Source organism: Nocardioides sp. S5-5, from assembly GCF_054954065.1.
In genome coordinates, this window is record NZ_CP199913.1 from 3,049,067 (window position 1) to 3,103,369 (window position 54,303).

Annotated in this window: 60 protein-coding genes and 1 tRNA gene (2 of these 61 only partly in view); 23 read left to right on the forward strand and 38 right to left on the reverse strand. The window is 71.2% G+C overall.

What is annotated here, in order from left to right; translation table 11 throughout:
- The 21 genes from ACUP6Y_RS14440 to ACUP6Y_RS14540 form a co-directional block, all read right to left on the reverse strand.
- A protein-coding gene (locus ACUP6Y_RS14440; protein WP_462551438.1) for an MFS transporter crosses the window boundary here: on the reverse strand, positions 1–806 show its 5' portion. Its footprint begins 595 nt before the window's first position; 806 of the gene's 1,401 nt are visible here — the first part of the coding sequence; its start codon is at positions 804–806; its stop codon lies beyond the left edge, outside the window.
- Between the two features lie 19 nt (positions 807–825).
- Positions 826–1,269: a DUF2550 domain-containing protein gene (locus ACUP6Y_RS14445; protein WP_462551439.1), complete on the reverse strand. Its 444-nt coding sequence runs from the start codon at positions 1,267–1,269 to the stop codon at positions 826–828.
- Positions 1,270–1,287: 18 nt separating this feature from the next.
- Entirely contained in the window at positions 1,288–1,695 is a 408-nt protein-coding gene (locus ACUP6Y_RS14450; RefSeq protein WP_462551441.1) for a F0F1 ATP synthase subunit epsilon, read from the reverse strand.
- Between the two features lie 2 nt (positions 1,696–1,697).
- The gene (gene atpD / locus ACUP6Y_RS14455; protein ID WP_462551442.1) at positions 1,698–3,152 is read right to left on the reverse strand and encodes a F0F1 ATP synthase subunit beta; all 1,455 of its coding nucleotides are present in this window, start codon (positions 3,150–3,152) and stop codon (positions 1,698–1,700) included.
- A 33-nt stretch (positions 3,153–3,185) separates the two neighbouring features.
- Entirely contained in the window at positions 3,186–4,103 is a 918-nt protein-coding gene (locus ACUP6Y_RS14460) for a F0F1 ATP synthase subunit gamma (protein ID WP_462551443.1), read from the reverse strand.
- Positions 4,104–4,125: 22 nt separating this feature from the next.
- Entirely contained in the window at positions 4,126–5,763 is a 1,638-nt protein-coding gene (gene atpA / locus ACUP6Y_RS14465; RefSeq protein ID WP_462551444.1) for a F0F1 ATP synthase subunit alpha, read from the reverse strand.
- A 71-nt stretch (positions 5,764–5,834) separates the two neighbouring features.
- Entirely contained in the window at positions 5,835–6,641 is an 807-nt protein-coding gene (locus ACUP6Y_RS14470) for a F0F1 ATP synthase subunit delta (protein WP_462551445.1), read from the reverse strand.
- A complete protein-coding gene (locus tag ACUP6Y_RS14475; protein WP_462551446.1) occupies positions 6,641–7,204 on the reverse strand; it encodes a F0F1 ATP synthase subunit B in 564 nt (187 codons plus the stop codon). The genes ACUP6Y_RS14470 and ACUP6Y_RS14475 overlap by 1 nt, the downstream gene beginning before the upstream one ends.
- A 45-nt stretch (positions 7,205–7,249) precedes the next feature.
- Entirely contained in the window at positions 7,250–7,468 is a 219-nt protein-coding gene (gene atpE / locus ACUP6Y_RS14480; RefSeq protein ID WP_036542107.1) for an ATP synthase F0 subunit C, read from the reverse strand.
- Positions 7,469–7,532: 64 nt separating this feature from the next.
- Complete coding sequence (gene atpB, locus ACUP6Y_RS14485; RefSeq protein ID WP_462551447.1) at positions 7,533–8,330, reverse strand: F0F1 ATP synthase subunit A; 798 nt, start codon at positions 8,328–8,330, stop codon at positions 7,533–7,535.
- A 16-nt stretch (positions 8,331–8,346) separates the two neighbouring features.
- Positions 8,347–8,619: a hypothetical protein gene (locus tag ACUP6Y_RS14490; protein ID WP_462551448.1), complete on the reverse strand. Its 273-nt coding sequence runs from the start codon at positions 8,617–8,619 to the stop codon at positions 8,347–8,349.
- Between the two features lie 30 nt (positions 8,620–8,649).
- Entirely contained in the window at positions 8,650–9,096 is a 447-nt protein-coding gene (locus ACUP6Y_RS14495; RefSeq protein WP_462551449.1) for a hypothetical protein, read from the reverse strand.
- A 70-nt stretch (positions 9,097–9,166) separates the two neighbouring features.
- Positions 9,167–10,336, reverse strand: a complete 1,170-nt coding sequence (locus ACUP6Y_RS14500) for a glycosyltransferase family 4 protein (protein WP_462551450.1) — start codon at positions 10,334–10,336, stop codon at positions 9,167–9,169.
- Complete coding sequence (locus tag ACUP6Y_RS14505; RefSeq protein ID WP_462551451.1) at positions 10,329–11,033, reverse strand: L-threonylcarbamoyladenylate synthase; 705 nt, start codon at positions 11,031–11,033, stop codon at positions 10,329–10,331. The genes ACUP6Y_RS14500 and ACUP6Y_RS14505 overlap by 8 nt, the downstream gene beginning before the upstream one ends.
- On the reverse strand, positions 11,030–11,917 hold the full coding sequence (gene prmC, locus ACUP6Y_RS14510; protein WP_462551452.1) for a peptide chain release factor N(5)-glutamine methyltransferase: 888 nt from the start codon (positions 11,915–11,917) through the stop codon (positions 11,030–11,032). Before prmC ends, ACUP6Y_RS14505 begins: the two co-directional genes overlap by 4 nt.
- Positions 11,914–12,987 carry a peptide chain release factor 1 gene (prfA, locus tag ACUP6Y_RS14515; RefSeq protein WP_462551453.1) on the reverse strand — a complete coding sequence of 358 codons (1,074 nt, stop codon included), beginning with the start codon at positions 12,985–12,987 and terminating at the stop codon, positions 11,914–11,916. Before prfA ends, prmC begins: the two co-directional genes overlap by 4 nt.
- Positions 12,988–13,083: 96 nt before the next feature.
- Positions 13,084–13,299: a 50S ribosomal protein L31 gene (gene rpmE / locus ACUP6Y_RS14520; RefSeq protein WP_462551454.1), complete on the reverse strand. Its 216-nt coding sequence runs from the start codon at positions 13,297–13,299 to the stop codon at positions 13,084–13,086.
- 112 nt (positions 13,300–13,411) lie between these two features.
- Positions 13,412–15,208 (reverse strand): transcription termination factor Rho, encoded by a 1,797-nt coding sequence (rho, locus tag ACUP6Y_RS14525; protein ID WP_462551455.1) that lies wholly within the window; start codon positions 15,206–15,208, stop codon positions 13,412–13,414.
- A 182-nt stretch (positions 15,209–15,390) separates the two neighbouring features.
- Positions 15,391–16,314 carry a homoserine kinase gene (gene thrB, locus ACUP6Y_RS14530; protein ID WP_462551456.1) on the reverse strand — a complete coding sequence of 308 codons (924 nt, stop codon included), beginning with the start codon at positions 16,312–16,314 and terminating at the stop codon, positions 15,391–15,393.
- A 4-nt stretch (positions 16,315–16,318) separates the two neighbouring features.
- On the reverse strand, positions 16,319–17,389 hold the full coding sequence (gene thrC, locus ACUP6Y_RS14535) for a threonine synthase (RefSeq protein WP_462551457.1): 1,071 nt from the start codon (positions 17,387–17,389) through the stop codon (positions 16,319–16,321).
- A gap of 2 nt (positions 17,390–17,391) precedes the next feature.
- Positions 17,392–18,696 (reverse strand): homoserine dehydrogenase, encoded by a 1,305-nt coding sequence (locus ACUP6Y_RS14540; protein WP_462551458.1) that lies wholly within the window; start codon positions 18,694–18,696, stop codon positions 17,392–17,394.
- 193 nt (positions 18,697–18,889) lie between these two features.
- Here ACUP6Y_RS14540 and ACUP6Y_RS14545 point away from each other — a divergent pair, with 193 nt between their 5' ends.
- Positions 18,890–19,432: a Uma2 family endonuclease gene (locus ACUP6Y_RS14545; RefSeq protein ID WP_462551459.1), complete on the forward strand. Its 543-nt coding sequence runs from the start codon at positions 18,890–18,892 to the stop codon at positions 19,430–19,432.
- A gap of 239 nt (positions 19,433–19,671) precedes the next feature.
- Here the strand turns inward: ACUP6Y_RS14545 and ACUP6Y_RS14550 are convergent, their stop codons facing one another.
- Complete coding sequence (locus ACUP6Y_RS14550; RefSeq protein WP_462551460.1) at positions 19,672–20,631, reverse strand: alcohol dehydrogenase catalytic domain-containing protein; 960 nt, start codon at positions 20,629–20,631, stop codon at positions 19,672–19,674.
- Positions 20,632–20,667: 36 nt separating this feature from the next.
- Here ACUP6Y_RS14550 and soxR point away from each other — a divergent pair, with 36 nt between their 5' ends.
- Positions 20,668–21,129 (forward strand): redox-sensitive transcriptional activator SoxR, encoded by a 462-nt coding sequence (gene soxR, locus ACUP6Y_RS14555; RefSeq protein WP_462551461.1) that lies wholly within the window; start codon positions 20,668–20,670, stop codon positions 21,127–21,129.
- A 10-nt stretch (positions 21,130–21,139) separates the two neighbouring features.
- On the opposite strand, the gene lysA is transcribed toward soxR, so the two are convergent.
- Both lysA and argS read right to left on the reverse strand, forming a co-directional pair.
- Complete coding sequence (gene lysA / locus ACUP6Y_RS14560; protein WP_462551462.1) at positions 21,140–22,522, reverse strand: diaminopimelate decarboxylase; 1,383 nt, start codon at positions 22,520–22,522, stop codon at positions 21,140–21,142.
- Positions 22,522–24,207: an arginine--tRNA ligase gene (gene argS, locus ACUP6Y_RS14565; protein ID WP_462551463.1), complete on the reverse strand. Its 1,686-nt coding sequence runs from the start codon at positions 24,205–24,207 to the stop codon at positions 22,522–22,524. Before argS ends, lysA begins: the two co-directional genes overlap by 1 nt.
- 83 nt (positions 24,208–24,290) lie before the next feature.
- On the opposite strand from argS, the gene ACUP6Y_RS14570 reads away from it, so the two are divergent.
- From ACUP6Y_RS14570 to ACUP6Y_RS14585, 4 genes are all read left to right on the forward strand, one after another.
- Positions 24,291–24,363 (forward strand) — tRNA-Arg (locus tag ACUP6Y_RS14570).
- A gap of 4 nt (positions 24,364–24,367) precedes the next feature.
- The gene (gene rnhA / locus ACUP6Y_RS14575) at positions 24,368–24,829 is read left to right on the forward strand and encodes a ribonuclease HI (RefSeq protein WP_462551465.1); all 462 of its coding nucleotides are present in this window, start codon (positions 24,368–24,370) and stop codon (positions 24,827–24,829) included.
- A 176-nt stretch (positions 24,830–25,005) separates the two neighbouring features.
- A complete protein-coding gene (locus tag ACUP6Y_RS14580; RefSeq protein WP_462551466.1) occupies positions 25,006–28,719 on the forward strand; it encodes a multifunctional oxoglutarate decarboxylase/oxoglutarate dehydrogenase thiamine pyrophosphate-binding subunit/dihydrolipoyllysine-residue succinyltransferase subunit in 3,714 nt (1,237 codons plus the stop codon).
- Positions 28,719–28,895 carry a DUF6104 family protein gene (locus tag ACUP6Y_RS14585; RefSeq protein WP_181410938.1) on the forward strand — a complete coding sequence of 59 codons (177 nt, stop codon included), beginning with the start codon at positions 28,719–28,721 and terminating at the stop codon, positions 28,893–28,895. The genes ACUP6Y_RS14580 and ACUP6Y_RS14585 overlap by 1 nt, the downstream gene beginning before the upstream one ends.
- Positions 28,896–29,028: 133 nt before the next feature.
- On the opposite strand, the gene ACUP6Y_RS14590 is transcribed toward ACUP6Y_RS14585, so the two are convergent.
- The gene (locus tag ACUP6Y_RS14590; RefSeq protein WP_462551467.1) at positions 29,029–31,134 is read right to left on the reverse strand and encodes an MMPL family transporter; all 2,106 of its coding nucleotides are present in this window, start codon (positions 31,132–31,134) and stop codon (positions 29,029–29,031) included.
- Between the two features lie 81 nt (positions 31,135–31,215).
- Between ACUP6Y_RS14590 and ACUP6Y_RS14595 the strand changes: the two genes are divergently transcribed.
- From ACUP6Y_RS14595 to ACUP6Y_RS14605, 3 genes are read left to right on the forward strand one after another with little or no spacing between them, the layout of a single operon-like run.
- Positions 31,216–31,860: a TetR/AcrR family transcriptional regulator gene (locus ACUP6Y_RS14595; protein ID WP_462551469.1), complete on the forward strand. Its 645-nt coding sequence runs from the start codon at positions 31,216–31,218 to the stop codon at positions 31,858–31,860.
- A gap of 10 nt (positions 31,861–31,870) precedes the next feature.
- Positions 31,871–32,539: a hypothetical protein gene (locus ACUP6Y_RS14600; RefSeq protein WP_462551470.1), complete on the forward strand. Its 669-nt coding sequence runs from the start codon at positions 31,871–31,873 to the stop codon at positions 32,537–32,539.
- On the forward strand, positions 32,536–33,141 hold the full coding sequence (locus ACUP6Y_RS14605; RefSeq protein WP_462551471.1) for an acetoacetate decarboxylase family protein: 606 nt from the start codon (positions 32,536–32,538) through the stop codon (positions 33,139–33,141). The genes ACUP6Y_RS14600 and ACUP6Y_RS14605 overlap by 4 nt, the downstream gene beginning before the upstream one ends.
- 55 nt (positions 33,142–33,196) lie before the next feature.
- Here the strand turns inward: ACUP6Y_RS14605 and ACUP6Y_RS14610 are convergent, their stop codons facing one another.
- The 3 genes from ACUP6Y_RS14610 to ACUP6Y_RS14620 are packed head-to-tail and all read right to left on the reverse strand — an operon-like array spanning position 33,197 to position 35,775.
- Positions 33,197–33,460, reverse strand: a complete 264-nt coding sequence (locus ACUP6Y_RS14610; protein WP_462551472.1) for a hypothetical protein — start codon at positions 33,458–33,460, stop codon at positions 33,197–33,199.
- Positions 33,461–33,485: 25 nt separating this feature from the next.
- On the reverse strand, positions 33,486–34,619 hold the full coding sequence (locus ACUP6Y_RS14615; protein WP_462551473.1) for a fatty acid desaturase family protein: 1,134 nt from the start codon (positions 34,617–34,619) through the stop codon (positions 33,486–33,488).
- A 10-nt stretch (positions 34,620–34,629) separates the two neighbouring features.
- Positions 34,630–35,775, reverse strand: a complete 1,146-nt coding sequence (locus ACUP6Y_RS14620; protein WP_462551474.1) for a ferredoxin reductase — start codon at positions 35,773–35,775, stop codon at positions 34,630–34,632.
- Between the two features lie 129 nt (positions 35,776–35,904).
- Between ACUP6Y_RS14620 and ACUP6Y_RS14625 the strand changes: the two genes are divergently transcribed.
- Complete coding sequence (locus ACUP6Y_RS14625; protein WP_462551475.1) at positions 35,905–36,525, forward strand: TetR family transcriptional regulator; 621 nt, start codon at positions 35,905–35,907, stop codon at positions 36,523–36,525.
- 298 nt (positions 36,526–36,823) lie between these two features.
- Positions 36,824–37,888, forward strand: coding sequence for a hypothetical protein (locus ACUP6Y_RS14630; RefSeq protein WP_462551476.1), 1,065 nt, complete (start codon positions 36,824–36,826; stop codon positions 37,886–37,888).
- A gap of 82 nt (positions 37,889–37,970) precedes the next feature.
- Here ACUP6Y_RS14630 and ACUP6Y_RS14635 read toward each other — a convergent pair whose 3' ends face one another.
- The 4 genes from ACUP6Y_RS14635 to ACUP6Y_RS14650 all read right to left on the reverse strand — a co-directional run bounded on the left by ACUP6Y_RS14635 (position 37,971) and on the right by ACUP6Y_RS14650 (position 42,233).
- Positions 37,971–39,455 (reverse strand): MDR family MFS transporter, encoded by a 1,485-nt coding sequence (locus ACUP6Y_RS14635; RefSeq protein WP_462551477.1) that lies wholly within the window; start codon positions 39,453–39,455, stop codon positions 37,971–37,973.
- Between the two features lie 203 nt (positions 39,456–39,658).
- On the reverse strand, positions 39,659–40,636 hold the full coding sequence (locus ACUP6Y_RS14640; protein WP_462551478.1) for a zinc-binding dehydrogenase: 978 nt from the start codon (positions 40,634–40,636) through the stop codon (positions 39,659–39,661).
- Positions 40,637–40,663: 27 nt separating this feature from the next.
- On the reverse strand, positions 40,664–41,857 hold the full coding sequence (locus ACUP6Y_RS14645) for an NAD(P)-dependent malic enzyme (RefSeq protein ID WP_462551479.1): 1,194 nt from the start codon (positions 41,855–41,857) through the stop codon (positions 40,664–40,666).
- Between the two features lie 52 nt (positions 41,858–41,909).
- Positions 41,910–42,233: a S24 family peptidase gene (locus tag ACUP6Y_RS14650; protein ID WP_462551480.1), complete on the reverse strand. Its 324-nt coding sequence runs from the start codon at positions 42,231–42,233 to the stop codon at positions 41,910–41,912.
- A 59-nt stretch (positions 42,234–42,292) separates the two neighbouring features.
- On the opposite strand from ACUP6Y_RS14650, the gene sodN reads away from it, so the two are divergent.
- The 6 genes from sodN to ACUP6Y_RS14680 all read left to right on the forward strand — a co-directional run bounded on the left by sodN (position 42,293) and on the right by ACUP6Y_RS14680 (position 46,715).
- Positions 42,293–42,706, forward strand: coding sequence for a superoxide dismutase, Ni (sodN, locus tag ACUP6Y_RS14655; RefSeq protein ID WP_462551482.1), 414 nt, complete (start codon positions 42,293–42,295; stop codon positions 42,704–42,706).
- Between the two features lie 210 nt (positions 42,707–42,916).
- On the forward strand, positions 42,917–43,717 hold the full coding sequence (locus ACUP6Y_RS14660) for a hypothetical protein (protein ID WP_462551483.1): 801 nt from the start codon (positions 42,917–42,919) through the stop codon (positions 43,715–43,717).
- Positions 43,718–43,903: 186 nt separating this feature from the next.
- A complete protein-coding gene (locus ACUP6Y_RS14665) occupies positions 43,904–44,473 on the forward strand; it encodes a hypothetical protein (RefSeq protein WP_462551484.1) in 570 nt (189 codons plus the stop codon).
- 99 nt (positions 44,474–44,572) lie between these two features.
- Entirely contained in the window at positions 44,573–44,995 is a 423-nt protein-coding gene (locus tag ACUP6Y_RS14670) for an ATP-binding protein (protein WP_462551485.1), read from the forward strand.
- Positions 44,992–45,807, forward strand: a complete 816-nt coding sequence (locus tag ACUP6Y_RS14675; protein ID WP_462551486.1) for an RNA polymerase sigma factor SigF — start codon at positions 44,992–44,994, stop codon at positions 45,805–45,807. Before ACUP6Y_RS14670 ends, ACUP6Y_RS14675 begins: the two co-directional genes overlap by 4 nt.
- Before the next feature lie 134 nt (positions 45,808–45,941).
- Positions 45,942–46,715, forward strand: coding sequence for a hypothetical protein (locus tag ACUP6Y_RS14680; RefSeq protein ID WP_462551487.1), 774 nt, complete (start codon positions 45,942–45,944; stop codon positions 46,713–46,715).
- Positions 46,716–46,777: 62 nt separating this feature from the next.
- Here ACUP6Y_RS14680 and ACUP6Y_RS14685 read toward each other — a convergent pair whose 3' ends face one another.
- Positions 46,778–47,179, reverse strand: coding sequence for a hypothetical protein (locus ACUP6Y_RS14685; protein ID WP_462551488.1), 402 nt, complete (start codon positions 47,177–47,179; stop codon positions 46,778–46,780).
- 188 nt (positions 47,180–47,367) lie between these two features.
- On the opposite strand from ACUP6Y_RS14685, the gene ACUP6Y_RS14690 reads away from it, so the two are divergent.
- Positions 47,368–47,622, forward strand: a complete 255-nt coding sequence (locus ACUP6Y_RS14690; RefSeq protein WP_038678054.1) for a WhiB family transcriptional regulator — start codon at positions 47,368–47,370, stop codon at positions 47,620–47,622.
- A gap of 21 nt (positions 47,623–47,643) precedes the next feature.
- Here ACUP6Y_RS14690 and ACUP6Y_RS14695 read toward each other — a convergent pair whose 3' ends face one another.
- Positions 47,644–49,122, reverse strand: a complete 1,479-nt coding sequence (locus ACUP6Y_RS14695; RefSeq protein WP_462551489.1) for a sensor histidine kinase — start codon at positions 49,120–49,122, stop codon at positions 47,644–47,646.
- Between the two features lie 111 nt (positions 49,123–49,233).
- Between ACUP6Y_RS14695 and ACUP6Y_RS14700 the strand changes: the two genes are divergently transcribed.
- The 5 genes from ACUP6Y_RS14700 (at position 49,234) to ACUP6Y_RS14720 (ending at position 52,918) form a co-directional block, all read left to right on the forward strand.
- On the forward strand, positions 49,234–50,091 hold the full coding sequence (locus ACUP6Y_RS14700; protein WP_462551490.1) for a DUF2785 domain-containing protein: 858 nt from the start codon (positions 49,234–49,236) through the stop codon (positions 50,089–50,091).
- 60 nt (positions 50,092–50,151) lie between these two features.
- Positions 50,152–51,843 (forward strand): acetolactate synthase, encoded by a 1,692-nt coding sequence (locus ACUP6Y_RS14705; RefSeq protein WP_462551491.1) that lies wholly within the window; start codon positions 50,152–50,154, stop codon positions 51,841–51,843.
- A gap of 2 nt (positions 51,844–51,845) precedes the next feature.
- Complete coding sequence (locus ACUP6Y_RS14710; RefSeq protein WP_462551492.1) at positions 51,846–52,229, forward strand: thioesterase family protein; 384 nt, start codon at positions 51,846–51,848, stop codon at positions 52,227–52,229.
- A gap of 100 nt (positions 52,230–52,329) precedes the next feature.
- A complete protein-coding gene (locus tag ACUP6Y_RS14715) occupies positions 52,330–52,764 on the forward strand; it encodes a kinetochore Spc7 family protein (protein ID WP_462551493.1) in 435 nt (144 codons plus the stop codon).
- A 79-nt stretch (positions 52,765–52,843) separates the two neighbouring features.
- Positions 52,844–52,918: a 50S ribosomal protein bL37 gene (locus ACUP6Y_RS14720; protein WP_370249596.1), complete on the forward strand. Its 75-nt coding sequence runs from the start codon at positions 52,844–52,846 to the stop codon at positions 52,916–52,918.
- A gap of 104 nt (positions 52,919–53,022) precedes the next feature.
- Here the strand turns inward: ACUP6Y_RS14720 and ACUP6Y_RS14725 are convergent, their stop codons facing one another.
- The 4 genes in view from ACUP6Y_RS14725 to ACUP6Y_RS14740 are tightly spaced (at most 42 nt apart) and all read right to left on the reverse strand, a layout consistent with a single transcriptional unit that may run on beyond the window.
- Positions 53,023–53,148, reverse strand: a complete 126-nt coding sequence (locus tag ACUP6Y_RS14725) for a hypothetical protein (RefSeq protein ID WP_462551494.1) — start codon at positions 53,146–53,148, stop codon at positions 53,023–53,025.
- A gap of 19 nt (positions 53,149–53,167) precedes the next feature.
- Positions 53,168–53,473, reverse strand: coding sequence for a mycothiol system anti-sigma-R factor (gene rsrA / locus ACUP6Y_RS14730; protein ID WP_462551495.1), 306 nt, complete (start codon positions 53,471–53,473; stop codon positions 53,168–53,170).
- The gene (locus tag ACUP6Y_RS14735) at positions 53,473–54,186 is read right to left on the reverse strand and encodes a sigma-70 family RNA polymerase sigma factor (protein ID WP_462551496.1); all 714 of its coding nucleotides are present in this window, start codon (positions 54,184–54,186) and stop codon (positions 53,473–53,475) included. Before ACUP6Y_RS14735 ends, rsrA begins: the two co-directional genes overlap by 1 nt.
- A gap of 42 nt (positions 54,187–54,228) precedes the next feature.
- Positions 54,229–54,303 carry the 3' end of an alpha/beta hydrolase family protein gene (locus tag ACUP6Y_RS14740; RefSeq protein WP_462551497.1) on the reverse strand. It continues 585 nt past the right edge of the window, so 75 of the gene's 660 nt are visible here — the last part of the coding sequence; the start codon falls outside the window, past its right edge; its stop codon occupies positions 54,229–54,231.

Genomic DNA, 54,303 nt, shown 5'->3' on the forward strand with positions numbered 1-54,303 from the left:
CTGAACTGGCGCGAGGCGAACAGACCGGGCGGCAGCAGGGGCGCGGGCGAGCGGCGCTCGCCGAACCAGAAGGCGACTGCCGCCGCGAGCCCGACACCGAGCGCGGGACCGGCGACAGCAGGGGCCGTCGTCCACTCGATGAGGGCGTAGGTGACCCCACCGAGGGCGACGGCGCCGAGCACCGCGCCGGCGGCGTCGAAGCCGCGCACCGCCGACGGGTCCTTGGTCTCGGGGACCCGACGGGCCACGAGCAGGGTCACCACGGCCACCGGCAGGTTGATCAGGAACACCCAGCGCCAGCTCACCGCCTGGACCAGCCAGCCGCCGAGGAAGGGGCCGATCGCGGTGGCGACCCCACCCAGCCCGGACCAGGTGCCGATCGCGCGGGACCGGTCGGCCGGGGCGAAGGAGCCCTGGATCATCGCCAGACTGCCGGGCACCAGCAGCGCCGCCGCCACACCCTGCGCGATCCGGGCCAGGATCAGCGCCTCCGCACTCGGGGCCAGGCCGCAGGCGAGCGAGGTGAGCGCGAAGCCGAGGACGCCGACCATGAAGATCCGGCGGCGACCGAAGCGGTCCCCCAGCGAGCCGCCCAGCAGGGTGAGCGAGGCCAGGCTCAGCAGGTAGCCGTTGGAGACCCACTGGAGCTCGCCGAGGCTCGCGTCGAGGTCCTCGCCGATGCGGTGCAGGGCCACATTGACCACGGTGCTGTCGAGCAGCGCGAGCGAGGAGCCGAGGATCGCCGCGGCGAGGACCGTGCGTCCGGTCCGCGACCCGACGGTGACCTCGGCACAGGTCGGATCCACACTCGGAGACTAGTGGAGACTAGCGCCGGTTCCAGTCCGTGCCGGGCGGCATCGCCTCGAGCCAGGACTGGAACCCGGTCAGCGAGGAGACGCTCATCGCGAGCTCGACCTCACCTCGGGGCGAGGTGCAGCGGATCACCAGGTGGTCGGGATAGAGCGAGGCCTGCTCGGTGCCGACCGGCTCGCGGCGGCCGTCGTACTCGAGCTCGTCACGGCGCCAGGAGCGGCGCGGGCGCCGCGAGAGGGTGAAGACCCGGAACCACTCCAGGGTCTCGCCGGAGTAGCGCCCGAGACCGAGGACCCAGCCTCGTCCCGGCGTTCCGGTGCGCAGCCGGTGGCTCAGCTCGAAGGTGCCACCGTTCCTGGAGAGCGTACGGCGCCGGACGATGAGTCCGGCGCCGTACAGCGCACACAGGAGCAGGAGCGCGCCACAGATGTCGAGCAGCCACTCCCACCATGTCATCTGCGTGTCAGTGACCTTCTAGGAGACCTTCTCCGCGGCGCGGATCCGCGCCTCGGCGTGACGCACGCGCTGCTCGGCCTCGTTGCTCGAGTCGAGCACCCGCTTGGCCTCCTCGAGGTCGATGCGCGCCTGGGACACCTCGATGTCCTCGGCGAGCTCGACCCGCTCGGCCAGGATCGACACGCGGTCGCCCGCCACCGACAGGAAGCCACCGTCCACGGCCACGACCACCAGCTGGTTGGAGTTCGCGACCTGGATCTCGACCACGGAGGCCGAGAGCAGCGACAGCGTGGGCGCATGGCCGCGCAGCACGCCGATGTCTCCGTCGAGCGTGCGCGCGATGATCATCGCCGCCTCACCGGACCACACGGTCCGGTCAGCGGCGACGAGCTCGACATGCAGGTGCTCGACCTGGTTGTCAGCCATGATCAGAGGCTCTTCTGGATCTCGGCCCAGTTGCGCTCGACGTCGTCGAGACCACCGCACATGAAGAACGCCTGCTCGGCCACGTGGTCGTACTCACCGTCGGCGATCTTGTTGAACGCCTCGATGGTCTCGGCCACAGGAACGGTCGAGCCCTCGATGCCGGTGAACTGCTTGGCGACGTAGGTGTTCTGCGACAGGAACCGCTGGATACGACGCGCGCGGGACACGATGATCTTGTCCTCCTCGGAGAGCTCGTCGACACCGAGGATCGCGATGATGTCCTGGAGCTCCTTGTTGCGCTGGAGGATCTGCTTGATGCGGATCGCGCAGTCGTAGTGAGCCTGACCGATGTACTGCGGGTCGAGGATCCGCGAGGTCGAGGTCAGCGGGTCGACCGCCGGGTAGATGCCCAGCGACGCGATCTCACGGGAGAGCTCGGTCGTCGCGTCGAGGTGCGCGAAGGTCGCGGCCGGAGCCGGGTCGGTGTAGTCGTCCGCGGGGACGTAGATCGCCTGCATCGAGGTGATCGAGCGACCGCGCGTCGAGGTGATCCGCTCCTGCAGGGTGCCCATCTCGTCGGCCAGGTTGGGCTGGTAGCCGACCGCGGACGGCATCCGGCCGAGCAGGGTCGACACCTCGGAGCCCGCCTGGGTGAACCGGAAGATGTTGTCGACGAACAGCAGCACGTCCTGGCCCTGGACGTCGCGGAAGTACTCCGCCATGGTCAACGCCGAGAGGGCGACCCGAAGACGCGTCCCCGGCGGCTCGTCCATCTGGCCGAAGACCAGGGCGACCTTGTCGAAGACGCCCGCCTCCTGCATCTCGACGATGAGGTCGTTGCCCTCACGGGTGCGCTCGCCGACACCGGCGAACACCGACACACCACCGTGGTTCTTGGCGACGCGCGCGATCATCTCCTGGATGAGCACGGTCTTGCCGACGCCGGCACCGCCGAACAGGCCGATCTTTCCACCCGTCACGTACGGCGCGAGCAGGTCGATGACCTTGATGCCGGTCTCGAACATCTGGGTCTTCGACTCGAGCTGGTCGAAGGCCGGAGCCTTGCGGTGGATGCCCCAGCGCTCGGTGACCTCGACGGTCTCGCCGGCCTCGAGGTTGAGGAAGTCACCCGTGGCGTTGAAGACCTTGCCGAGGGTCACGTCGCCGACGGGGACCGTGATCGGGCCGCCCGTGTCGGAGACGCTCTGGCCACGGACCAGACCGTCGGTCGGCTTGAGGGAGATGGCGCGGACCATGCCGTCGCCGATGTGCTGGGCCACCTCGAGCGGCAGGACCGTGGTCTCGCCCTCGAGGGTGATCTCGGCCTCGAGCTTGTTGTAGATCTCGGGCATCGCGTCGGTCGGGAACTCGATGTCCACGACCGGGCCGATGACCCGAGCGATCCGACCCACCGAGGCCGCACCGCTGGCGGTGGTCTCTTCAACCGTTGCAGTCATGTCTTACTCCGTTTGGTGTTTTCTCTGGTGGGTTCAGTCGTTGGCGGCGGCCTGGGCATCGGCGAGCGCGTTGACGCCACCGACGATCTCACTGATCTCCTGGGTGATGCCCGCCTGGCGCGCCTGGTTGGCGATCCGGGTGAGCTTCTTGATCAGCTCCTCGGCATTGTCCGTCGCGGCCTTCATCGCCTTCTGACGGGCAGCGAGCTCGGAGGCGGCGGCCTGCAGGAGGGCGTAGAAGATCCGGCTCTGGACGTACTGCGGCAGCAGTCCGTCGAGCACCTGCTCGGCCGACGGCTCGAACTCGTAGAGCGGCAGCAGCTCGTCGGCCTCGGGGGCGTCGGTGCCCTCGACGACCTCGAGCGGCAGCAGCCGGATCGCGGTCGGCTCCTGGGTGAGCATCGAGCGGAACCGGGTGTAGACGACGTGGACCTCGTCCACGTCACCCTCTTCACCCTGCTCCTTCAAGAACGCCTCGATCAGCGCCGCGCCGATCTCGGCCGCCTTGTCGTAGGTCGGCTGGTCGGAGAAGCCCGTCCAGGCCCGGACGAACGGACGCCCACGGAACTTGAAGTAGGCCTCCGCCTTGCGCCCCGCGAGGTAGAAGTCGAGCTCCTTGCCCTCGGCCCGCAGCCGCTCGGCGAGGCGCTCGGTCTCCTTGAGGACGCTCGAGGAGTAGGCGCCGGCGAGACCGCGGTCGCTGGTGATGACCAGCACGGCGGCCCGCTTCGGGTTCTCCTCCTCCCGCGTCAGCGGGTGGTCGACGTTCGAGAACGTCGCCACGGCCGACACGGCACGGGTCAGCTCCCGGGCGTACGGCGCTGCCGCCTGTGCCCGCTGCTGCGCCTTGATGATCCGGGACGCAGCGATGAGCTCCATGGCGCGCGTGATCTTCTTCATCGACTCCGTCGACTTGATCCGCGCGCGGTACTCACGCAGCGAGACGGCCATTAGAGATCACTCCCCACGTCGGTCAGCCCCGCTTCTGCTTGACGATCTGCTCCTGCTCGAGCTCGTCGTCGGCAAGCGCCTCGGCCTCGGGCTCGTGCCCGACCTTGATGCTGCCGCCGTCGGAGGTCTCGAACTGGGTCAGGAAGGAGTCGTACGCCGCCGCGAGGCCGTCCTCGTCCTCGAACTTCTGCGTCTCGCGGATGGCGGCCAGGATGCCGTCGTGCGAGCGGTGCAGGTAGTCGAGGAACTCGCGCTCGAAGCGCAGCACGTCACCGGTGTCGACGACGTCGAGGCGACCGGAGGTGCCGAGCCACAGCGACACGGTCATGTCGGCCAGCGGGTAGGGCGAGTAGGCCGGCTGCTTGAGCAGCGCCATCAGCCGCTGACCACGGGCCAGCTGCTGCTTCGACGCGGCGTCGAGGTCGGAGGCGAACATCGCGAAGGCCTCCATCGCGCGGTACTGCGCGAGATCGACCTTGAGCGAGCCGGTGACGGCCTTCATCGCCTTCGTCATCGCGGAGCCACCCACCCGGGAGACCGAGATGCCGACGTCGATGGCCGGGCGCTGGTTGGCCGCGAACAGGTCGGACTGGAGGAAGATCTGGCCGTCGGTGATCGAGATGACGTTGGTCGGGATGAACGCCGAGACGTCGTTGGCCTTGGTCTCGATGATCGGCAGCCCCGTCATCGAGCCGGCACCGAGCTCGTCGGACAGCTTCGCGCAGCGCTCCAGCAGGCGGGAGTGCAGGTAGAAGACGTCACCCGGGTACGCCTCGCGGCCCGGCGGACGACGCAGCAGCAGCGACACGGCGCGGTAGGCCTCGGCCTGCTTGGTCAGGTCGTCGAACACGATGAGGACGTGCTTGCCGGCGTACATCCAGTGCTGGCCGATGGCCGAGCCGGTGTAGGGGGCGAGGTACTTGAAGCCTGCGCTGTCGGAGGCCGGGGCGGCGACGATGGTGGTGTACTCCAGCGCGCCGGCCTCCTCGAGGGCACCCCGCACGGAGGCGATGGTCGAGCCCTTCTGGCCGATGGCGACGTAGATGCAGCGGACCTGCTTCGACGGGTCGCCCGACTCCCAGTTCTGCTTCTGGTTGATGATCGTGTCGATCGCGACCGTGGTCTTGCCGGTCGCGCGGTCGCCGATGATCAGCTGGCGCTGGCCACGGCCGATCGGGGTCATCGAGTCGATGGCCTTGATGCCGGTGGCGAGCGGCTCGTGGACCGACTTGCGGGACATGACGCCCGGGGCCTGGAGCTCGAGGGCGCGGCGGCTCTCGGTGGCGATCTCGCCGAGACCGTCGATCGGCTTGCCGAGCGGGTCGACGACGCGGCCGAGGTAGCCCTCGCCGACGGGGACCGAGAGGATCTCGCCGGTGCGGCGGACCGTCTGGCCCTCCTCGATCTTGTCGAAGTCACCCAGGATGACGACACCGATCTCGCGCTCTTCGAGGTTCAGCGCGAGGCCGAGCGTGCCGTCCTCGAACTCGAGGAGCTCGTTGGCCATCGCCGACGGGAGGCCCGCCACACGGGCGATGCCGTCACCGGCGGACGCGACGGTGCCGACCTCTTCCTTGCTCGCGGCCGCGGGCTGGAAGTCAGCGACGTACTTGGCGAGGGCGTCGCGGATCTCGTCCGGACGGATGGAGAGTTCCGTCATCTCAGGTGCCTTCTCTCTTGTCTACAGCTGTGAAGTCGTGGGTGGTGCGGCGATCAGCGGGTCGACCGGGGTCAGCCGGCGATCTTGCGGCGAGCGTCGTCGAGGCGAGCCAGGACGGTGCCGTCGATGACGTCGTCCCCGATCTCGACCTTCATGCCGCCGAGCACGCCGGCGTCGACGACGATGTTGAGATGCACCGGGCGGCCGTACTGGCGCGTCAGTGCGGAGGCGAGGCGCTGCTGGTCGCCCTCGGCGAGCGGGCGGGCGACGTGGACGGTGGCCACGCCCTCGCCCTGCACCTGCGCGGCGGTGCGCTCGTAGTCCTCGAGCGCGGCGACGACGGTGCGGTAGGAGCCGGACAGCGCCTGCTTGACCAGCTGGGCGGTCGTCGGGAGCACCTTGCCGGCGAGCAGGGTGTCGACGAGGGCGCCCTTGTCGGCAGACGAGCGGACCGGGTCGGAGAGCGCGTTGCGCAGGTCGCTGCTGCCGTTGACCAACTGGCGCACGGCGAACAGCTCGTCGACCAGGGTGGCGCCCTGCAGGCCGACCGACCGGACGGCGGCGACGACACCGAGCTGCTCCAGCGCGTCGGCGAGGTCACGGGCGCGGGTCCAGCGCCGGCCGACCGCGTCTCGCAGCAGGCCGAGGGTGGCCGCGTCGACCTTGCCGGTGAACAGGTCGCCGACCAGGCCCGAGCGGGCCTCGGCCGGAACCGACTGGTCGGTGACGACCCGCCGCAGCGCCGCCTCGGCCCGCACGGTGCGGGCCGCGTAGAACAGGTCGCCGGCCACCGCCGAGGCCGACGCCTCGGCCACCCCACCGACCTGGTCGGTGAGGGCGGCCATGGCGTCTGCGGAGGCGCCGCGGAAGGACACCATCAGGCGTCCTTGCCCGCGTCGGAGGCGTCCGCCGTCTCGAGCTCGGCGAGGAACCGCTCGACGACGCGAGCCTGACGCTCGTCGTCCTCCAGCGACTCACCCACGATGCGACCGGCGAGGCCGGTGGCGAGGGAGCCGACCTCGGCACGGAGCGAGGTGACCGCCTGCTGGCGCTCGGCCTCGATCTGCGCCTTGCCGTGCTCGAGGATGCGGGCGGACTCGGCCTGGGCCTGGTCCCGCATCTCGGCCACGATCGCGGCACCCTGCTCACGCGCCTCCTCACGGATGCGAGCGGCCTCGTGGCGGGCGTCGGCCAGCTGCTGCTCGAGCTCGGCCAGCTTGGCGTCCGCCTCGGCCTGCTTGGTCGCGGCCGCGGCGATGCCGCCTTCGATCGCCGCGGAACGCTCGGCGAACGTCTTCTCGAAGTTCGGGACGACGAACTTCTTGATGGCGAAGAAGAGGATCGCGAACACCACGAGGGCGAGCACGATCTCGATCCACTCGGGGACGAGCGGGTTGTGCTCTTCGCCCTCAGCTGCGGCGATCACCAAAAGTGACTTCATTGACCTGACCTAGATCTCGGGCTGACAGGAGGCGGCCGGTTCGGCTCAGGTGTTGCTGGCCTTGAGGACGAACGCGAGGGCGATGCCGATGATGGCGAGGGCCTCGGCGAGCGCGAAGCCGAGGATCGCGATCGACTGGAGGCGGCTCTGCGCCTCGGGCTGGCGGGCAACGCCGTTGATGTACGCGGCGAAGATGAGACCGATGCCGATACCCGGGCCGATGGCGGCCAGGCCGTAACCGATCATGTTGAGAGAGCCACCCATGGCTTCTTTCCTTTCGGGTTGTTTTCTCGTGGTGAGAACTGTGGGGTTGTGGTCGAGCGGAGGATCAGTGCTCGTCGGCGAGCGCGCCCTGGATGTACATGGCGTTCAGCAGGACGAAGACGTAGGCCTGCAGGAACTGGACCAGGATCTCCAGGAAGCTCACGAGGATCGCGAGCACCCACGCCAGCGGGCCGGCGACGTAGCCGATCCCACCGACGTGCTCGATGAGGTAGAGGCCACCGGTCGCGAACAGCGCGAGCAGGATGTGGCCGGCGAACATGTTGCAGAACAGACGCAGCGCGAGCGTGACCGGGCGGACCAGGATGTTGGAGAAGAACTCCAGCGGGACCAGCAGCGGGTACATCACCGGGCTCACGCCGGAGGGGACGCTCTGCAGCTTCAGGTAGCCGAGGAAGCCGTGCCTCGCGATGCCGACGCCGTTGTAGACGACCCAGGAGAGCCCGGCCAGCGCGTAGGCCATTCCGGCGCGGCTGAACGTCGGGAACTGGATGAACGGGATGGTCGCGAAGATGTTGTTGACCAGGATGAAGAAGAAGACCGTGACCAGGTAGGGCACGAACTTCTGGAAGTCGTGGCTGCCGATGATGTCGCGGGCGACGCTGTTGCGGACGAAGCCGTAGGCGCCCTCGCCGGCGAACTGCAGCTTGCCGGGGACCAGCGCGCGCTTGCGCGCGGCGAGGAAGAAGAAGCCGAACACCACGATCGCGGCGAGGAACAGCTGGACCATCGGCTTGGTGACCTCGGTGCCGGCGATGCCGGGCAGGTCGAACAGGCTGGGCCCCGGGGCGGTGTAGCCCTCTCCACCCTCGGCGGCGATGGTGGCACTGGCTGCGATGGTCACCAGGTCTCCTCTACGGTCACTGCTCGTCGGAACTGTCGGGCTTGGGGCTGTCGGGTGGAGCTGGTGCTTCTGGTGATGCCGGTGGCACAGGAGCGATCATGCGGAACCGCCTGGCCGTCATGAAGATCCCCAGCGCGGCACCCGCGAGAATGCCCACCGCCACGAGGAACGTGGTGCCCAGCCAGCGGTCTGCGAGCCAACCGAGAAAGCCGTAGAAGGCGACCCCGGCCACGACGTAGCCGAACGCATGCCACGGATCGCCCTGGGGCTTCTCCTCGGGCTGACTCATTGCGACCCGGACAATAGCAGCAGCTCCGGGTCATCGCGCACCGCCCTCGACCGAGGCACCGGGACGCGGCTCGAAGGCCGGGATCCGCGCCGTCGTGGCCAGCACGATCTGCACCGCCATCCACACGAACGCGCCGAGGATGATGGCGATGCCGACCCAGGTGCCGTCGAGCTCGTCGTCGAGCAGGCCGGACCCGTCGAGCGCGACGAAGACGAGCGCCATGAGCACCACCTGGAAGGTGTAGGTGAGCATCGCGAACAGCAGCGAGGCCGCCGGCATCAGCCGCGAGACCAGCTCGACGGCGAAGGACCCGAAGGCGAAGACGCCCACCGCGATCACTCCCCCGACGGCGGCGCCGAGCGCGGCGGACGAGCCGGCGACGAGAGCGGCGACCACGACGAGCAGCACCGCGGCGGCGGCGGCCACCAGGGCCGCACGCGACACCACGCGGTGTGTCCGGGTCTCGGTCGTCAGCATCGGCGGCCGTTCTGCTCGGGTGCGTCCTGGGCGGTCTCGGAGACTGCTCTCCGGGAGTTCGTGAAAGTTATCACAAAGTCCCGGAGGCCTCCGAATCGGGGGTCGGCTCCGGCTCCCTGACCACCTCCGCGGGGTCGTGGACGTGGGGCAGCGCGAAGGTCAGCACCAGAGTCACCACCAGGCTCACGCCGAGGCCGGCCCACACCACCGGACCGGTGAACACGCTGGCCAGGACCACCCCGAAGGCGATCAGGCCGGCCCACAGCCACATGATGATCACCGCGCGACGGTGGGAGTGCCCGATCTCGAGCAGCCGGTGGTGGAGGTGCTGCTTGTCGGGGGCGAACGGCGAGCGCCCGGCCCGCGTGCGTCGTACGACGGCCAGCACGAGGTCGCCCAGCGGCACGATCAGGATCAGGATCGGCAGCGCGAACGGGAGCAGCACGGGCAGCAGGCTGGAGCGGGTGCCGTCGGCGCCCTGCGCGAGATCGCCGGGCGCGAACTGGGTGGTGATGGTGATCGCGGTGGCCGAGAGGACCAGGCCGATCAGCATCGACCCGCTGTCGCCCATGAACAGCCGCGCCGGGTGGAAGTTGTGGACCAGGAAGCCGACGCAGGCGCCGGCCAGCGCTGCCGACAGCAGCGCCCCGGTCGTCGCCCGGCTGACGTCGTTGAGGACCGACAGCGCATAGCAGAACAGGAAGAAGGCCGAGGCGCTGATGCCGATCACGCCGGCGGCCAGCCCGTCGAGGCCGTCGATGAAGTTGACGGCATTGACGGTCGCCAGGACCACGAAGGCGGTCAGCAGCGCACCCTGGCCGAGGTCGAGGGAGAAGACCTCGCCGGTGGCCTGGTAGAAGTACTTGAACTGGATGCCGGCGTAGACCAGCACCCCCACCGCCAGCACCTGGCCCCCGAACTTGGTGAGCGCGTCGAGGTCGAAGATGTCGTCGACCACGCCCACCGCGCAGACCAGGGTGCCGGCCACCAGCACCGACAGCGCGTCGTCCGAGAACGGGTTGCGGGTGCTCAGGAAGGGCAGCTGCTGGGCCACGAGGTACGCCGCCCACAGTCCACCCAGCATGGCCAGCCCCCCGAGGTAGGGGATCGGCTCGGCGTGGACGTCGCGGTCGCGCACCTTCGCCACCGCACCCGTGCGCAGCGCGATCTCCCGGGCGACGACCGTCAGCAGGTAGGTGACGATCGCCGCGACGAGGAAGACGACCAGGTACTCACGCATCGGCGGGCGCGGCCTCCTGCCCGTCCGGCTCGTCACCCGGCTCGACCTGGACGGTGACGCCGAGACCAGCGAGCGCCTCGTCCAGGTCGGCCACCGAGATCGCGCCCAGCCGCAGCAGCCGGGGCCGCTCGCCGGTGGCGTCCACGATGGTCGACGCCACGCCGCCCGGCGAAGCGCCGGCGTCGACGACGATCGCGACCGACTCCCCCAGCATCTCGATCGCGGCGTCCGCGTCGAGCGCGGCGGGGCTGCCGGACAGGTTGGCCGAGCTCACCGCGAGCGGACCGGTACGGTCGAGCAGCTCGCGGGCCACGGCATGGTCGGGCATCCGGACCGCGACCGTGCCGCGGGTCTCCCCCAGGTCCCACTGCAGCGAGGGCTGCTGGTGGCAGACCAGGGTCAGCGCGCCGGGCCAGAACCTCGCGACCAGCGGGGCGACGTACGCCGGCACCCGGGTCGCGAGCGCCTCGAGCGTGCCCGGCGTGGCGACCAGCACGGGCGGCGGCATCTCCCGGCCACGCCCCTTCGCGGCCAGCAGCCGGCTGACGGCCTCGGCGTCGAAGGCGTCGGCGCCGACGCCGTAGACGGTGTCGGTGGGGAGCACGACCAGGCGGCCCAGCCGGACGGCCCGGCTCGCCGCGTCCAGCGCCGCCTCGCGCTCCTCGTCGGTCTCGGTCGGGAACCGCTCGGCACTCACGCGCTCCATCCTTCCACTGTCTCGTCACCGTGACGTGGGCGGCGTGCCGTGGTGAACCGCGGCCGGCCGGCGAGGTCGCGGTGGTCGCGGACCTCCTCCCAGCGGGCACCACGGCTGAACACGGCCGGCGCGGACTCGCCCTGGGCGTCGGCGTGCTCGACGCCCACCACGCCTCCGGGCCTGAGGAGCACGGTGCCGCGCCGCGCGATCACGCGGATCGCGTCGAGACCGTCGTCGCCGGAGAAGAGGGCGAGGTGGGGGTCGTGGTCGCGGGCCTCGACCGCCACCGACTCCCAGGCCTCCAGCGGCACATACGGTGGGTTGCTGACCAGGACGTCGACCTGGCCGGCGAGGTCGTCGAAGGCCGTGGCGAGATCGCCGAGGCGCAGCTCGACGCCGGTGCCGGCCAGGTTGCGCTCGGCCCAGGCGTGGGCCGGCGGGTCGAGCTCGACGGCGAACACGCGGGCCTCGGGCACCTCGTCGGCGATGCTCTTCGCAATCACGCCGGAGCCGGTACACAGGTCGACGACGACCGGTCGCGCTCCCGTCCCGGCGAGGGTCGTCGCCTGCTCGACGGCCCAGCCGGCCAACAGCTCGGTCTCCGGGCGCGGTACGAACACACCGGGACCGACCGCGACCTCGACGTGCCGGAAGGCGGCGGTGCCGAGGAGGTGTTGCAGCGGCTCCCGGGCGGCGCGGCGGGCCAGCAGGTCGTCGTACCGCTGGGCGTGGTCGGGGGTGGGCTCGGGGGCGAGGACGAGCCGGCCGCGGGTGGTGCCGAGCACGTGGGCGAGCAGCTCGGCGGCGTCGTGGTCGGGGCTGGCGACCCCCGCCGCGGCGAGTCTCTCGGCAGCGGCGCGGAGCAGCTGTCGGGTGTCGCTCATTCCTCGAGCGCCGCGAGCCGGGCGGCCAGGTCGGCCTCGACGCACGAGTCGAGGATCGGCTGGAGGTCGCCGTCGAGCACCTGGTCGAGGTTGTAGGCCTTGTAGCCGGTGCGGTGGTCGGAGATCCGGTTCTCCGGGAAGTTGTAGGTGCGGATCCGCTCGGAGCGGTCGACGGTGCGGACCTGGCTGCGCCGCGCGTCGCTGGCCTCGGCATCAGCGGCGTCCTGCGCGGCCTGCAGCAGCCGCGCACGCAGGATGCGCATCGCCTGCTCCTTGTTCTGCAGCTGCGACTTCTCGTTCTGGCAGCTGACCACGATGCCCGTCGGCAGGTGCGTGATCCGCACCGCCGAGTCGGTCGTGTTGACGCTCTGCCCGCCCGGACCCGAGGAGCGGAAGACGTCGATGCGCAGGTCGTTGTCGTTGATCTCGACGTCGACCTGCTCGGCCTCCGGCATCACCAGGACGCCGGCCGCGCTGGTGTGGATCCGGCCCTGGGACTCGGTGACGGGGACCCGCTGCACGCGGTGGACGCCGCCCTCGTACTTGAGCAGGGCGTACGGCGTCTGCCCGGGCTCCGGGCTGCCGGTGCTCTTGACCGCCACCGTGACCGACTTGTAGCCGCCCAGGTCGGACTCGGTGGCGTCGAGGACCTCGGTCTTCCAGCCACGGCGCTCGGCGTAGCGGCCGTACATGCGGAGCAGGTCGCCGGCGAACAGGGCGCTCTCCTCGCCGCCCTCCCCCGACTTCACCTCGAGCAGCACGTCCTTGTCGTCGGCCGGGTCACGCGGCACCAGCAGCCGGCGCAGCCGCTCGGCGGCGTCCTCGCACTGCTCGTCGAGGGAGTCGGCCTCGGTCGCGAAGGCCGGGTCGTCGCCGGCCAGCTCCCGCGCCGCCTCCGCGTCCTCGCCGTACCGCTGCCACTCGCGCCAGGTCGCGATCACCGCGTTCAGCTCGGCGTAGCGGCGGTTGAGGGTGCGCGCCAGCCGGGCGTCGGCGTGGGTCTCGGGAAGCGCCAGCTTCGACTCGAGGTCGGCGTGCTCGGTGAGCATGCCCTCGACGGCTTCGAACACCTGGTCTCCTTCGGCTGCATGAGTTCCCTGACAAGGTCGAACAAATACGAAGCGCCGGCCGTCCGCGATGTGCGGACGGCCGGCGCTCGGAGACGGCTACTTCTTGCCGACGTTGGCGTAGCGGGCCTCGAAGCGGGCGACGCGGCCGCCGGTGTCGAGGATCTTCTGCTTGCCGGTGTAGAACGGGTGGCACTGCGAGCACACGTCGGCGTGGATCGTGCCGGACGTCGCGGTGCTGCGGGTGGTGAACGAGGCGCCACAGGTGCAGGTCACCTGGGTCACGACGTAGTCGGGGTGGATGTCCTTCTTCATGGTGTCCTCTCACGGGGGTCCGGGTCGCCCTGCGGGTTGCGGAGCGTGAACCGGAGCCAACAGTCGATTCTACGGACAGCGGGCACGCCGCCCAAATGCCGGGTGGCGGGGCTCAGCCGCGCTGGACCTTGAGCAGGAACTCGTAGTTGGTGCGCGAGGTCCGCAGCCGCTGCAGGAGAGCGGCATGGGCCGCGGCCCGGTCGCCCTCGGCCAGCTCGCGACGCAGCTTCCAGATGATCTCGAGCTCCTCCTTGCCGAGCAGCAGCTCCTCGCGGCGGGTTCCCGAGGCGACCACGTCGATGGCGGGGAACTGGCGCTTCTCGGCGAAGTCGCTGCGCAGCCGCAGCTCGAGGTTCTCGGTGCCGCGCAGCTCCTCGAAGATCACCTCGTCGACGCGGGAGCCGGAGTCGACGACCGCGGTGGCCAGGATGGTCAGCGATCCGCCGTTCTCGATGTTGCGGGCCGCGCCGAAGAACCGCTTCGGCGGGAACAGCGCCGACGAGTCGACGCCGCCGGACAGGATCCGGCCGCTGGCCGGGGCCGCCAGGTTGTACGCGCGGCCCAGCCGGGTCAGCCCGTCGAGCAGGATCACGACGTCGTGGCCCAGCTCGACGAGGCGCTTGGCCCGCTCGACGGCCAGCTCGGCGACGGTGGTGTGGTCGATCGCGGGGCGGTCGAAGGTGCTCGCGATGACCTCGCCCTTGATCGAGCGCTCGAAGTCGGTGACCTCCTCGGGCCGCTCGTCGACGAGGACGACCATCAGGTGGCACTCGGGGTTGTTGGCGGTGATCGCGTTGGCGATCGACTGCAGCAGTGTCGTCTTGCCGGCGCGGGCCGGCGAGACGATCAGACCCCGCTGGCCCTTGCCGACCGGCGCCGCCATGTCGATGAGCCGGCCGGTGAGGTCGTCGGGGCCGGTCTCCAGCCGCAGCCGCTCGGTCGGCGAGACCGGCGTGAGCTGGGTGTACTCGACCCGGCTCCTGGCCTGCTCGGGGTCGACGCCGTTGACCGACTCGATGCGGACCATCGGGTTGAACTTCTCACGACGCTCGCCGTCGCGCGGCTGGCGGACCTGGCCGGTGATCGCGTCACCGCGGCGCAGACCGTATCTGCGGACCATCGACAGCGACAGATACACGTCGTCGGGCCCGGCGAGGTAGCCGCCGGTGCGGACGAACGCGTAGTTGTCGAGAACGTCGAGGATGCCGGCCGCGGGGACGAGTACGTCGTCGTCCCGCACCTCCGTGTCGGGCTCACGACCCGCGCGGTTGGGGCGGTCGCGGTCGCGACCCCGGCGGCGCCGGTTGCGGCGGCTGCCGCCCTCGCCGTCGCCGTCCTCGTCGGTGTCGTCGTTGTCAGCCGCGGCCGTGGGACGGACCGGGTCCTGCTGCTGGGCCTGGCTCTGCTTGCCCTGCTGGGGCTGGTCCTGCTTCTGCTGCTGGCCGCCCTGCTTCTGCTGCTGGCTCTGACCGCCCTGCTTCTGCTGGCGCTGGCCGCCCTGCTTCTGCTGGGCCTTCGGCTCGTCGGCCTTGGGCTGCTCGGCCCTCTCCGCCTTGGGCTGCTCGGGCTTCTCGGCCTTGGGCTTCTCCGCCTTGGGCTGCTCGGGCTTCTCGGCCTTGGGCTTCTCCGCCCTGGGCTGCTCGGGCTTCTCCGGCCGCTCGGCCTCCGGCCGCTCCGGCTGTTGAGGCTTGTCCGCCTTCGGCTGCTCGGCGGGCGCGCTGCGCTGGGTCGCCGCACCGGCCTGGGCGGCCTTGATCGCCTCGACGAGCGCGGCCTTCTTCATCGAGCCGGCGCCGCGGATGCCCATGCCGCCGGCCATCGCCTTGAGGTCGACGAGCAGCATGGCGTTGAGCCCACCCGCGCGCTTCCTCGGAGCCGTCGCAGCAGTGGAGTCGGGAGTTTCGCTCACGTGAGTCCTTCCCACGTATCTCGTGCGTTCCACGGTCGGACGACGGCGGAGCACGCACTGGTCTGGTTCTGCGAAGGTTCGTCCGGCCGACGGTCGGAGCGAACCTGAAGAGGGGCGGGCCGAGCCCGCCGGGGCGCCGAGAACTGCGGCGCTGCGTCAATGTACCACCACGGTGGCGAGGATCACCGGTCGCCGGGCGCGTCCGGCGCGGCGCCGGCGCCGGAGACGGCCAGCGCGCGGGCTTCCCACCCCTCGGGACAGCGGGCCAGCAGCGCCTGGGTCGCCGTCGAGCCAGGCCCGTCGGTGAAGGCCAGCACGGTCGGACCGGCCCCCGAGATCACGGCCGGGACGCCGTCGGCGCGCAGCGCCTCGACGAGGGCGAGGCTCTCGGGCATGGCGGGGCGGCGGTACACCTGGTGCAGCCGGTCCTCGGTCGCGCGCAGCAGCTCCTCGGGGCGCCCCGACAGCGCGGCGACCAGGAGCGCGGCCCGGCCGGCGTTGGCCGCCGCGTCCGCGTGCGGTACGGCGGCCGGCAGCAGCCCGCGCGCGGTCTCGGTCTCGACCGGGGTGGTGGGTACGAGCACGACCGTGCCGACCCGCGGGTCGACACTGCCGGGGACCGCCCAGAAGGTGCCGTCAGCGTCCTGGCCGGAGATCACGAAGCCGCCGAGCAGCGCCGGCGCGACGTTGTCGGGGTGGCCCTCGAGCTGGGCGGCGAGGTCGAGCAGCGCGGCGTCGTCGAGGAGCAGCCGCCCGCCCGCGACCAGCTCCCGGGCCAGCCAGACGCCGGCGACGATCGCGGCCGAGGACGACCCGAGGCCGCGGGCGTGCGGGATGGCGTTGGCGCAGGTCAGCCGCAGACCGGCCGGCTGCTTGCCGAGCCGGTCGAAGGTCGCGCGCATCGCGCGGACCACGAGGTGCCGCTCGTCGAGCGGGACCTGGCCCGCGCCGTATCCCTCGACCTCGACGACGAGGCCCTCGGCGAGCACCTCGGCCTCGAGCCGGTCGTGCAGGTCGAGCGCCAGGCCGAGGGTGTCGAAGCCGGGGCCGAGATTGGCGGACGTCGCGGGCACCCGGACCCGGACCGGGCCCTCCACGAACGTCATGGGCTCAGAGGCCCGCGGCTGCGGCGGCGGCGTCGACCTCGGCGTCGACCACCGTCTCGGGCAGCACCAGCCCGTCGAGGGCCGTGGCGATGTCCTTGAGGCCGTGGCCGGTGACGGTGATCGCGACGGTGGTGCCCTGGTAGGACTCCCCTGCCTCCAGCTCGGCCAGCAGCCCGGCGATGCCGGCGGCCGACGCGGGCTCGACGAACACGCCGTCGTTGGCGGCCAGCGCCTTCTGCGCGGCCAGGATCCGACCGTCGGAGACGGCGGCGAACCGGCCGCCGGACTCGTCTCGCGCGGCCTCGGCGAGCTTCCAGGACGCGGGGTTGCCGATCCGGATCGCGGTCGCGCGGGTCTCCGGGTCGGGGAACGGCTCGCCGGTCACCAGCGGCGCGGCGCCCTCGGCCTGGAAGCCGCGCATGACCGGCTTCTTGGTGGCGCGGCCGAGGCCGGCGTACTGCGTGTAGCCGAGCCAGTACGCCGAGATGTTTCCGGCGTTGCCGACCGGCAGCAGGTGGAAGTCGGGGGCGTCACCGAGGAAGTCGACGATCTCGAAGGCCGCCGTCTTCTGGCCCTCGAGGCGGTGCGGGTTGACCGAGTTGACCAGTGCGACGGGGTACTTCCACGCCATCTCGCGGGCCATCCGCAGACAGTCGTCGAAGTTGCCGCGGACCTGGATGACCTGGGAGCCGTGCAGCACCGCCTGGGCCATCTTGCCGGCGGCGATCTTGCCCTCGGGGACCAGCACGATCGGGGTGACGCCGGCCTTGGCGGCATAGGCGGCCATCGAGGCGGACGTGTTGCCGGTCGACGCGCACACGACGGCCTTGGCACCCTCGTGGACGGCGACCGAGAGGGCCGTGGTCATGCCGCGGTCCTTGAACGATCCGGTCGGGTTGTTGCCCTCGACCTTCAGCCACACCTGGGCGCCGGTCAGCCCGGAGAGCCACGCGGAGTGGACCAGGGGCGTGCCGCCCTCACGCAGGGTGACGGCGGGAGTGTCGGCCGGGATGTCGAGGAGCTCGCGATACTCCTCGATGACGCCGCGCCACTGACCGTTGGGGGTGTTGCTCATGCTCACTCTTCGGTTCCTTCGACGCGCATCACCGAGGTGACCTCGCGCACGATGTCCATGTCACGCAGGTGGTCGACGGTCGCGGTCAGCGCCGCGTCCGTGGCCTCGTGCGAGACGACGACGAGCTGAGCGTCGTCGCCCCGGCCCTCCTGACGAACGGTCTGGATCGAGACGCCGTGCTCGGCGAAGGCCTGCGCCACCGCCGCCAGCACGCCCGCCCGGTCGTCGACGTCGATGGCGACGTGGTAGCGGGTGCGGGTCTCCCCCATCGGCAGCACCGCCCGGTCGGCGTACGCCGACTCGCCGACGCCGCGCGTGCCCTGACGGTGGTTGCGGGCCACCGTGACCAGGTCGCCGAGGACCGCACTCGCGGTCGGCGAGCCACCGGCACCGGGGCCGTAGAACATCAGTTGGCCGGCCGCCTCGGACTCGACGAAGACCGCGTTGTAGGCCTCGCGGACGCTGGCCAGGGGGTGCGACCTCGGGATCATCGCGGGGTGGACACGGACGCTGACCGCCTCGTCGCCCTGCTCGTCGGTGCGCAGCTCGGCGATCGCGAGCAGCTTGACGACGCTGTCCATGTCACGGGCCGAGCGGACGTCGCCGGCGGTGACGTCGGTGATGCCCTCGCGGTGGACGTCGTTGGCTGTCACTCGGGAGTGGAACGCCAGGCTGGCCAGGATCGCGGCCTTCGCCGCGGCGTCGAAGCCCTCGACGTCGGCGGTGGGGTCGGCCTCGGCGTACCCGAGGGCCTGCGCCTCCTCGAGCGCGTCGCCGAAGCCGGCGCCGGAGGTGTCCATCTTGTCGAGGATGAAGTTCGTGGTGCCGTTGACGATGCCGAGCACCCGGGTCACCTTGTCGCCGGCCAGCGACTCGCGCAGCGGGCGCAGGATCGGGATGGCGCCGGCCACGGCCGCCTCGTAGTAGAGGTCGCGGCCGGCCTTCTCGGCGGCCTCGAAGAGCGTCGCGCCGTCCTCGGCGAGCAGCGCCTTGTTGGCGGTGACGACCGAGGCGCCGTGCTCGAGCGCGGACAGGATGAGCGAGCGCGCCGGCTCGAGGCCGCCGATCACCTCGATCACCACGTCGACGTCGTCGCGGGCGACCAGGCCCGCGGCGTCGGTCGTGAGCAGCCCGGCCGGCACCTCGACCTCACGCGGACTGTCGAGACGTCGTACGGCGACGCCGACCAGCTCCACGGGGGCTCCGACCCGGGCCGCAAGGTCGTCGGCCTGCTCGCCGAGCAGCCGCACCACCTGCGACCCCACGGAACCGCAGCCGAGCACGGCAACCTTGAGAGGACTGTTCACCCGCTGATCGTATCGGCGGGTGTGGAGCGTCCGGTCAGAGGCGGCAGAACGCGGACACCTTGCGGCCGGTTCTCCACAGCCAAGCCGAACGCAATGGACTCCGCCGGCGCTCTCGCGACGGATGGTCGCCATGTCCGATCTCGGGAGGCAGAATGGTCGGGTCAGCATCGGAGGACGCATGCGGAGGATGGCGATGGCCCCGCTCGGAGCCGACCCGGCGTGGTCGCAGGCATTGTCGTGGACCGACTATCTCGCGTCCGACGACGCCGAGCGTGGCGAGTACCTCGACGGCGTGTGGGTGATGGCCCCGCCCGCGAGCGAGCGGCATGCCGAGCTCTCCTACCGGGTCACCTCCGCGCTGCGCGAGGTCGTGCTGGCGCCGTACTGCGCGCGGCAGGAGGTCGGCTGGCGACCGTCCGGCGAACGCCAGGAGCCGGTGCCCGACGTGATGGTCTACTGGTCGACCGGCGCGGGGCGGGCGACCCGTACGCCCGCCTTGGCCGTCGAGATCCTGTCCGGTCACCGCAAGTACGACCTCGGCTACAAGCGCGACCTCTACGCCCGTTGGGGGCTGGCGACCTACTGGATCGTCGATCCGCGGGCCAAGGCGCTGCTCGTCCACGAGCTCGCCGACGGCGAGCTGACCGAGACCGCCCGGCTCGCCGGCGGCAGCCAGGACCTCACCTTCGGCCCGTTCGAGATCACCCTCGACCTCGACGACCTGTTCGCCCCGTGACTCACCCGGCCAGCCGCCGGGCCGGGACCAGCGCGAGGGCGGCCAGGACGGCCGCGGCGAGCACCAGCCCGGTGGCGGCGGAGACCGGCGCGGACACCGCGAACCCGGCGAAGACGACGCCCCCGCGGACCAGACCGGCACTGTTGGCCAGGTAGTCGTCGAGCTGCAGCGCGGACGACGTACGCCCCTCCTCGCCCGGCCGCGCAGTGGCGAGGGCGTCGCGACGTCGGCGAGGGCGGTCACCGCGCGGACCGCTCGACCAGCAGGACCACCTTGCCGGAGGTGGCGCCTGTCTCGAGCGCCCGGTGGGCGGCGGCCGCGTCGGCGAGCGGGAAGGCGCTGCCGACGTACGGCACCCGGGAGCCGTCGGCCGCGGCGTCGAGCGCCGCCCGCTCGAACTCGGCGAGCCTGCTCATGATCGACGGCCCGAGGACGTCGACGACGGGGCGCTCCGGGTCGTCGTACGCGTTCTGGGTGCCGGAGGCCCAGCCGTAGCGGACCAGCCTGCCTGCCTCGGTCAGCCGGTCGTAGAGCGTGTGCCCGACCTCGCCGCCGACGCCGTCGAGGACGAGGGTGAGCGCACCGGGGAGGCGGCGGGCCCAGCCGGGTGTACGCCGGTCGAGTGCCGGGTCCGCGCCGTGCTTCGCGGCGATCGCGACCTTGTCCGGCCCGCCGGCCACGCCGACCGCCGTGGCGCCCAGGTTGCGCACGCCTTGGAGGAGCAGGGTGCCGAGCCCGCCGGCCGCGGAGGTGACGGCCACGACATCGTCGCCGGTGACCTGGGCGAGGTCGAGGATCGCCGCTGCGGTGCGGCCGGTCCCGATCGCGGCGACCGCGGTGGCGGCGTCGAGGTGGTCCGGCAGCGCGTAGGCCCGGGTGGCGTCGACGACCGCCTGGTCGGCGTACCCGCCACCGGCGAAGCCGAGGTGCGCCACCACCCGGCGCCCGAGCCAGTTCGCGTCGACGCCGTCCCCGACCCGGTCGACGACGCCGGCGACCTCGCGCCCCGGGATCACCGGAAGCTCGGGCGCCTGGCCGAGCCCGAACGCCTCCCCCGCCCGGATCGAGGTGTCGAGCAGGTGGACGCCCGCGGCCTCGACCGCGATCCGGATCTGGCCGGGCGCGGGCTCGAGGTCGGGCAGCTGCTCGAGGCGGAGGAGGTCGGCGGGCCCGAAGGCGTGGTGACGGATCGCGTGCATGACGACATTCGACAACCTGAAGTATGGTTGAGGTCAATGGACCTCAACCGCGCCCTCCGTAGCCACGACCTGACGCCCGGGGACGTCGCTCACCGTTCCGGCGTCGCCGTCTCCGCCCTGCACTACTACGAGCGCGAGGGCCTGATCACCAGCATTCGCACGGCCGGCAACCAGCGCCGCTACCACCGCGACGTGCTGCGCCGGGTCGCGTTCATCCGGGTCTCGCAGGGGGTCGGGGTGTCGCTCGCCGAGATCCGCGGCGCACTCGCCACCCTCCCCGAGGGCCGCACCCCCACCAAGGCCGACTGGGCCCGCCTGTCCCGCGCCTGGCGCAGCACCCTCGACGACCGGATCAGCCGGCTCGAGAGGCTGCGCGACACCCTCGACGACTGCATCGGCTGCGGCTGCCTGTCGCTGCGGTCGTGCTCGCTGGCCAACCCCGGCGACATGCTGCAGGAGTACGGCGACGGGCCGGTGCGGCTGGTCGGGCGCTCCTGACCAGGCCCGGTCAGCCGAGGTCGGTGGCCAGCAGGTCGTCGACCGTCTCGCGTCGTACGACGACCCGGGCCTGCCCGTCCTTGACCGCGACCACCGGCGGGCGCAGCGCGTGGTTGTAGTTGGACGCCATCGAGCGGCCGTAGGCACCGGTGCCGGGCACCGCGACCAGGTCGCCCGGGGCGACGTCGCCCGGCAGGAACTCGTCCTTGACCACGATGTCGCCGGACTCGCAGTGCTTGCCGACGACCCGCGCCAGCACCGGCGCGGCCTCGGAGGAGCGGGAGGCGAGGGTGCAGGAGTAGTCGGCGTCGTACAGGGCGGTGCGGATGTTGTCGCTCATCCCGCCGTCGACGGAGACGTAGGTGCGGGTGGCGCCGCCGTCGAGTGCGACCTCCTTGACCGTGCCGACCGTGTAGACGGTGCACATCGCGGGGCCGACGATGGCGCGCCCGGGCTCGATCGACAGGTGGGGGACGGCGATCCCGAGGGCCGCGCACTCCCCCGTGACGATCCTGGTGATCTGCTCGGCGAGCACCGCGGGGTCGGCGGGGTCGTCCTGGGTGGTGTAGGCGATGCCGAAGCCGCCGCCGAGGTCGAGCTCCGGCAGCACCTGGCCGAGCTCGGCGCCGATCCGGGCGTGCAGGGCGAGCACCCGGCGAGCGGCGACCTCCCAGCCGGAGGTGTCGAAGATCTGCGAGCCGATGTGACTGTGCAGGCCGCGCAGCTCCAGGCCATCGGCGGCGACCACCCGCGACGCCGCCTCGAAGGCGTCGCCCGAGGAGATCGAGAAGCCGAACTTCTGGTCCTCGTGGGCGGTCGCGATGAACTCGTGGGTGTGTGCCTCGACCCCGGCGGTGACGCGGACCATCACGCCCTGGGTCACCCCCAGCTGCCGGGCCACGTCGGCGATCCGCTCGATCTCGTGGAACGAGTCGACGATGATCCGGCCGACCCCGGCATCGACCGCGCGACGCAGCTCGATCGCGGTCTTGTTGTTGCCGTGGTAGCCGATCCGCGCCGGATCGGTTCCCGCGCGCAGGGCCACGGTCAGCTCGCCGTCGCTGCACACGTCGAGACACAGCCCCTCCTCCGCCACCCAGCGGGCGACGGCGATGCAGAGGAAGGCCTTGCCGGCGTAGTAGACGTCGTACCCGGAGAAGCCGTCGCGGAAGCCCCGGGCCCGCGTGCGGAAGTCGTCCTCGTCGAGGAGGTACGCCGGCGTGTTGACGTTGGCGACCAGGTCCGGGACCGGCAGCCCGCCGATCGACAGCACGCCGTCGTCCTTGCGGGCCGAGGCCGACCACAGCGCCGGGACGAGCTCGTTGACGTCGGCCGGCTCGCGGAGCCAGACGGGCGAGGTGCCGGCGTAGTCGCCGGGAGGGACACGACCCATCACATGCGCTCCGGCGCGGAGACGCCGAGCAGGTCGAGCCCGTTGGCGATCACGGTCTGGGTGGCGACGACGAGCACCAGGCGCGCCAGGTTGGCCGGGCCGGCCGGCTCGTCGCCCTGCGGCAGCATCCGGCACTCCTTGGTGTCGTACCACTTGTTGAAGACCGACGCCGTGTCCTCGAGGTAGCGCGCGACCCGGTGCGGCTCGCGCAGCTCGGCGGCGCTGGCCACGACCCGGGGGTACTCCGCCAGCGCCCGCAGCAGCTCGCCGTCGCGCTCGTGGTCGAGCAGACTCGGGTCGAACGCGTCACCCGGCAGTGTCATGTCGAGGTCGGCCGCATTGGCCAGCATCCGGCAGGTCCGCGCGTGGGCGTACTGGACGTAGTAGACCGGGTTGTCGTTGGACGCCTTGGTGATCTCGGCGACGTCGAGGGTCAGCGGCGAGTCGGCCGGGTAGCGCGCCAGGGAGTAGCGCAGCGCGTCGACGCCGATCTCCTCGGCGAGCTCGTTGAGGGTCACGATCGTGCCGGCCCGCTTGGACAGCTTGAGCTCCTGGCCGTCGCGCAGGATCTTGACCAGCTGGCCGATCATCACGTCGAGCGTCCGGTCGGGGTCGTCGCCGACGCAGGCCGCCATGGCCCGCAGCCGGCCGACGTACCCGTGGTGGTCGGCGCCGAGCAGGTAGATGCAGTGGTCGAAGCCCCGCGCCCGCTTGTTCAGGTAGTAGGCGGTGTCGGAGGCGAAGTAGGTGAGCTCGCCGTCGGACTTGATCAGGACCCGGTCCTTGTCGTCGCCGAAGTCGGTGGTGCGCATCCACAGCGCGCCGCCGTCCTCGAAGACGTGCCCGAGGTCCTTGAGCCGCTGCAGCGTGTCCGGCACCGAGCCCGAGTCGTGGAGCGAGAGCTCGGAGAACCACACGTCGAAGTGCGTGTTGAATCCGTCGAGCTGCTCCTGCTGCTCGGCGAGCTGGATCTCGTAGCCCTTCGCGCGCACGGCGGCCCGCCGCTCGTCGGCGGGCAGGGCGAAGATCCCGGGACTGGCCGCCTCGACGGCCCTGGCGAGGTCGTCGATGTACTCACCGGCGTACCCGTCCTCCGGCTTCGGCTCGCCCAGCGCCGCGGCGATGATCGAGTCGGCGAAGTGGTTCATCTGCACGCCGCGGTCGTTGATGTAGAACTCGCGGGTCACCTCGGCGCCGGCCGCCGCGAGCACCCGCCCGATCGCGTCGCCGAGCACCGCCCAGCGGGTGTGGCCGAGGTGCAGCGGGCCGGTCGGGTTGGCGGAGATGAACTCGACGTTGATCTTCTGGCCGGCGAGGGTGTCGGTGCGCCCGTACGCCGCCCCGGCCGCCACGACCTCGGCGGCCACCTGCCCCTGCGCGCCGGCCTCGACGGTGATGTTGAGGAAGCCTGGCCCGGCCAGCTCGACGTCCGCGATCCCGTCGGCCTGCTTGAGCCGCGCCGCCAGCAGCTCGCCGAGCGCCCGCGGGTTGGTCCCCTGCCCCCGGATCAGACTCCGCTTGGCCAGCTGGAGCGCGACGTTGGTGGCGTAGTCGCCGTGCCCCTTCTGCCGCGGTCGCTCCACCGTCACCTCGCTCGGGACGCCGTCGGGCAGGGCGAGATCACCCTGGTCGACGAGCGTCGAGAGGGCGTCGACGATCGTGGTGGAGAGCTGCGCTGGAGTCACCGGCCTAGGGTATCGAGGGGCACCGGTTTCCAATGCAGGGATGTCGACCGGTAGTGTTCCTCACCGCGCCTCCCGGGGCGCATGCCTCCGTAGCTCAGGGGATAGAGCACTGGTTTCCGGTACCAGGTGTCGCAGGTTCGAATCCTGCCGGAGGCGCCCCATGGACAACCCCGCGCGCGTCACGATCCACACCGACGGCGCCTGTCTCGGCAATCCCGGCCCCGGCGGCTGGGGCGCGCTGCTGCGCTACGGCGCCCACGAGAAGGAGCTGTACGGCGGCGAGCCGGCCACCACCAACAACCGGATGGAGCTGATGGCGGCCATCCGGGCCCTGGAGTCGCTCAACCGGCGCTCGGTCGTCGACATCCACACCGACAGCAGCTACGTCCGCAACGGGATCATGTCGTGGGTCGCGAAGTGGAAGGCCAACGGCTGGCGCACCTCCGCCAAGGCGCCGGTCAAGAACGACGACCTGTGGCGCCGTCTCGACGCCGCCGCGGCCGCCCACGACGTGGCCTGGCACTGGGTCAAGGGGCACGCCGGAGACCCCGGCAACGAGCGCGCCGACGCGCTTGCCGGACGGGGCGCGCGCGAGGCTCGCGACGGCGTCGTGAACAGCTGACGAGAACGCGTTCCACACGCCGCGGACACCGCCTCGATGTCTGATGCGCAACACCTGGCGGCAAAGGGTGACCACAGGGCGGTATTTGCTTCCCCGGGGGACTAGCCTTGGCGGTCGACAGCCACCCGCTATCGGCGGCGGGTAGGTCCAGCTCATCGGAAGAGGCGAAGCACGTCGTGACGCAGTCGTCAGACCAGTCCACCGGATCTCCCGTTCCTGAGGACTTCGGAGCCAACGAGTGGCTCGTGGAGGAGATGAAGGAACGCTTCGAGGCCGACCCGAGCAGCGTCGATCCCGCGTGGGCGACGTTCTTCAAGAACGGCAGCGGCAACGGTACGGCGACCGCGGTCGCCACCGCTCCCGCCCGGGCCGCCGCGCCCGCCGCTCCCGCCACCCCGGCTCCCACCACCCCGGCCACCGCACCCACGCCGAGGGCCACGCCGGCCCCGCAGGTGAGCCCCGCCTCCTCGACGACGCCGACGCCGCCGAAGGCCGACTCCCCCGCCCCGACCCCCAAGGACGCCCCGCGACCGGCGCCGGTCACGGCCAACGACGAGCCGACCCTGACGGTGCTGCGCGGCATCCCCGCCGCGACCGCGAAGAACATGGACATCTCGCTGTCGGTGCCGACGGCGACCTCGGTGCGCAACATCCCGGTCAAGCTGCTCTGGGACAACCGCATCGTCATCAACAGCCACCTCAAGCGCGCCCGCGGCGGCAAGGTGTCCTTCACCCACCTCATCGGCTACGCGATCGTCAAGGCGATCAAGGCGCTGCCGGCGATGAACAACACCTTCGACGAGATCGACGGCAAGCCGACCATGGTGACGCCGGCCCACATCAACCTGGGCCTGGCGATCGACCAGCAGAAGAAGGACGGCACCCGCCAGCTGGTCGCGCCCAGCATCAAGGCGTGCGAGTCGATGGACTTCGCGCAGTTCTGGACGGCGTACGAGGACATCGTGCGCAAGGCCAAGGACAACAAGCTGACCATGGAGGACTACTCCGGCACGACCGTCAGCCTCACCAACGTCGGCGGTCTCGGCACCAACAACTCGGTGCCGCGGCTGATGCAGGGCCAGGCCGCGATCATCGGCGTGGGCTCGATGGACTACCCGCCGGAGTTCCAGGGCGCGTCCGAGGACACCATCGCCCGCAACGCGATCTCGCGGATCATGACGATGACCTCGACCTACGACCACCGCGTCATCCAGGGCGCGCAGTCGGGTGAGTTCCTCGGCCAGGTCCACAAGTACCTGCTCGGCCAGGACGGCTTCTACGACGAGATCTTCCGCGCACTGCGGATCCCCTACGAGCCGATCCGCTGGAACGCCGACATCGCGACGTCCCACGACGACCAGATCGACAAGCAGGCCCGGATCCTCGAGCTGATCCACGCCTACCGGGTGCGCGGTCACCTGATGGCCGACACCGACCCGCTGGAGTACAAGCAGCGCAGCCACCCGGACCTGCGCATCGAGTCCCACGGCCTGACCCTGTGGGACCTCGAGCGCGAGTTCCCCACCGGCTCGTTCGGCGGTCGCGACCGGCGCTTCATGAAGCTGCGCGACATCCTCGGCATCCTGCGCGACTCCTACTGCCGCACCACCGGCATCGAGTACATGCACATCATGGATCCCGAGCAGCGCGCCTGGATCCAGGAGCGGGTCGAGCAGCCCCACAGCAAGCCGCCCCGCGAGGAGCAGCTGCGGATCCTGTTGAAGCTCAACCAGGCCGAGGCCTTCGAGACCTTCCTGCAGACCAAGTTCGTCGGGCAGAAGCGGTTCTCCCTCGAGGGCGGCGAGACCACGGTCCCCGTCGTTGACGAGATCGCCGAGGCGGCCGCGCAGGCCGGCCTGGTCGAGGTCGCGATCGGCATGGCCCACCGCGGCCGGCTCAACATGCTCGCCAACATCGTCGGCAAGTCCTACAACCAGATCTTCCGCGAGTTCGAGGGCAACATCGACCCGCGCACGGTCCAGGGCTCCGGCGACGTGAAGTACCACCTGGGCGCCGAGGGCACCTTCGTGGCCGGCACCGGCGAGACCATCGCCGTGTCCATCGCCGCGAACCCCTCCCACCTCGAGACGGTCGACCCGGTCCTCGAGGGCATCGCCCGCGCCAAGCAGGACGTCCTCGACCGGGGCGCCGAGTTCCCGGTGCTGCCGATGCTCATCCACGGCGACGCCGCGTTCGCGGGCCAGGGCGTCGTCGCCGAGACGCTCAACCTCTCGCAGCTGCGCGGCTACCGCACGGGCGGCACGATTCACGTCGTCATCAACAACCAGGTCGGGTTCACCACCTCGCCCGGCTCGTCGCGCTCGACGCTCTACTGCACCGACGTGGCCCGGATGGTCCAGGCGCCGATCTTCCACGTCAACGGCGACGACCCGGAGGCGTGCATCCGCGTCGCCCGGCTCGCGTTCGAGTACCGCCAGGCGTTCAACAGCGACGTCGTCATCGACCTCGTCTGCTACCGCCGCCGCGGCCACAACGAGGGCGACGACCCGTCGTACACCCAGCCGCTGATGTACGACCTCATCGAGCAGAAGCGCTCGGTCCGCAAGCTCTACACGGAGTCCCTCATCGGTCGTGGCGACATCACGATCGAGGAGGCCGAGCAGGTCCTGCGCGACTACCAGCAGCAGCTGGAGCGGGTGTTCACCGAGGTCCGCGAGGCCTCGGCGGCGCCCAAGGAGTGGACCACCGTCCCGGACTACCCGGACAAGTCGGTCGGCGAGACCCAGACCGCGGTGACGCCGGAGGTCCTCAAGCGGATCGCCGACGCCTACGTCACCCCGCCGGAGGGCTTCACCGTCCACCCCAAGGTGATGCCCCAGCTCCAGCGCCGCTCCGCCGCGATCGCCGACGGCCCGATCGACTGGGGCACCGGCGAGATCCTGGCGTTCGGCTCGCTGCTCATGGACGGGCGTCCGGTGCGCCTGGCCGGCCAGGACTCGCGCCGCGGCACGTTCGTCTCGCGGTTCGCGACGATCATCGACCGGGTCAACGCCGACGAGTGGACGCCGCTGGCCAACCTCACCGAGGAGCAGGCCAAGTTCTTCGTCTACGACAGCCTCCTGTCGGAGTACGCCGCGCTCGGCTTCGAGTACGGCTACTCGGTGGCCCGCCCCGACGCGCTGGTCCTCTGGGAGGCGCAGTTCGGCGACTTCGTCAACGGTGCCCAGTCGGTCATCGACGAGTACGTCTCGGCCGGCAAGACCAAGTGGGGCCAGGACTCCGGCGTCGTGCTGCTGCTGCCCCACGGGTACGAGGGCCAGGGCGCCGACCACTCCTCGGCGCGCATCGAGCGCTTCTTGGCCCTGTGCGCCGAGGACTCGATGGTCGTCGCCCAGCCGTCCACGCCCGCGTCGTACTTCCATCTGCTGCGCCGCCACTCCCTCGGCGAGGAGCACAAGCCGCTCATCGTGTTCACGCCGAAGTCGATGCTCAAGCGCAAGGAGGCGGCCTCGGTGCCCGCCGACTTCACCTCCGGCGAGTTCCGCCCGGTGATCGGCGACGCGAGCGCCGACCCGGGCCAGGTCAAGACGGTGCTGCTCGTCTCGGGCCGGCTCACCTGGGACCTGATGGTCGAGCGGCAGAAGTCCGAGCGCGACGACGTGGCGATCCTGCGCGTCGAGCAGCTCTACCCGTGGCCGACCGAGGCCGTGAGGGCCGAGCTCGACAAGTACCCGAACGCCACCGTGAAGTGGGTCCAGGACGAGCCCTACAACCAGGGCCCGTGGCCGTCGTTCTACCTGAACGTCGTCCCGCAGCTCGGCCGGGCGATCCAGCCCGTCACCCGGGCCGCGTCGTCCACCACCGCCGTCGGCACGGCGAAGCGTCATCTCGAGGAGGCAAAGGTCCTCATCGGCGAAGCGTTCGCCTGATGTACTTCACCGACCGCGGGATCGAGGAGCTCGAGCAGCGCCGGGGTGACGAGGAGGTCACCTTGGCCTGGCTCGGCGAGCGCCTGCAGGAGTTCGTCGACACCCACCCGGAGTTCGAGGTCGCCGTCGAGCGGTTCGCCACCTGGCTGGCCCGGCTCGACGACCCCGACGACTGACGCCGACCCGGCGCAGAGTGACACCGCACAGACGCCGACCCGACAGGAGCTCCTGTCGGGTCGGCGCGTTTCGCGGGTCAGTTTGCGCCGGGTCGGCGCGATCTCGGGTCTCAGTTTGCGCCGGGTCGGCGAATCAGACCGGGACCGTCTCCGACAGCCCGACCCGGCGATGCAGTGCCCGCAACGGGCGCGGGGCCCACCAGGAGCGCTCCCCCAGCAGCCGGATGCTGGCGGGCAGCAGCACGCCGCGGATCAGGGTGGCGTCGATCAGGATGGCCAGGCCGGTGCCGAGCCCGAAGAACTGGATGAAGCTGACCGAGCTCACCAAGAAGGCGAAGAAGCTGATCGCGATCAGGGCCGCCGCGGTGCTGACGATCCGACCGGTGTGGGCCAGGCCGTGGACCAAGGCCTGGTCGTTGGTCATCCCCCGCTCGCGCATCTCCTTGATCCGGCTCATCACGAAGACCTCGTAGTCCATCGACAGCCCGAAGGCGACGCAGAACAGCAGCACCATCATCGAGCTGTCCATCGGCTGGGGCGTGAAGCCGAGCAGCCCGGACAGGTGGCCCTCCTGGAACACCCACACCATCGCGCCGAGGGTGGCGCCGAGGCCGACCGCGTTGAGGACCAGGGCGCGCAGCGGCTGGACGACGCTGCCGGTGAACAGGAACAGGATCACCGCGGTGGTGAGCACCAGCCAGCCGACGACGAGCGGCAGCCGGTCGCCGATCCCCGTCATCTGGTCGTGCAGCTCGGCGCTCGCGCCGCCCACGAGAGCATCGGTTCCGGCCGGCGCCAGGACGCCCCGGACGTCGTCGACCAGGGCCCGCGCGTCGGCCGACATCGGGTCGAGGTCGGTGACCACCGAGACCAGGTCGGCGTCGCGGCCGGCCCGGGTCTCGACCCGGACCACGCCGGGCAGCTCCCCCAGCCGGGCGGCGTACGACACCAGGTCGGCCTCCGCCACCGTGGAGGTGGTGACCACCTGGATCGGATGGGTGCCGTCGCCGGCGAAGGACGAGCGCAGCACGTCACCGGCCTGCCGGCTCGACGCGCTGGTCGGCAGCACCCGGTCGTCCGGAGTGCCGAGCTCGATGCCGGCGAGCGGGATCGCCATGACCAGCAGTCCGGCCAGCACCGGCAGCGCACTGAGCACCGGGCGGCGGGCCACGAACCGCGCCAGTCGCGCCCATGCCGGCGCCTCCTCGCCCCGGATGCCACGCACCCGCGGCACCGGCCAGGCGTCGATCCGGTCGCCGAGCAGACTGATGCCGGCCGGGAGCACGACGACCGCGGCGAAGGCGGTGATCAGCATGACGCCGATGCCGGCGTAGGCGAAGGAGCGCAGGAAGTACATCGGGAAGACCAGCAGCGCGGCCAGCGCCACCGCGACGGTGGTCGCGCTGAACGCGATGGTCCGACCGGCGGTCTCGACCGCGCGTCGTACGGCCTCCTGATGGGCGCGTCCGGCGGCGCGCTCCTCGCGGACCCGGGCCACCATCAGCAGCCCGTAGTCGACGGCGAGGCCGAGCCCGAGGCCGGTGGTGAGATTGACCGAGTAGATCGACACGTCGGTCGCCGAGCCGAGGATGGAGAGCTCGGCGAAGGTGCCGAGGATGGCGGCGACGCCCACGCCGAGGGTGACCAGCGCGCCGACGACGTTGCCGAAGGCGAGCACGAGCAACACCAGGATGAGCGGGATCGCGATGCTCTCGGCCAGGCCCAGGTCCTTGCCGATCTGGGCGCCGATCTCCTCGCCGACGACCTCGCCGCCCGCGACGTCGACGATCAGCGGACCGTCGGTGCCGGCGTACTCGTCGAGCACCGCGCCCGGGTCGGCCTCCTCGCCGGGCGCGACCGAGGCGGTGACGAGGGCGTACCGGCCGTCGGTCGAGCGCATCGGGCCCGCCCGAGAGTCGAAGTACGACGCCACGTCGGACAGCGCCGGGTCCGAGCGCAGCCGCTCGGTCAGCTCGGCTCCGGCCGCCGAGGCGGCAGGGGCGTCGACGTCTCCGGCGGCGGCCTCGACGACGAGCACGTAGTCGGCCCCACCGGCGAACCGCTCCTCGAGCAGCGTCGCGGCGCGGCTGCTCTCGGAGTCGGGGTCGTCGAAGCCGGCCGTCTGCAGCTTGGCGAAGGCACCGACGCCGACGACCGCGGCGAGCACCACCCCCAGCAGGCCGAGGCCGAGCACCGTGCGGGCCCGCCTGGTCACCAGTCCACCGATCCAGCTGAACATCGCACTCCTCCAATGTGTTCGTACGTAAACTTTATGCGTGTTAACTTGGCAGAGATGTTTGCGGGTGTCAACATGTTCTCCGTGACGACCTCGAAGCGGAGCTACCACCACGGCGACCTGCGCAACGCCCTCGCCCGGGCGGCGGCCGAGCTCGCCGCCACCGGCGGCCCCGACGCGGTCACCATCCGCGGCGCCGCCCGCGCGGTGGGGGTCACCCCCACCGCGGCGTACCGGCACTTCGAGAACCAGGCCGACCTCCTCGAGGCCGCGCGCGCCCTCGCGATGGACGGCATGGTCGCCGCGATGGCCGACTATCTCGCGCAGGTGCCGACCGACGGCGACCCGGTGGCGCGGGCCCTCGACCGACTGCGCTCGACGGGGCGCGGCTACATCCGGTTCGCGATCGAGGAGCCCGGGGTGTTCCGCACCTGCTTCACCGGCGGCCTGCGCGAGGGTGGCGGTGCGGACGGGATGGGCGAGCCGGCGCCGTACCTGCTGCTCGGCGAGATGCTCGACCAGCTGGTCGCGGTCGGCTACCTCGCCCCCGAGGACCGCCCCGACGCGGAGGCCGGGCCATGGGCCGCCGTCCACGGCCTCGCGATGCTGCTCATCGACGGCCCGCTGTCCGACCTGGGGCCGGCGGAGCAGGAGGCCGCGATCGCGCGCACCCTCGACCTGGTCAGCCGCGGACTGGCAACCGGCCCACAGGGGCTGATCGGACGCTAGTGTCACCCGCGTGAGCGAGGAGCTGATCGACTACGCGGCCTGGGGCGAGCGGTTCTTCGCCACCGCCGTCACCGCCGAGCGGGTGCTGAACGGCGTCAACGTGCTGGCCGGCCGCCCGATCGACGTCGGCCCGCTGGGCGTCGGCCCGGGCCGGATCGTCAAGGTGACCGCGCAGGGCACCATCGGCACCGCCACCGGCGAGCGGGTCGGCGCCGACCCGGTCGCCTTCCACGTCGACCTGCCGGTGACCCTGAGGTTCAGCATCGACCTCGGCATGGACAAGCAGAACTTCGACGCCGAGATCACCGTGCCGCTGGTCATCACCGCGCACGGACGCGCCGACCTGGCGATCGTGCTCGACGTGACGCCGCCGCCGGCCGCGCAGGTCGTCGTACGGCTCAAGGCGCAGGGCCTGCGCGCCTCGCTGACCAGCAGGGCCGCGAACGTCGAGGGCGAGCTGCGCCGGTTCGTGGCGAAGTACGTCGCCAAGGAGCTCGAGAAGCCCTACGTCCGCCAGGCCACGATCATCGATGTCGGTGCCGCGGTCGAGCGGGCCGCCGCCGGACTCGGGCCGCGTGAGGAGAGCCCGATCGCCGACGAGCTGACCGACGACCTGCCGGCCGCGATGGAGGCCGAGCTCGAGCACACCGCCCAGCTGTTCTTGGAGGAGGAGGAGTGAGCGCCTATCCCCCGGCCCCGTGGCACATGCACGGGTCGCTGTGGCTGTCCGTCTTCCGCCTGGGCCGCGACGTCGACGCGCACCACCCCGCCGGGACGTACGGCGTCGCGCTGGTCTCCTACGAGGAGCCGAGCCCGCTGACCTACCACGAGCTGCTGCTCGCCCGGACCGTGAAGAATGCCGCCGGCAAGGGCGCGGTCACCATCACCGACATCTGGGTCGACTCCTCCGCCTCGCAGGCGGGCGGGCGCGCACTGTGGGCGATCCCCAAGGAGCTGTGCGACTTCGACCTCGACACCTCCTTCCGCGGCCCGGTCACCTCGACCGACTGGTCGGCCACCGTCGAGCGCCGCCCGATCGTCGAGGCGGGCTTCACCGACGTGTCCCGCGCCGCCATCCGGGTGCCGTTCACCGGCCTCGTCGAGCAACCCGGCATCCCCGAGCACCCGGCGACCGCCGACGTCGTGATGAAGGGCAGCGCCAAGGCGCTGCCGTGCCGCGGCCGGTGGAGCTTCGCCGCCGACGGGCCGCTCGGGTTCATGCGGGAGGCCCGGCAGCTCGGCTCGTTCCGGATGGCCGGGTTCCGGCTCGCCTTCGACTGAACCCGCCCCCAGGTCCGGCGCGGTCGTCGTACCGGACGACTTGGCTGCGAAATCGCTATTCGGCAGCCGTTTCGTCCGGTCCGTCGGGGACCCCGACCTCCGGCACCTCCGAGCCGTGCTCGGCGAGCGCGCGCCGCGAGGAGTCCTTGATCTCGAAGACCTCGGTCGCGAAGCCCCCGACGGCCGCGGCCACCTCGCCGACGGCGCGGGTCACGATGCTCGCGACCTCGCCGACGGTGTGGGCCGCGGCCTCGGCGCCCGCCTGGAGCGCGTCCTTGGTGATCTCGGCCTTGCTGAGGTGGTCGCGTCCGTCACTCATGGGCGTCAGTCTCCCTCGCAGCGGCTCAGGCTGCCAACGAGTCCTCGGTCACGGCCTCGGGGCCGCGGACCGGCGCGACCTTGGCGTCGCCGCCCGGCAGCGAGTAGCGGCAGATCTTCTTGAACACGCTCCACAGCTGTTGGTGCAGCCGGCCGGTGTTGTAGGGCAGGCCGTAGCGCTCGCAGATCTCGCGGACCTCGACGGCCATCTCCGGGTAGCGGCGGGCCGGCAGGTCGGGGAAGAGGTGGTGCTCGATCTGGTGCGAGAGGTTGCCGCTCATCAGGTGCATCAGCCGGCCGCCCTCGATGTTGGCCGAGCCGAGCATCTGGCGCAGGTACCAGTGCCCGCGCGTCTCGTTCGCGGTCTCCTCCTCGGAGAACGACGCCACGCCGGCCGGGAAGTGCCCGCAGAAGATGATGTTGAACGCCCACACGTTGCGCACCAGGTTGGCCGTCGCGTTGCCGGCGAGGGTGAGCGGGAACAGCGGTCCGGTCAGCGCCGGGAAGAGCACGTAGTCCTTGAGCGCCTGACGACGGATCTTGCGCAGCAACCCCGGGTAGAGCGGCTTGTTGTCGGCGAGCGTGCGCTTGCCGGACACGATGTTCTCGACCTCGAGGTCGTGCAGCGCGACGCCCCACTCGAAGAAGGTCATCAGCAAGAGCGCGTAGAGCGGGTTGCCCAGGTAGTAGGGGTGCCACTTCTGGTCCGGGTCCATCCGCAGGATGCCGTAGCCCACGTCGCGGTCCTTGCCCACGATGTTCGTGAACGTGTGGTGGATGTAGTTGTGGCTGTACTTCCACTGCTCGCCGGGGCACACGGTGTCCCAGTCGAACATCCGGGAGTTGAACGCCGGGTCGCCCAGGAAGTCGTACTGCCCGTGCATCACGTTGTGCCCGATCTCCATGTTGTCGAGGATCTTCGACACGCTCAGGCAGGCGACGGCGGGCAGCCAGCCGATCACGGGCAGGTAGAACAGCGCGCGGCCGGCGATCTCCATCTTGCGCTGGGTCGTGACGACCTTGCGCAGGTACGCCGCGTCCTCCTCCCCAAGGTCGGCCAGTACGCGCTGGCGCAGGGCGTCGAGCTCGGCGCCGAGCTGCTCGATCTGCGCGGCCGTCAGGCCGTGGTACTTCTCGTCGATCAGGGTGTCGGTGCTCATGGCGGTCTCCTCAGAGGTCGATGTGGCAGTCACCGGCAGCGGCGGTGACGCAGATGCGGATCTCCTCGCCCGGCAGGGAGGACTCCTCGCCGGTGAGGACGTTGCGGACGGTGCCGGCGGTCTTGGTGCGCGTGCAGGAGAAGCAGATGCCCATCCGGCAGCCGAACTCCGGCTTCAGGCCGAGCTCCTCGGCCTGCTCGAGCAGGCTGATGCCGGTGGCGGCGGTCGTCGCACCGGAGCGGGTGAAGGACACCTCGCCCTCGATCGCCTCGCCAGGAGCGGCGGCCCGGGCGACGGCGGGCTTGAAGAACTCCATCCGCAGGCGGGTGGAGTCGTCGTACGCCGCCTTGACCAGCTCCACCAGTCCCGGCGGACCACAGAGCCAGGTGTCGGTCTCCTGGTAGTCCGGGACGAGGCGATGCAGCTCGAACTCACTGAACGTCTGGTCGCCGTAGCGCAGGTGGACGTCCACACCGTTGTCGGCCTCGGCGATCTCGGCCAGCTCCGTGGCGAAGATCTGGTCCTCGGGACTGCGCGCGAAGTGCAGGAAGGTCACCCGGCGGCCCGCGTGGCCGTCGTACCCGTCGCGGAGGAGGGTGCGGACCATCGACATCGCGGGGGTGATGCCCGAGCCGCCGGTGATGAACAGCAGCCGGCTGATGGTCGGGGTGGCCGGGCTCTCGACGAGGGTGAACTCGCCCTGGGCCTGGCTGAGGTGGAGCAGGGTGCCGGGCTGCGCCGCGCGGACGAGGTACGACGACACCTGGCCCTCGTCGTGCGCGCGGATCGTCAGCGTGAACCGCTCCCCCGGCGCCGAGGCGGCCGAGGAGATCGAGAACGCCCGGGTGTGCCTCGTGGCCGAGCCGGGCAGCTCGACGCCGACGAGGACGTGCTGGCCGGCGCGGTGGCCGCGCCAGGTGCCGGTCGGCTGCAGGGTAACGGTGGCGACCGGGGCCGAGTCGGGCCCGTCGGTCTCGCGATGCACGGACACGACGCGGGCGCGCACCTCGTGCGCGGCCCACATCGGGTTGAGCCGCTCGAGATACCGGTCGACGCCGTGCGGAGTGGTCAGCGCCGCGGCGAGCCGCGAGCGCAGCAGCCGCCCGGCCAGGTGACTCGCGCCGCCGGGAGCCGGCGGGGAGATGAGTGCGGACATCACGTCTCCTTCATGGGCAGAAGTTTGAGTGTACATTCGTACTCCGAAACTCTCTCGCGCACGCACGGCGATGGTCAACGAACCGACCGCGTGACAGTGAACACATGTGTACCCACGTAGGATGAGGCCATGGCCCAGACCCGTGTCGAGCAGAAGGAGCGGACCCGCCGCGCCATCCTCGACGCGGCCCTCGCCCTGTCCGAGGACTCCGCCCTCGTCGCGCTCTCCCTGCGCCAGGTGGCCAAGGAGGTCGGCATCGTGCCGACCGCCTTCTACCGGCACTTCCCCTCGATCGAGCATCTCGGCCTCGCGCTCGTCGAGGAGTCCCTCGACACCCTGCGCGCCCTGCTGCGCGAGCTGCGCCACACCGCCGGCGAGGACGCCGCGACGATCATCGACGGCTCGGTCGCGGTCCTCGTCGAGCAGGTGCGCCGAGACCATGCCCACTACGGCTTCATCGCCCGTGAGCGCTTCGCCGGCCCGGCCGGCGTGCGCGACGCGATCAACCGTGGCATCGAGCTCGCCGAGCGCGAGCTGGCCACCGACATCGCCCACCTGCCCGGCACCGAGTCCTGGACCGAGCGCGACCTGCAGGTGCTCTCCGAGCTCATCGTCGGCTCGATGGTCACCACCGCCGAGCGGCTGCTCGGCACCGACCCCGGCTCCCCCGCCGAGGAGCGTGTCGCCGGCGCCGCCCGCACCCAGCTGCGGATGATGCTGGTCGGCGCGCGGAACTGGCGCTCGCGCTAGTGGTCATCTCCGGAAGTTGTGCGGGGGTGGCCCGTGCTCCGGGTGCGTGCATCGCAAGGCGCCGGCGCGCAGCCATACCGGGTCGTCTCGCCAGCGTCGGCAACGCCGCGAGGTGCGTGCCCGGGGTGCGGGACACCCGAAGAACCTCCGGAGATGACCGGTAGCCCGGATCCACGGAAGGGAGCCGTGGCGCGCGGCTGTGGGGCCCGTCGCGGGCGGCCTTGCGCGGATCCACGCTGAGCGTCACGCTCGTCACGTTCGGTGGACGCGCGGTCCGCCCGGCAGGGACCATGACGCGGTGCCGACCGCAGCTGATCTCCTGAGCACCGCCGCCCGCAACGCCTGGGCGATCTCGCCTCTCGGCGACGGCGTCGAGCAGTACGACGGCCTGCCGGCCGCCGTGCTCTCCGACGCGCCACACCGGCGGCTCGTGCGCTACGACCGCACGACCACCGCCCGGGCCTCGCGCCCGGTGCTGCTCGTCCCGCCCCTCGCGGTGTCGGCGCGCTGCTTCGACCTGCGTCCCGGCCAGAGCCTGGCCGCCCACCTGCTCGCCGCCGGGCGGGCGACGTACCTCGTCGACTATGGGCGGATCGCCTTCGCCGATCGCGGCATGGGCTTCGAGGCCTGGATCGACGACATCCTCCCGACCGCGATCCGCGCCGTGCTCGCCGACCACGCCGCCGGCGGCGACGAGGCCGACGGCGTCGATCTGGTCGGCTGGTCGCTCGGCGGGACCATGAGCCTGCTCACCGCGGCCGCCCACCCCGACCTGCCGATCGCGTCGCTGACCGCCTTCGGCACCCCGATCGACTACGCGCAGATCCCGGCGGTCCAACCGATCGTCGCCGCCGACCGCCTGCTCGGCACCCGCGCGGTCACCGCACCGACCGCGGTCCTCGGAGGCGTACCCCGCCACCTGGTGCGGGCCAGCTACCGCGCGATGGCACCCCGACGCGAGCTCACCAAGGCCATGCACCTGGCGAGGAACATCCTCGACACCGAGGCACTCGCCCGCACCGGCGCCGTCGACGGCTTCATCGGCGAGATGCCCGGGTACCCCGGCCGCGCGTACCACCAGATCCACACCCGACTGATGGTCCGCAACGAGCTCGCCTCCGGCTCCGTCCGGCTCAGCCGCAAGCGCGAGGTGAGGCTGGCCGACGTCCACACGCCGGTGCTCTTCGTCGGCAGCGAGAGCGACAACATCGCCGACGGCCCGGCCGTGCGGGCCGGCGTGGACGTCGTCCCCGGTGCTCGGTACGCCGCCGCCGACGGCCTCAGCCACCTCGGTCTGGTCGCCGGCCCGAAGGCCGCCGAGGTCAGCTGGCCGCTGCTCGACGAGTTCCTCGACGCGGTCTAGATCCAGGCACCTCAAGCCCCACCTGTCGCAGCGCATGGATCCCCGGACATCCGGGGATCCATGCAGCCTGCGTGCCAGTCCGTCAGTGCCCGCCGGGCGCACCAGCCGGCGTGTTCGCCTTCGACGGCAGCAGCAGCGACATCGCGATCACCACGAGGCCGATCACGGCGCCCGTGAAGAACGCCCACTGCAGGCCGCCCATGAAGGCGCCGGCCGGGCTCGCGCCACCCTCGGCGAGGTGATCGCTGCGGTTGGTCATGATCACGACCAGCAGGGCGGTGCCGATGGCGCCGGCGACCTGCTGGAGGGTGCCGAGCAACGAGCTGCCGTGGGAGTACAGCTGCGGGGCGAGGTCGCCCAGGCCGATGGTGAAGACCGGCGTGAAGATGGTGGCCAGGCTGGCCATCAGGGCGACGTGGAGCGCCACCAGCAGCACGTACGGCGTGTCGACGCCGATCCGGCTCAGCGCGAACAGAAGCGCGACCATCACCACCGAGCCGGGGATGACCAGCGGACGGGCGCCGATCCGGTCGAAGACCTTGCCGACCTGGGGGCCGAGCAGGCCCATGGCCAGGCCGCCGGGCATGACCAGCAGGCCGGTCTGCAGCTCGCTGAGGCCGCGCAGGTTCTGGAAGTAGAGCGGCAGCAGGAGCATCGAGCCGAGGAAGGCCATGAAGCCGGCCGACATCAAGATCAGCGACACCGTGAAGTTGCGGACCTTCAGGGTGCGCAGGTCCATCAGCGGACGGTCCGAGCGCTGCAGGTGGAGCTGGTAGAGCGCGAAGCCCGCGATCAGCACGACACCGCCGCCGATGAGCAGCGCCGGCTCGGGCCACTCGGCCTTGCCGACCTTGCTCAGGCCGAAGACGAAGGTGCTGAAGCCACCGGCAGCGAGCACCACGCTGAGCCAGCTGATCGGGCTGCGGTTGGTCTCGCCCACGTTCTCGAGCTGGCGGAAGCCGAAGAAGCCGACCAGGACCGCGATCGGAAGCACGACCACGAAGATCAGCCGCCACGAGCCGAAGTGGAGCAGGATGCCGGAGACCGCCGGGCCCAGCGCCGGGGCACAGGACATGGCGAGGGTCATCTGGCCCATCACGCGGCCGCGGTCCTCGACGGCCACGACCGTCATCAGGGTGGTCATCAGCAGCGGCATCATCACCGCCGTGCCGCCGGCCTGGACGACCCGGCCCACGAGCAGCACGCCGAAGGTCGGAGCCACGGCAGCGACGAGGGTGCCGACGCTGAAGGTGACCATCGCGGTGGCGTACGCCGCGCGCGTGGTCACCCGCTGGAGGAACCAGCCGGTCACCGGGATGACCGCGGCCATCGTCAGCATGAACACGGTCAACGACCACTGCGCGGTCGTCTCGGTGATGTGGAAGTCGGCCATCAACCGCGGGACCGCGTTGACCAGGGTGGTCTCGTTGAGGATCACGACGAAGGTCGCCGCGACCAGCAGCTTGATGACGAGCGGAGTCCGTCCCGGGGTCGCCGGGGCGCGCGTGAACTCCTGCTCGAACTCGGCGATGTCGCCGGTGTCTGCGGGTCCGGAGGGCGCAGTCATGACAGGTCCTATCGATCGGGTGGCAGGGGCCGGCGGTGGCCGACCCCATGACGCCGGAGGGCTCGGGCTGGCCGTCGCTTCATCTCTACGACGAACCGGCCGTCACCGATTCGACACGGCGGACCGGGGAAATTCATCGGCCCGCCCCATCGGGCGCTGACAGGAGTCAATCGTCCAGCACCGACAGTCATTCCCGCCAATGGTTAACTGCGCGTGAAGACGACCTTCCCGAACACGTCGCCGCCGGCCATCGCGGCGAACCCGTCGCGGGCCTCGGTCATCGGCAGCACTCGGTCGATGACCGGCCGCACGCCGGTGCTGTCGAGCAGGTTGACCAGCGCGGCCAGCTCGCCGCGGGTGCCCATGGTGGAGCCGATGACGCTGAGCTGGAGGAAGAAGATCCGGGTCAGCTCGGCGTCGTCGAGGTTCGGCCCGGAGGTCGTGCCCGAGGTCACGATGCGACCGCCGGGGCGCAGCGCCCGGATGGAGTGCGACCAGGTCGCGCGGCCGACGGTCTCCATCACCGCGTCGACCTTCTCGGGCAGCCGGGCGCCGGACTCGAACGCCTCATGGGCCCCGAGATCGAGCGCCTTGGCCCGCTTCGACTCGTCGCGGCTGGTGGCCAGCACCCGCAGGCCGCCGGCCCGCGCCAGCGCGATCAGCGCGGTCGCGACCCCCCCGCCGGCGCCCTGCACCAGCACCGTCTCGCCCGCCTTCAGCGCGCCCTGCGTGAACAGCATCCGATACGCCGTCAGCCACGCCGTCGGCAGGCAGGCGGCCTCCTCGAAGGACAGCGAGGCGGGCTTGGGCACGACATTGCGCCGCGGCACGATCACCTTGTCGGCGAAGGTGCCCTGGTGCCGCTCGGAGAGCAGTGAGCGGCGCGGGTCGAAGGTCTCGTCGCCGCTCCAGTCCGGGTCCGACACCACGGCATGCACGACGACCTCGTTGCCGTCCTCGTCGTACCCCGCCGCGTCGCAGCCCAGGATCATCGGCAGCGCCTCGGCCTTCAGGCCCACGCCGCGCAGCGACCACAGGTCGTGGTGGTTGAGCGAGGCCGCCCTGACGGTGATCGTGGTCCACCCGTCGGGAGCGACCGGGTCGGGGCGCTCCCCGAGCACGAGGCCGCTCAGCGGGTCGTCGGCGGAGCTGGCGAAGGAGTCGGCATACACGGCGAACATGGACCCCAACCTAGCGGTGTCGCGCTGTCAGATCCGGGCGACACCATCTCGTCGTGCGGCGTCGGCCACAGCGGCGGCCACGGCCGGCCCGACCCGCGGGTCGAACGGCGACGGGATGACCAGGTCCTCGGAGAGGTCGTCGCCCACCAAGGCGGCGAGCGCGTCGGCCGCGGCGACCTTCATGCCCTCGGTGATCGCGCTGGCATGCACGTCGAACGCGCCCCGGAAGATGCCCGGGAAGGCCAGCACGTTGTTGATCTGGTTGGGGAAGTCGGAGCGACCGGTCGCGACGACCCGCGCATGGCGGTGCGCCACGTCGGGGTGGACCTCGGGGTTGGGGTTGGCCATCGCGAAGATGATCGCGTCGTCGGCCATGGTGGCGACGACCTCCTCGGGCACGGTGCCGCCGGAGACGCCGATGTAGACGTCGGCGCCGTCGAAGGCCTCGGCCAGGGTGCCGCGGCGGCCGCACTGGTCGGCGGTGAGCTCGGCGAGGGCCTTCTTGGCCGGCGTCAGGTCGGTGCGGTCGGAGCTGACCACGCCCTTGCGGTCGGTGACCGCGATGTCCTTGATGCCGGCGGCGAGCAGGATCTTCGCGATCGCGACGCCCGCGGCACCGGCGCCGGAGATGACCACGCGGGTCGACTCCGGGGTACGACCGGTGAGCCTGAGCGCGTTGACCAGCGCGGCCAGGGTGACCACGGCGGTGCCGTGCTGGTCGTCGTGGAAGACCGGGATGTCGAGGGCCTCCTTGAGGCGGTCCTCGATCTCGAAGCAGCGCGGGGCCGAGATGTCCTCGAGGTTGATGCCGCCGAAGCTCGGCGCGAGCCGGACGACGGTCTCGATGATCTCCTCGACGTCGGTGGTCGCCAGACAGATCGGGATCCCGTCGACGCCACCGAACTGCTTGAACAGGACCGCCTTGCCCTCCATCACCGGCATCGCGGCGGCCGGGCCGATGTCGCCGAGGCCGAGCACGGCGGTGCCGTCGGTGACGATCGCGACGGTGTTGGGGACCCAGGTGTAGTGACGGGTCAGCTCGGGGTCGGCGGCGATCGCCTCGCACACCTCGGCGACACCGGGCGTGTAGGCCAGCGAGAGCTGGTCGCGGGTGCTGACGTCGGCCGTCGGCGTGGTCGCCATCTTCCCGCCGAGGTGCAGATCGAAGACCGGCTCACCCGCGCGGGGGTGGGGGGAGGGAACGTCGTCAGCCACGATCATCCATCCTTTCACACCGCTCCGCGGGGCACCGGAGGTGTCCGCATGGGACAGGTCACAGCAGCCGCGGCCACGGCCACACCCGGGCCCGTACGACGCCCGCGACGTCCGCGTCCGGCACCTCACCGCGGTGGCGCGAGTCCACCCCCGCGCCGGCGTTGTCGCTGAGCAGCCACCAACCGCTCTCCCGGCGCTCCGCGACCCGCTTGACCGCGAGGGTGCCGTCGGCGAACCGGGCGACCACGATCCGGCCGGGACGGACCCGGGCGCCGTACGTGACCAGGAGGCGCTCGCCGGGCCGCAGCGCGGGCCGCATGGAGTCGCCCCGGACGACCGCGAGTCCGACGCGGCGCCGACCTCCCGTTGCCGCCCGATCCATGCCGAGTAGTGTCGCAGGCAGCATTTCCCTACCCACCCTGACTCTCTGAGAGGACCGACATGTTCTCCCGTCTCACCCGGGCCTTCGTTGCCCCCACCATCGACGTCTCCGCCCACTGCGACCTGCCGTGCGGTGTCTACGACCCGGCCCAGGCGCGGATCGAGGCGGAGTCGGTCAAGGCCGTCATCGCCAAGGCGCTCGACAGCGACGACCCGGACTTCCGCACCCGCGCGATCCTGATCAAGGAGCAGCGCTCGGAGCTGGTCAAGCACCACCTGTGGGTGCTGTGGACCGACTACTTCAAGCCCCCGCACTTCGAGGCGTACCCGCAGCTGCACACCCTCGTCAACGAGGCCACCAAGCTGGCCGGCGCCACCGGCACCAAGGGCACCCTCGACCCGGCCAAGGCCGACGAGCTGCTGGCGAAGATCGACGAGATCGCCGAGATCTTCTGGGCGACCAAGAAGGCCTGATCCCGACGGACTAGTCCATCCGGGCCATTGTGCCCAGGCCACACGGGCCGCACGTCCATTTCGGGCGTGCGGCCCGTGTTTTTGGTCCCAAGGACGCATCAGGTCCCTTAGCGTGACGCGGAGTCGGGCAAGTCGTTGCCTGCACGAAATCACCAACCGACCAGGGAGCACGGGGTCGGGGGGACCACACCATCGGAGGGAGAAGCCGCGATGCATCGCGCCCTTTTCAAGATGTTCATCGGCCTGGCGGTTGCGCTGGGCCTGACCTTCACGACGGCATCCGTCGCGTCTGCGGCTCCGGCCGCGCCCGCGCAGCAGCAGGTCGCGCCCGACTGTTCCGCCCAGGGCCAGGCGCTCACCAAGGCGTACAACAACTACGGCGCCGCCAACGCGTACGTCGCCGCGGCCGACGCCAAGGTCAAGAAGGTCAAGAAGAAGTTCAAGAAGGCCAAGAAGCACCACGCGCCGGCCAAGAAGATCAAGAAGCTCAAGAAGAAGCTCAAGAAGGCCAAGAAGGCCAAGCGCGCCGGCATCGCCTACCGCAACCAGACCATCGCCGCCTACAACGGCGTCTACTCGGCGTACGCGACCTGCAAGGGCCAGCCCGCCGCCGTCCCGCCGGCCACGCCGGAGCTGCCCATCCAGGCGTTGTGCGACGCGATCCCGCAGCTGCAGCAGCTGTGCGACCTCTTCCCGACCGTCCTCGACCCGCTGATGAGCACCTTCGACCAGCTCTGCGCCATGGCCCCGGCCGAGGCCAAGGGCCTGTGCGACGCGCTCAAGGCCGGCCTGACCAACCCCACCGGTCTGGTCGACATCCTCAAGGCGACCCTGGTCAACCTGGGTCTCGGCGACCTGGTCAGCCCGCTGAACCCGGTTCTCGACGCACTCGACTCGGTCCTCGACCTGCTGGCGGGCGGCCTGCCCAGCGGCCTGCCCAGCATCCCGGGCCTGCCGGCCGGCAGCAACCCGCTGTGCTCGCTCGGCCTGCCCCTCCCGGGCCTGTGCTGATCACGACCCGCTGAACGACGCCGCACAGGGCCCCCCGGGACGACGTCCCGGGGGCCCTGTGCGTCGAATCCTCGCCACGATGCCCTAGGGTGACTCCCGAGCCGGGCCTCCCATGCGCCCGGTCGATTCTCGGCTGTCGCCATGGGGGGCGAGCGGCCGCCGACTTCATCTGAGGGAGAAACCGGCATGAATCGTGCCTTGCTCAAGCTGATCCTCGGCATCGCCGTGGCGCTCGGCCTCACGCTGTCCGCCGCTCCGGTGGCCTCCGCCGCCCCGGCGGGCACCACCACCGAGCGCGCGGTCGACTGTGTCGCCCAGGCCAAGGCCGTCGACGTCGCGACGATCACCCGCTCCGCAGCCCGGATCAAGATCCAGGAGCTCAAGGCCAAGGTGATCAAGCTGCAGAAGAAGATCAAGAAGGCCAAGCGGCACCACCAGGCGGCCAAGGTCAAGAAGCTGAACAAGAAGCTCAACAAGGTCAAGCGCAAGATCCGCAAGACCAAGGTCCTGCGGGCCAACGCCGCCAAGGCCGTCAGCGGCACGATGACCCTGCTCGCCGCCTGCCAGGCCGGCAACGGCGTCCCGATCCCGAGCAGCAAGCCGGACAAGGACAACCTGCTCGACTACGTCGGCGACGCGCTCAACGAACTGGGCCTCGGGTTCCTGCTCGACTCGCTCGGTCTCGACGCTGTTCTCGACCTGCTCGACCAGACCGGCCTGCTCGACCTGCTGGGTCTGGGCGACCTGCGTCCCTGACGCGACCCGTCCCCGTCCAACGGCCGTGCCCTCGGGGGCACGGCCGTTGGCGTAGGGTCGTCCCGATCAGCTTCCCCACGCCAACCCGGAGGATGTGGCATGTCGGAGACGAGCAGCCCCGCTGTCGGCGGCACGACGGCCGCCGGACGCCCCGACGAGGTCGAGCTGCGACTCCCGGCCAACGGCGCCTACGCCTCGGTCCTGCGCACGCTGACCGCCGGCCTCGCCGCCCGCCTCGACTTCACCATGGACGACATCGAGGACCTGCGGATCGCGGTCTCCGAGGCCGCCGCCATGGTGCTCGACGAGGCCGACCCCGACTCCGTGCTCGAGTGCCGCTTCCGCCTCGGCGGCAACGAGCTGGCGCTCACGATCTCCGCCGACGCCCAGGAGCCGACCGCTCCCGACTACGAGAGCTTCGGCTGGCAGGTCCTCGCGACCCTCGCCGACGAGGCCTCGATCGACGCCGTCGCCGGGCACTACGCCGTACGTCTGCTCGTGCGGTCCTCGCTGGTGTCATGACCACGGACCTGTCTCGGGGTGGCGGCCAGCGCGGGCCGACGAACATCGAGCTGACCCGCCGGCGCAGCGCGGAGCTCTTCGTGGTGCTCCGCGACGAGGGTGCCTCCCCCGCCGAGCGCGACGTCGCCCGCGACTCCCTGGTCCACCTGCACCTGCCCCTCGTCGAGCACTGCGCCCGCCGGTTCCGCAACCGCGGCGAGCCCTACGAGGACCTGGTCCAGGTCGGCACCATCGGCCTGATCAAGTCCGTCGACCGCTTCGACACCGAGCGAGGCGTCGAGTTCTCGACGTACGCGACGCCGACGATCATCGGCGAGATCAAGCGCTACTTCCGCGACAAGGGCTGGGCGATCCGGGTGCCGCGGCGGCTCCAGGAGCTGCGGATGCAGATCAGCGCGTCCACCGCCGAGCTGACCCAGTCGCTGGGCCGCTCGCCGACGCCGCGCGAGCTCGCCGACGCGATCGGCTGCTCGGTCGAGGAGATCGTCGAGGGCCTCGAGTCGAGCAACGCCTACTCCACGCTCTCCCTCGACGCCACCGACGACGACTCCGACGGCGGCAGCGGCCAGAGCATGCTCGACGCGATGGGCGTCGACGACGAGGCACTCGAGCACGTCGAGATCCGGGAGTCGGTCAAGCCGCTGCTGGAGAACCTCCCTCCGCGCGAGAAGAAGATCCTGCTGCTGCGCTTCTTCAAGAACATGACCCAGTCGCAGATCGCCGAGGAGATCGGCGTCTCCCAGATGCACGTGTCCCGGCTGCTCAGCCGGACCCTGACCCAGCTGCGCGAGTCGCTCGAGTCGGAGGCCTGAGCGAGCGAGAGGAACGCTCACAGGACCCGACGTTTACCCGGACCCGCTCGGGGCAGGACCCCTGCGTCTCAATTCTTGACCGATTCCAGAGACCTCGTCATGCCCGGATCGGTCCTGTCTCGAAGGAGCCCTCCATGCGCAGGCTCGTCTCCGCCGGCGTCGTCGCGATCACCTCGCTCGCGCTCGCCACGCCCGCCCTGACGTCCACCGCCGCGGCGACCCCCGGCACCGCCGACTCGGCCGTCTCCACCGCCGTCGTGGCGGCGAAGGCCAAGCCCGGCAAGTTCAAGATCAAGAAGTCGGCCCCCGGCGTCCAGCCCGGCATCAGCAAGCTGGTCCTCACCGCCAAGGGACTCAGGGGCTCCGGCAAGGTGAAGTTCACCGTCACCGGCGACAACGGCGCGGTCGTCAAGAAGAAGGCCAAGGTCAAGAAGGGCAAGGCCAAGTTCACCGTGCCGGCGCTCGGCACCGGTCACTACCAGGTCAAGGCCAAGTTCAAGGGTCGCAAGGGCAAGACCAAGTTCGAGGTCTACGACTCGAACCTGACGCTCAACACCACCACCCTGACCTGCGACTACAGCTCGGCCACCGGCACCAAGCTCTCGGGCAGCGTGAAGTACAAGGGCGGACCGGCGACCTCGGGCTACGTCGACGTCTACCAGAACGGCAACGCCGCGGGCGGCTCGTCCTCGCCGTACCTGCTCGGCTTCCGCAGCGTGAACCCCGCCAACGGCACCTTCGACTTCAGCACCAGCTTCTGCTACTGGATCACCCGCGGCGGCTCCGGCAGCGCCCTGAAGACGGGCCTGAACGTCGGCTCGTACGTCTTCCAGGCGTACTACACCAAGGACGCCGGCTACGACGACTACTTCTCGTCGAACATCATCACGGTGAACGTGGTCCCCTGATCACTCGCCACCGCGACGGCCCGATCCCCTGCCCGGGGATCGGGCCGTCGCGTTCCCCGGGGCTACTCGTCCTCGCCGGGACGGTCCTCGAGGGCGGCGACGGTGTCGGGGTGGACCACGGCGACCACGACGGCCAGCGCGACCGCGGCCAGGCCGAGGGCGAGCAGCAGGTGCTCGCGCAGGTTCCAGGCCAGGCCGAGCACGATCAGCTGGGTGATCAGGACCGGGCCGCGCGCCCAGCCGCGCCGGCGCCACAGCGCCAGGGCGGCACCGATCAGCACGACGCCGTACGCCGCGAAGAAGACCGCGGTCGACAGGCCGAAGCCGAGCCGGTCGGAGGACACGCTGGCCAGCTCCAGGACCGCGAGGATGAGCAGCATCAGCCCCTGGACGGTGGCCAGCGAGGCGGCCACGGTCAGCTGCGGGGGGCGGTCGGACGGGTGGTCGAAAGGCCCTTCGGTCACCGCCGCAGCCTAGGCGGTGGGTGTCCAGCATCCGGTTGTGACCCAAGAGACCACCCGAATTGCTTGATTCGCGACGCAATCCTTGGAAACCTTGCCGGAGCGATCGTGAAGCCGTTCACTTTTGCGGCTTTCCGTGTGCCCGGTCGAGGGCATCCCCCCGGTAGTGAAGGAAGAGGGCTTTCCCACCCATGGATTGGCGACACCGTTCCGCATGCCTCGACGAGGATCCGGAGCTGTTCTTCCCGATCGGCAACACCGGCCCGGCGATCCTCCAGATCGAAGAGGCCAAGGCGGTGTGCCGTCGCTGCGACGTGCGCGAGCAGTGTCTCGCGTGGGCGCTCGAGGCGGGACAGGACCACGGTGTCTGGGGCGGCCTGAGCGAGGACGAGCGCCGCGCGCTCAAGCGCCGCAACGCCCGCGCCCGGGTCCGCACCCCCGTCTGACCGACGTCGTCCGCGCTCCGGTCACTCGACCGGGATGCTGAAGCCTGCCCGGGTGCCGCCGCCCGGCGCCTGCCCCAGCGTCAGGTGCCCGCCGAGCTCGGACTCCACGAGCGTGCGCACGATCGACAGGCCCAGGCTGGTCGCGGTGTCCAGGTCGAAGTCGTCGGGCAGCCCCCGGCCGTCGTCCTCGACGGCGACCTCGAGCACGGAGCCGTGCCGGGCGGCGTGGATCGCGATCTGACCTGCCGCGCCGGCGTCGTAGCCGTGCTCGGCGGCGTTCTGCATCAGCTCCATGACGACCATCGCCAGGGGCGTGGCGACCTCCGAGGCGAGCACGCCGAAGCTGCCCTCGCGGCGTACGCCGACCTGGGCGGTGGTCGAGCCGACGTCGACCACCAGCCGGGCGAGCCGGTCGGCGATGTCGTCGAACTCGACGGTCTCCTCGACGGCCTGGCTCAGCGTCTCGTGGACGATGGCGATCGAGCCGACCCGGCGCACCGCCTCCTCGAGGGCCGAGGCGGCCTCGGGCGAGTCGATCCGGCGGGCCTGGAGCCGCAGCAGCGCGGCGACCGTCTGCAGGTTGTTCTTCACCCGGTGGTGGATCTCGCGGATCGTGGCGTCCTTGGTGACCAGCTCGCGGTCACGGCGGCGCAGGTCGGTGACGTCGCGCAGCAGGATGATCGCGCCGATGTGGTCGCCCTTGGGCCGCAGCGGGATCGACCGCACGATCAGCGCCGCGCCGTCGCCGGGGCCGCCGGACGCGCCGAGCTCGGTGTCGCGGTGCGCCCGGCCCCCGAGGACCGCGCTGAGCGTCTCCTCGTCGGGCCGCAGCTTGGGCGGCACCAGCTCGCGGGTGAGGTCGGTCAGGCGGTGGCCGGTCAGGTCGCCGGTCAGCCCGAGCTTGCGGTACGTCGACAGCGCGTTCGGGCTCGCGTAGATCACCCGCCCGGCGGCGTCGACGCGCAGGAAGCCGTCGCCCACCCGTGGGGAGTCGGCGTGGTCGCTGCGCTGGGCCGTGGACGGGAACAGGCCCGCGGCGATCATCTGGGACAGGTCGGTGGCGGCCTGGAGGTAGTTGATCTCCAGCAGGCTGGGCGTGCGCACGCCGAGCAGGTTGGTGTTGCGGCTGATCACCGCGATCACGTGCCCGGCGCGTCGCACCGGGATCGCCTCGACCCGCACCGGCACGTCGTCGCGCCACTCGGGGTCGCCCTCCCGGGCGATCCGGCCCAGCTCGTAGGCGGCGTCGACCAGCTGCCGGCGGCCGGTGGGCGCGAAGCTGCCGACGATGTCGTCGACGTACGCCGTCGGGCCGGTGGTGGGACGCATCTGGTCCCCCGCCCAGAACCCGGCACCGCCCCGGTCGGGGAGCCACAGCACGAGGTCGGCGAAGGACAGGTCGGCGATGACCTGCCAGTCGGCCTGGATCAGCTGCAGCCAGGCGATGTCCGTGTCGTCGAGGTCGGTGTGACGCCGGGCGATCGCGGACAGGGAGGGCACGGACCCCAAGATAGGGCCTGCCCGATCGTCCCGACTTAGGGTCCCTTCACATTGTTTGGCAGGATAGGGCCCGGGGGAAGAAGGCTCGGCTGCTCCGGAGGGTGTGGGTTGATGGTGTCGGTGGATTGGGCGCGCCTCCAGCAGGCCCTCCGCGACGGCGACCGGCGCCCGCCGGCCGACCACCCGATCGGCGACCTGACTGCTCAGCTGACCCAGATGCTGGGCGACCCGGACCCGCAGGTGCGCGACGGGATGGCGTACTCCTTCCTGGCGACCTGGATCGAGCACGGCGCGTACGACGACCTGCTGGCCGGGCTCGGCGACGGGATGTGCGCGGGCCTGAACACCGGCATCGGCGAGCGCGACACCGACTCGGTGTTCCGGCGCAGCTTCTCGGTGCTGCTGCTGGCCGAGTGCATCCAGCGCGACACCCGGATCCGACGGCTGCCCCCGAGCAAGGTGCTGCACTGGGGTGACCGGATCGCGGCCTGGTACGTGCGGGAACGCGACCTGCGCGGCTTCGTGCCGGCCAAGGGCTGGGCCCACGCCGCGGCCCACGGCGCCGACGCGCTGGCCGCGCTGGCCGCCTCGCGGCACTTCGCGATGACCGAGCTGACCGTGCTGCTCGACGTGATCGCCGATCGAGTGCTCAACCCCGACACGCCCCCGCTGGTCCACGGCGAGCCGGACCGGATCGCCCATGCGGTGATGGAGGTGCTGCGCCGCGACCGGGTCCCGCTGAGCGTCCTGGAGCCGTGGGTGGTCCGCCTCGAGCAGGGGGCCCGCGCCAAGACCCGCGGCGGCCGCGACCCCTACCGCGCCACCGGCAACGCGCAGCTGGTGCTGCGCGCGCTGTACCTCCAGCTCACCATCTCGCCGCGCCACCCCGCCGTCCGTCCGGACCTGCTGCTCGCGCTGGTCGCCTCACTGCGCCGGGTGCATCCGTACTTCCTCGACGACGTCGGCTGACCGGAGCGCTGCCGAACATCTAGTCCGAGAATGGATCCCTTCTCGGACTAGGGTGCCGGGGTGACCACCAGCCCGGACACCGACCAGCTCACCGGCCACGCCGGCGAGATCGCCACCAGCGTCGCCCGCGCCCACGGCGTCGAGACGATGTTCACGCTCTCGGGCGCCCACGTGTTCCCGATGTACGACGGCGCCGTGAAGAGTCATGAATGGGGCAGGCAGGACGGCGGACCGCCGGTGCGGCTGGTCGACGTGCGCCACGAGCAGACCGCGGCGTTCGCGGCCGAGACGACCGGCAAGCTGACCCGGGTGCCGGGACTCGCCGTGCTGACCGCCGGGCCGGGCGTCACCAACGGGGTCAGCGCGCTGGCCCAGGCCCGGTTCGCGGGGTCGCCGATGGTCGTGGTCGGCGGCCGGGCGCCCAACAACCGCTGGGGCACCGGGGCGCTGCAGGAGATCGACCACCTCCCGATCGTGTCGTCGGTGACCAAGCACGCGGCGACCCTGATGACGGCGAACGACGTGGCGGCGGGCTTCGGCACGGCCTTCACCCAGGCGCGCAGCTCGCACCGCGGCCCGACGTACGTCGACGTCCCGTTGGACGAGTTCTTCAACGTCGGCACCGGCTCGGCGCCGACGATCGGGGACCTGCGCGGCGCGGAGCCGGACAGCGACGCGATCGCCCGGATCGCGGGGCTGATCGCGAGGGCGCAGCAGCCGGTGCTGATCCTGGGCACCGACGTGTGGGCCGACCACGCGGAGGAGGCGGCGCTGCGCCTGGTCGAGGAGATGCGGCTGCCGGCGATCACCAACGGAATGGGCCGCGGCGTGGTCCCCGGCGGCCATCCGCTGCTGGTGACCAGGGCCCGGAGCGCCGCGATCAACGGCGCCGACCTGGTGGTCGTGGTCGGCACGCCGCTCGACTTCCGGCTCGGGTACGGCGTCTTCGGCGGCAAGGACGGCGCCACCCCGGCCGCCGTCGTCCACATCGCCGACTCCCCCGGCCAGCTGTCCGGCCACGCCGAGCTCGCCGGCTCGGTGAGCGGTGACCTGAGCGCCGTCCTCGACGGGCTGCTGGCCGCCCTCGCCGGCGCCTCGCAGCCGGACCGCTCGGCCTGGCTCACCCTGCTCCGGGACACCGTCGCCGCGGCGAGCGCGCGAGACGCCGAGCTGCTCGGCGCGGAGGCCGACCCGGTGCATCCGGCCCGGATCTACGGCGAGCTGGTGCCCCGTCTGGCCGACGACGCGGTCGTGATCGGCGACGGCGGCGACTTCGTCTCCTTCGCGGGCAAGTTCGTGGAGCCGAGGCGCCCCGGCTGCTGGCTCGACCCCGGCCCGTACGGCTGCCTCGGCGCGGGCCTCGGCGCCGCGATCGCGGCCCGGATCGCGCGGCCATCGGCGCAGGTCGTGCTGCTGCTCGGCGACGGCGCCGCCGGTTTCTCGCTGATGGACGTCGACACGCTGGTCCGCCACGACCTGCCGGTGGTGATGGTGATGGGCAACAACTCCGCATGGGGCCTGGAGAAGGGCCCGATGCAGCTCCTCTACGGATACGACGTCGCGGCCGACCTGGCCCCGCGCACGGCGTACGACCAGGTGGTGGCCGCCCTCGGCGGCGCCGGCGAGACGGTCACCGACCCGCGCCAGATCGGGTCCGCGCTCGACCGGGCGTTCGCGGCGAACGTGCCCTACCTGGTCAACGTCATCACCGACGTCGACGCCGCCTACCCGCGCAGCACGTTCGGGATCTGAGCGTGACCGACGCCACCTTGAGGTTCACGGTCACCGACGACGACACCGCGCTGGCGGTCGGCTCCGGCAGCCTGCCCGTGCTCGGCACCCCGCGGCTCCTGGCCTGGTGCGAGGCCGCCACCTGCGCGGCCGTCGCGGACACGCTCGCCGACGGCGAGACCAGTGTCGGCACCCGGGTCGACCTCGAGCACCTCGCCGCCACCGCCGTCGGCGGCAGCGTGGAGGTCACCGCCCGCCAGGTCTATGCCGACGGCCGGCTGCGCCGCTATGCCGTGTCCGCGCGCGAGGTCGGCGCCCCGGCTCGGCCGGGCCGGCTCGTGGCCTCCGGCGAGGTGACCCGGGTCGTCGTCGACGCCGCCCGCTTCCTGGCCCGACTGCACGGGTGAGCCCCACGCCGGCCCCTTTGTCCACAGGTCCGGATGACAGGCTGGATCACCCGCGCCCGGCCTCGTAGGGTTCGTTGCTCCAGACAGTAAGGAGAAACTCGTGGCCATCAGCCAGCAGGAGATCGTGCGGCGACTCGACCAGAACCACAACGACGTCGTGGACGCCTACGCGCTGCTGACCGACGTCAAGGCGACCGTCGACGCGCACACCGTCGAGCTAGCCGGCATCAGGACCGACGTCGCGGAGCTCAAGACCGACGTCGCCGGCGTCAAGACCGACGTCGCGGAGCTCAAGACCGACGTCGCCGGGCTCAAGACCGACGTCGCCGGGCTCAAGACCGACGTCGCGGAGCTCAAGACCAACGTCGCGGGCGTCAAGACCGACGTCGCGGAGCTCAAGACCAACGTCGCGGGCGTCAAGACCGACGTCGCGGAGCTCAAGACCAACGTCGCGGGCGTCAAGACCGACGTCGCCGGCATCAAGGAGAGCCTCGCCGAGGTGCTGCGCCGGCTGCCGGAGCCGCCGGCGGCCTGAGCGTCCTCCGAGCCACCTGGATTTCGGGTTGAGCCGACCGGCTGAGAGAATGACTCGATTCACGACTTCAGGAGGAACCATGGGCAAGACCGGCCGCAAGCGCCGCGCGCGCCGCAAGAAGGGCGCGAACCACGGCAAGCGCCCCAACAGCTGAGCGCAGGCACCGACGAACCCCCGAGACCCTCGCGGTCCGGGGGTTCGGCTATTCCGGTGACGTCGAGGGCGAGCGGGTGGCAGCCCGCGGCGAACCAGGCGGCCTCACTCCGCCGCCGTGCCATCGCACGTGGTGGGCGCCGCTCGCTTGCACGATCCCTTGGAGTTACTCATCGACGCGGTCGCGGCGCCGATTCCGGAGGAGCAACCGGTGATGAGCACGGTCTTCATGACCGGATCATCGCGGCCCTCAGCCCTCGGTGATCCGGACCTGGACCTGCCGGATCTGGATCCGGACCCGCTCGCGAAGCTCGGCCGGGGCGGTCTCGCCGCAGGAGCGGGCGACGACGGCCTTGACGGTGCGCTGGAGGTCGTAGCGCTCCAGACAGGGGCTGCACGAGTCGATGTGGGCCCGGACCACGGCGCAGTCGCCGGCCTCGAGCTCGTTGTCGATCAGCCGCACGATCCGCTCGAGGAAGTCGGCACACTCGGCGTTGCTGGGATCGTCCGAGACGTGGACGTGCTCGTGCCCCGCGCTGTCGAAGGCGTCGGACATCACTTGCCCCCCTCGAGCGGAGCGTCGCCGCCGGAGCGGACGTAGTCGGAGAGCATGTCGCGCAGCTGGCGCCGGCCGCGGTGGAGGCGGGACATGACCGTCCCGATCGGGGTGTCCATGATCTCGGCGATCTCCTTGTAGGCGAAGCCCTCGACATCGGCGAGGTAGACCGCGAGCCGGAACTCCTCGGGGAGCCGCTGCAGCGCATCCTTCACCTGGCTGTCGGGGAGGTGCTCCAGGGCCTCCATCTCCGCCGACTTCAGCCCGCTCGACGTGTGCGACTCCGCACGCGCGAGCTGCCAGTCCTCGACGTCCCCCGTGTCGCCGGCGAGCGCCTGCTGCGGCTGGCGCTGCTTCTTGCGGTAGGAGTTGATGAAGGTGTTGGTCAAGATCCGGTACAGCCAGGCCTTCAGGTTCGTGCCGGGCCTGAACTGGTGGAACGCGGAGAACGCCTTGGCGAAGGTCTCCTGGACCAGGTCCTCGGCGTCGGCCGGGTTGCGGGTCATCCGCATGGCGGCGCCGTAGAGCTGGTCGAGGAAGGGCAGGGCGTCACGCTCGAAGCGCGCGGCCCGCTCCTCGGGGGTCTCCGACGCGACGTCGACGTCCTCGGGGTGGGAGGCGTCGGCGGCGAGGGACGAAAGATCGGAAATCTCGGTCATCGCGTCCCAGACTACGGTGCCCTCGATCCGGGGGCGCTCCAGCGTCGCGATCATGCAAGCCGAACGCCTCAGGCGCGAGCCGCATTCCCGACCACGTCACGCACGATCCACATTCCCGACCACGTCACGCACGATCCACTCCAGGGCCGACTCCACGACGATGCCCATCGC

Excerpts from the sequence above, each read along its gene's own strand:
- ACUP6Y_RS14445 (WP_462551439.1), bottom strand. The coding sequence starts at position 1,269 with ATGACATGGTGGGAGTGGCTGCTCGACATCTGTGGCGCGCTCCTGCTC.
- ACUP6Y_RS14450 (WP_462551441.1), bottom strand. The coding sequence starts at position 1,695 with ATGGCTGACAACCAGGTCGAGCACCTGCATGTCGAGCTCGTCGCCGCT.
- atpD (WP_462551442.1), bottom strand. The coding sequence starts at position 3,152 with ATGACTGCAACGGTTGAAGAGACCACCGCCAGCGGTGCGGCCTCGGTG.
- ACUP6Y_RS14460 (WP_462551443.1), bottom strand. The coding sequence starts at position 4,103 with ATGGCCGTCTCGCTGCGTGAGTACCGCGCGCGGATCAAGTCGACGGAG.
- atpA (WP_462551444.1), bottom strand. The coding sequence starts at position 5,763 with ATGACGGAACTCTCCATCCGTCCGGACGAGATCCGCGACGCCCTCGCC.
- ACUP6Y_RS14470 (WP_462551445.1), bottom strand. The coding sequence starts at position 6,641 with ATGGTGTCCTTCCGCGGCGCCTCCGCAGACGCCATGGCCGCCCTCACC.
- ACUP6Y_RS14475 (WP_462551446.1), bottom strand. The coding sequence starts at position 7,204 with ATGAAGTCACTTTTGGTGATCGCCGCAGCTGAGGGCGAAGAGCACAAC.
- atpE (WP_036542107.1), bottom strand. The coding sequence starts at position 7,468 with ATGGGTGGCTCTCTCAACATGATCGGTTACGGCCTGGCCGCCATCGGC.
- ACUP6Y_RS14490 (WP_462551448.1), bottom strand. The coding sequence starts at position 8,619 with ATGAGTCAGCCCGAGGAGAAGCCCCAGGGCGATCCGTGGCATGCGTTC.
- ACUP6Y_RS14495 (WP_462551449.1), bottom strand. The coding sequence starts at position 9,096 with ATGCTGACGACCGAGACCCGGACACACCGCGTGGTGTCGCGTGCGGCC.
- ACUP6Y_RS14500 (WP_462551450.1), bottom strand. The coding sequence starts at position 10,336 with ATGCGTGAGTACCTGGTCGTCTTCCTCGTCGCGGCGATCGTCACCTAC.
- prmC (WP_462551452.1), bottom strand. The coding sequence starts at position 11,917 with ATGAGCGACACCCGACAGCTGCTCCGCGCCGCTGCCGAGAGACTCGCC.
- rpmE (WP_462551454.1), bottom strand. The coding sequence starts at position 13,299 with ATGAAGAAGGACATCCACCCCGACTACGTCGTGACCCAGGTGACCTGC.
- thrB (WP_462551456.1), bottom strand. The coding sequence starts at position 16,314 with ATGACGTTCGTGGAGGGCCCGGTCCGGGTCCGGGTGCCCGCGACGTCC.
- thrC (WP_462551457.1), bottom strand. The coding sequence starts at position 17,389 with ATGAGCAACACCCCCAACGGTCAGTGGCGCGGCGTCATCGAGGAGTAT.
- ACUP6Y_RS14545 (WP_462551459.1), top strand. The coding sequence starts at position 18,890 with ATGGCCCCGCTCGGAGCCGACCCGGCGTGGTCGCAGGCATTGTCGTGG.
- ACUP6Y_RS14550 (WP_462551460.1), bottom strand. The coding sequence starts at position 20,631 with ATGCACGCGATCCGTCACCACGCCTTCGGGCCCGCCGACCTCCTCCGC.
- soxR (WP_462551461.1), top strand. The coding sequence starts at position 20,668 with ATGGACCTCAACCGCGCCCTCCGTAGCCACGACCTGACGCCCGGGGAC.
- lysA (WP_462551462.1), bottom strand. The coding sequence starts at position 22,522 with ATGGGTCGTGTCCCTCCCGGCGACTACGCCGGCACCTCGCCCGTCTGG.
- rnhA (WP_462551465.1), top strand. The coding sequence starts at position 24,368 with ATGGACAACCCCGCGCGCGTCACGATCCACACCGACGGCGCCTGTCTC.
- ACUP6Y_RS14585 (WP_181410938.1), top strand. The coding sequence starts at position 28,719 with ATGTACTTCACCGACCGCGGGATCGAGGAGCTCGAGCAGCGCCGGGGT.
- ACUP6Y_RS14590 (WP_462551467.1), bottom strand. The coding sequence starts at position 31,134 with ATGTTCAGCTGGATCGGTGGACTGGTGACCAGGCGGGCCCGCACGGTG.
- ACUP6Y_RS14610 (WP_462551472.1), bottom strand. The coding sequence starts at position 33,460 with ATGAGTGACGGACGCGACCACCTCAGCAAGGCCGAGATCACCAAGGAC.
- ACUP6Y_RS14615 (WP_462551473.1), bottom strand. The coding sequence starts at position 34,619 with ATGAGCACCGACACCCTGATCGACGAGAAGTACCACGGCCTGACGGCC.
- ACUP6Y_RS14620 (WP_462551474.1), bottom strand. The coding sequence starts at position 35,775 with ATGTCCGCACTCATCTCCCCGCCGGCTCCCGGCGGCGCGAGTCACCTG.
- ACUP6Y_RS14625 (WP_462551475.1), top strand. The coding sequence starts at position 35,905 with ATGGCCCAGACCCGTGTCGAGCAGAAGGAGCGGACCCGCCGCGCCATC.
- ACUP6Y_RS14635 (WP_462551477.1), bottom strand. The coding sequence starts at position 39,455 with ATGACTGCGCCCTCCGGACCCGCAGACACCGGCGACATCGCCGAGTTC.
- ACUP6Y_RS14640 (WP_462551478.1), bottom strand. The coding sequence starts at position 40,636 with ATGTTCGCCGTGTATGCCGACTCCTTCGCCAGCTCCGCCGACGACCCG.
- ACUP6Y_RS14645 (WP_462551479.1), bottom strand. The coding sequence starts at position 41,857 with ATGATCGTGGCTGACGACGTTCCCTCCCCCCACCCCCGCGCGGGTGAG.
- ACUP6Y_RS14650 (WP_462551480.1), bottom strand. The coding sequence starts at position 42,233 with ATGGATCGGGCGGCAACGGGAGGTCGGCGCCGCGTCGGACTCGCGGTC.
- sodN (WP_462551482.1), top strand. The coding sequence starts at position 42,293 with ATGTTCTCCCGTCTCACCCGGGCCTTCGTTGCCCCCACCATCGACGTC.
- ACUP6Y_RS14660 (WP_462551483.1), top strand. The coding sequence starts at position 42,917 with ATGCATCGCGCCCTTTTCAAGATGTTCATCGGCCTGGCGGTTGCGCTG.
- ACUP6Y_RS14665 (WP_462551484.1), top strand. The coding sequence starts at position 43,904 with ATGAATCGTGCCTTGCTCAAGCTGATCCTCGGCATCGCCGTGGCGCTC.
- ACUP6Y_RS14670 (WP_462551485.1), top strand. The coding sequence starts at position 44,573 with ATGTCGGAGACGAGCAGCCCCGCTGTCGGCGGCACGACGGCCGCCGGA.
- ACUP6Y_RS14675 (WP_462551486.1), top strand. The coding sequence starts at position 44,992 with ATGACCACGGACCTGTCTCGGGGTGGCGGCCAGCGCGGGCCGACGAAC.
- ACUP6Y_RS14680 (WP_462551487.1), top strand. The coding sequence starts at position 45,942 with ATGCGCAGGCTCGTCTCCGCCGGCGTCGTCGCGATCACCTCGCTCGCG.
- ACUP6Y_RS14690 (WP_038678054.1), top strand. The coding sequence starts at position 47,368 with ATGGATTGGCGACACCGTTCCGCATGCCTCGACGAGGATCCGGAGCTG.
- ACUP6Y_RS14700 (WP_462551490.1), top strand. The coding sequence starts at position 49,234 with ATGGTGTCGGTGGATTGGGCGCGCCTCCAGCAGGCCCTCCGCGACGGC.
- ACUP6Y_RS14725 (WP_462551494.1), bottom strand. The coding sequence starts at position 53,148 with ATGAAGACCGTGCTCATCACCGGTTGCTCCTCCGGAATCGGCGCCGCG.
- rsrA (WP_462551495.1), bottom strand. The coding sequence starts at position 53,473 with ATGTCCGACGCCTTCGACAGCGCGGGGCACGAGCACGTCCACGTCTCG.
- ACUP6Y_RS14735 (WP_462551496.1), bottom strand. The coding sequence starts at position 54,186 with ATGATCGCGACGCTGGAGCGCCCCCGGATCGAGGGCACCGTAGTCTGG.